The sequence below is a fragment of the Ectobacillus sp. OTK genome (genome assembly GCF_059698935.1).
Genome location: NZ_AP048547.1, coordinates 1882574 through 1940244, shown reverse-complemented (window position 1 = coordinate 1940244; position 57671 = coordinate 1882574). Strand labels below are relative to the sequence as shown.

At 41.9% G+C, this 57671-nt stretch carries 57 protein-coding genes, 2 pseudogenes and 1 riboswitch (1 of these 60 cut by a window edge); of the genes and pseudogenes, 16 read left to right on the top strand and 43 right to left on the bottom strand.

Annotation, left to right across the window (positions count from 1 at the left end; translation table 11 throughout):
• Positions 1-16: 16 nt before the first annotated feature.
• From AC6HZ4_RS09445 to AC6HZ4_RS09435, 3 genes are all read right to left on the bottom strand, one after another.
• Positions 17-1291: an MFS transporter gene (locus AC6HZ4_RS09445; protein WP_497494732.1), complete on the bottom strand. Its 1275-nt coding sequence runs from the start codon at positions 1289-1291 to the stop codon at positions 17-19.
• 250 nt (positions 1292-1541) lie between these two features.
• Positions 1542-2534: an L-glyceraldehyde 3-phosphate reductase gene (gene mgrA / locus AC6HZ4_RS09440; RefSeq protein WP_497494731.1), complete on the bottom strand. Its 993-nt coding sequence runs from the start codon at positions 2532-2534 to the stop codon at positions 1542-1544.
• Positions 2535-2701: 167 nt separating this feature from the next.
• Positions 2702-3865 carry an iron-containing alcohol dehydrogenase gene (locus AC6HZ4_RS09435; protein ID WP_497494729.1) on the bottom strand — a complete coding sequence of 388 codons (1164 nt, stop codon included), beginning with the start codon at positions 3863-3865 and terminating at the stop codon, positions 2702-2704.
• A 201-nt stretch (positions 3866-4066) separates the two neighbouring features.
• Between AC6HZ4_RS09435 and AC6HZ4_RS09430 the strand changes: the two genes are divergently transcribed.
• Together AC6HZ4_RS09430 and AC6HZ4_RS09425 are read left to right on the top strand one after the other, a co-directional pair.
• Positions 4067-4381 carry a winged helix-turn-helix transcriptional regulator gene (locus AC6HZ4_RS09430; RefSeq protein WP_497494728.1) on the top strand — a complete coding sequence of 105 codons (315 nt, stop codon included), beginning with the start codon at positions 4067-4069 and terminating at the stop codon, positions 4379-4381.
• Positions 4382-4475: 94 nt separating this feature from the next.
• Positions 4476-5690 (top strand): MFS transporter, encoded by a 1215-nt coding sequence (locus AC6HZ4_RS09425; protein WP_497494727.1) that lies wholly within the window; start codon positions 4476-4478, stop codon positions 5688-5690.
• Between the two features lie 106 nt (positions 5691-5796).
• Here the strand turns inward: AC6HZ4_RS09425 and AC6HZ4_RS09420 are convergent, their stop codons facing one another.
• The 13 genes from AC6HZ4_RS09420 to AC6HZ4_RS09360 all read right to left on the bottom strand — a co-directional run bounded on the left by AC6HZ4_RS09420 (position 5797) and on the right by AC6HZ4_RS09360 (position 22100).
• Positions 5797-6090: a hypothetical protein gene (locus AC6HZ4_RS09420; protein ID WP_497494726.1), complete on the bottom strand. Its 294-nt coding sequence runs from the start codon at positions 6088-6090 to the stop codon at positions 5797-5799.
• Between the two features lie 551 nt (positions 6091-6641).
• A complete protein-coding gene (locus tag AC6HZ4_RS09415) occupies positions 6642-7367 on the bottom strand; it encodes a YwaF family protein (protein ID WP_497494725.1) in 726 nt (241 codons plus the stop codon).
• A gap of 406 nt (positions 7368-7773) precedes the next feature.
• Positions 7774-7935: a hypothetical protein gene (locus tag AC6HZ4_RS09410; RefSeq protein ID WP_497494724.1), complete on the bottom strand. Its 162-nt coding sequence runs from the start codon at positions 7933-7935 to the stop codon at positions 7774-7776.
• A 688-nt stretch (positions 7936-8623) separates the two neighbouring features.
• The gene (locus AC6HZ4_RS09405; RefSeq protein WP_497494723.1) at positions 8624-11896 is read right to left on the bottom strand and encodes a hypothetical protein; all 3273 of its coding nucleotides are present in this window, start codon (positions 11894-11896) and stop codon (positions 8624-8626) included.
• Positions 11893-13308: a glycosyltransferase family 2 protein gene (locus AC6HZ4_RS09400; protein WP_497494722.1), complete on the bottom strand. Its 1416-nt coding sequence runs from the start codon at positions 13306-13308 to the stop codon at positions 11893-11895. The genes AC6HZ4_RS09405 and AC6HZ4_RS09400 overlap by 4 nt, the downstream gene beginning before the upstream one ends.
• Entirely contained in the window at positions 13305-14195 is an 891-nt protein-coding gene (locus AC6HZ4_RS09395) for a HEAT repeat domain-containing protein (protein WP_497494721.1), read from the bottom strand. The genes AC6HZ4_RS09400 and AC6HZ4_RS09395 overlap by 4 nt, the downstream gene beginning before the upstream one ends.
• Positions 14196-14772: 577 nt before the next feature.
• The gene (locus tag AC6HZ4_RS09390) at positions 14773-15432 is read right to left on the bottom strand and encodes a DUF4352 domain-containing protein (RefSeq protein WP_497494720.1); all 660 of its coding nucleotides are present in this window, start codon (positions 15430-15432) and stop codon (positions 14773-14775) included.
• Between the two features lie 95 nt (positions 15433-15527).
• A complete protein-coding gene (locus AC6HZ4_RS09385; protein WP_497494719.1) occupies positions 15528-16919 on the bottom strand; it encodes an alkaline phosphatase in 1392 nt (463 codons plus the stop codon).
• Between the two features lie 219 nt (positions 16920-17138).
• Positions 17139-18107, bottom strand: coding sequence for a sugar phosphate isomerase/epimerase family protein (locus AC6HZ4_RS09380; RefSeq protein ID WP_497494718.1), 969 nt, complete (start codon positions 18105-18107; stop codon positions 17139-17141).
• 3 nt (positions 18108-18110) lie between these two features.
• Positions 18111-19139 (bottom strand): Gfo/Idh/MocA family protein, encoded by a 1029-nt coding sequence (locus AC6HZ4_RS09375; protein ID WP_497494717.1) that lies wholly within the window; start codon positions 19137-19139, stop codon positions 18111-18113.
• Between the two features lie 13 nt (positions 19140-19152).
• On the bottom strand, positions 19153-20178 hold the full coding sequence (locus tag AC6HZ4_RS09370; protein ID WP_497494715.1) for a Gfo/Idh/MocA family protein: 1026 nt from the start codon (positions 20176-20178) through the stop codon (positions 19153-19155).
• A gap of 27 nt (positions 20179-20205) precedes the next feature.
• Positions 20206-20934: a ThuA domain-containing protein gene (locus AC6HZ4_RS09365; protein ID WP_497494713.1), complete on the bottom strand. Its 729-nt coding sequence runs from the start codon at positions 20932-20934 to the stop codon at positions 20206-20208.
• A 146-nt stretch (positions 20935-21080) separates the two neighbouring features.
• Positions 21081-22100: a LacI family DNA-binding transcriptional regulator gene (locus AC6HZ4_RS09360; RefSeq protein WP_497494712.1), complete on the bottom strand. Its 1020-nt coding sequence runs from the start codon at positions 22098-22100 to the stop codon at positions 21081-21083.
• Between the two features lie 255 nt (positions 22101-22355).
• On the opposite strand from AC6HZ4_RS09360, the gene AC6HZ4_RS09355 reads away from it, so the two are divergent.
• Positions 22356-22751, top strand: coding sequence for a DUF350 domain-containing protein (locus AC6HZ4_RS09355; RefSeq protein WP_497494710.1), 396 nt, complete (start codon positions 22356-22358; stop codon positions 22749-22751).
• A 176-nt stretch (positions 22752-22927) separates the two neighbouring features.
• Here the strand turns inward: AC6HZ4_RS09355 and AC6HZ4_RS09350 are convergent, their stop codons facing one another.
• The 4 genes from AC6HZ4_RS09350 to AC6HZ4_RS09335 form a co-directional block, all read right to left on the bottom strand.
• Positions 22928-23329 (bottom strand): DUF5360 family protein, encoded by a 402-nt coding sequence (locus AC6HZ4_RS09350; RefSeq protein ID WP_497494709.1) that lies wholly within the window; start codon positions 23327-23329, stop codon positions 22928-22930.
• Positions 23330-23369: 40 nt separating this feature from the next.
• A complete protein-coding gene (locus AC6HZ4_RS09345) occupies positions 23370-23741 on the bottom strand; it encodes a DMT family transporter (protein WP_497494707.1) in 372 nt (123 codons plus the stop codon).
• 3 nt (positions 23742-23744) lie between these two features.
• The gene (locus tag AC6HZ4_RS09340) at positions 23745-24308 is read right to left on the bottom strand and encodes a TetR/AcrR family transcriptional regulator (protein ID WP_497494706.1); all 564 of its coding nucleotides are present in this window, start codon (positions 24306-24308) and stop codon (positions 23745-23747) included.
• A gap of 150 nt (positions 24309-24458) precedes the next feature.
• On the bottom strand, positions 24459-25643 hold the full coding sequence (locus AC6HZ4_RS09335) for an amidohydrolase (RefSeq protein ID WP_497494705.1): 1185 nt from the start codon (positions 25641-25643) through the stop codon (positions 24459-24461).
• Between the two features lie 389 nt (positions 25644-26032).
• Here AC6HZ4_RS09335 and AC6HZ4_RS09330 point away from each other — a divergent pair, with 389 nt between their 5' ends.
• From AC6HZ4_RS09330 to AC6HZ4_RS09305, 6 genes are all read left to right on the top strand, one after another.
• The gene (locus AC6HZ4_RS09330; protein WP_497494703.1) at positions 26033-26179 is read left to right on the top strand and encodes a teichoic acid D-Ala incorporation-associated protein DltX; all 147 of its coding nucleotides are present in this window, start codon (positions 26033-26035) and stop codon (positions 26177-26179) included.
• Between the two features lie 12 nt (positions 26180-26191).
• Positions 26192-27706 carry a D-alanine--poly(phosphoribitol) ligase subunit DltA gene (gene dltA, locus AC6HZ4_RS09325; RefSeq protein WP_497494702.1) on the top strand — a complete coding sequence of 505 codons (1515 nt, stop codon included), beginning with the start codon at positions 26192-26194 and terminating at the stop codon, positions 27704-27706.
• Positions 27703-28851, top strand: a complete 1149-nt coding sequence (gene dltB / locus AC6HZ4_RS09320) for a D-alanyl-lipoteichoic acid biosynthesis protein DltB (RefSeq protein WP_497494701.1) — start codon at positions 27703-27705, stop codon at positions 28849-28851. The genes dltA and dltB overlap by 4 nt, the downstream gene beginning before the upstream one ends.
• A gap of 63 nt (positions 28852-28914) precedes the next feature.
• Positions 28915-29154, top strand: a complete 240-nt coding sequence (gene dltC, locus AC6HZ4_RS09315; protein WP_497494700.1) for a D-alanine--poly(phosphoribitol) ligase subunit DltC — start codon at positions 28915-28917, stop codon at positions 29152-29154.
• Positions 29151-30329, top strand: a complete 1179-nt coding sequence (dltD, locus tag AC6HZ4_RS09310) for a D-alanyl-lipoteichoic acid biosynthesis protein DltD (RefSeq protein WP_497494699.1) — start codon at positions 29151-29153, stop codon at positions 30327-30329. Before dltC ends, dltD begins: the two co-directional genes overlap by 4 nt.
• A 187-nt stretch (positions 30330-30516) precedes the next feature.
• The gene (locus AC6HZ4_RS09305; RefSeq protein WP_497495657.1) at positions 30517-31392 is read left to right on the top strand and encodes a S66 peptidase family protein; all 876 of its coding nucleotides are present in this window, start codon (positions 30517-30519) and stop codon (positions 31390-31392) included.
• A 229-nt stretch (positions 31393-31621) separates the two neighbouring features.
• Here AC6HZ4_RS09305 and AC6HZ4_RS09300 read toward each other — a convergent pair whose 3' ends face one another.
• Positions 31622-31819 (bottom strand): hypothetical protein, encoded by a 198-nt coding sequence (locus AC6HZ4_RS09300; protein WP_497494697.1) that lies wholly within the window; start codon positions 31817-31819, stop codon positions 31622-31624.
• Between the two features lie 216 nt (positions 31820-32035).
• Between AC6HZ4_RS09300 and AC6HZ4_RS09295 the strand changes: the two genes are divergently transcribed.
• A complete protein-coding gene (locus AC6HZ4_RS09295; RefSeq protein ID WP_497494696.1) occupies positions 32036-32218 on the top strand; it encodes a DUF3913 family protein in 183 nt (60 codons plus the stop codon).
• A 41-nt stretch (positions 32219-32259) separates the two neighbouring features.
• Here AC6HZ4_RS09295 and AC6HZ4_RS09290 read toward each other — a convergent pair whose 3' ends face one another.
• From AC6HZ4_RS09290 to nirB, 4 genes are all read right to left on the bottom strand, one after another.
• Positions 32260-33900: a M20/M25/M40 family metallo-hydrolase gene (locus AC6HZ4_RS09290; RefSeq protein ID WP_497494695.1), complete on the bottom strand. Its 1641-nt coding sequence runs from the start codon at positions 33898-33900 to the stop codon at positions 32260-32262.
• A 210-nt stretch (positions 33901-34110) separates the two neighbouring features.
• Positions 34111-35556 carry a uroporphyrinogen-III C-methyltransferase gene (gene cobA, locus AC6HZ4_RS09285; RefSeq protein ID WP_497494694.1) on the bottom strand — a complete coding sequence of 482 codons (1446 nt, stop codon included), beginning with the start codon at positions 35554-35556 and terminating at the stop codon, positions 34111-34113.
• Positions 35557-35566: 10 nt separating this feature from the next.
• Positions 35567-35887: a nitrite reductase small subunit NirD gene (gene nirD, locus AC6HZ4_RS09280; protein ID WP_497494693.1), complete on the bottom strand. Its 321-nt coding sequence runs from the start codon at positions 35885-35887 to the stop codon at positions 35567-35569.
• A gap of 71 nt (positions 35888-35958) precedes the next feature.
• Complete coding sequence (nirB, locus tag AC6HZ4_RS09275) at positions 35959-38358, bottom strand: nitrite reductase large subunit NirB (protein WP_497494692.1); 2400 nt, start codon at positions 38356-38358, stop codon at positions 35959-35961.
• 282 nt (positions 38359-38640) lie between these two features.
• On the opposite strand from nirB, the gene AC6HZ4_RS09270 reads away from it, so the two are divergent.
• The gene (locus tag AC6HZ4_RS09270; RefSeq protein ID WP_497494691.1) at positions 38641-39408 is read left to right on the top strand and encodes a class I SAM-dependent methyltransferase; all 768 of its coding nucleotides are present in this window, start codon (positions 38641-38643) and stop codon (positions 39406-39408) included.
• Positions 39409-39452: 44 nt separating this feature from the next.
• On the opposite strand, the gene AC6HZ4_RS09265 is transcribed toward AC6HZ4_RS09270, so the two are convergent.
• The 8 genes and pseudogenes from AC6HZ4_RS09265 to AC6HZ4_RS09230 all read right to left on the bottom strand — a co-directional run bounded on the left by AC6HZ4_RS09265 (position 39453) and on the right by AC6HZ4_RS09230 (position 48305).
• Positions 39453-40775: an alkaline phosphatase gene (locus tag AC6HZ4_RS09265; protein ID WP_497494690.1), complete on the bottom strand. Its 1323-nt coding sequence runs from the start codon at positions 40773-40775 to the stop codon at positions 39453-39455.
• 375 nt (positions 40776-41150) lie between these two features.
• The gene (locus AC6HZ4_RS09260) at positions 41151-41768 is read right to left on the bottom strand and encodes a class I SAM-dependent methyltransferase (RefSeq protein ID WP_497495656.1); all 618 of its coding nucleotides are present in this window, start codon (positions 41766-41768) and stop codon (positions 41151-41153) included.
• Positions 41769-41866: 98 nt separating this feature from the next.
• A pseudogene (locus AC6HZ4_RS09255) lies at positions 41867-42262 on the bottom strand (ribonucleotide-diphosphate reductase subunit beta); the annotation flags it as partial.
• Between the two features lie 135 nt (positions 42263-42397).
• Positions 42398-43288, bottom strand: coding sequence for a GIY-YIG nuclease family protein (locus AC6HZ4_RS09250; protein ID WP_497494688.1), 891 nt, complete (start codon positions 43286-43288; stop codon positions 42398-42400).
• 68 nt (positions 43289-43356) lie between these two features.
• Positions 43357-43935: pseudogene (locus AC6HZ4_RS09245) on the bottom strand (ribonucleotide-diphosphate reductase subunit beta); the annotation flags it as partial.
• A 28-nt stretch (positions 43936-43963) separates the two neighbouring features.
• A complete protein-coding gene (gene nrdE / locus AC6HZ4_RS09240; RefSeq protein WP_497494687.1) occupies positions 43964-46048 on the bottom strand; it encodes a class 1b ribonucleoside-diphosphate reductase subunit alpha in 2085 nt (694 codons plus the stop codon).
• Positions 46035-46394: a class Ib ribonucleoside-diphosphate reductase assembly flavoprotein NrdI gene (gene nrdI, locus AC6HZ4_RS09235; protein WP_497494686.1), complete on the bottom strand. Its 360-nt coding sequence runs from the start codon at positions 46392-46394 to the stop codon at positions 46035-46037. Before nrdI ends, nrdE begins: the two co-directional genes overlap by 14 nt.
• A gap of 1068 nt (positions 46395-47462) precedes the next feature.
• Entirely contained in the window at positions 47463-48305 is an 843-nt protein-coding gene (locus tag AC6HZ4_RS09230; protein ID WP_497494685.1) for an SPFH domain-containing protein, read from the bottom strand.
• 142 nt (positions 48306-48447) lie between these two features.
• On the opposite strand from AC6HZ4_RS09230, the gene AC6HZ4_RS09225 reads away from it, so the two are divergent.
• Positions 48448-48636 carry a hypothetical protein gene (locus AC6HZ4_RS09225; RefSeq protein WP_497494684.1) on the top strand — a complete coding sequence of 63 codons (189 nt, stop codon included), beginning with the start codon at positions 48448-48450 and terminating at the stop codon, positions 48634-48636.
• A gap of 63 nt (positions 48637-48699) precedes the next feature.
• Here the strand turns inward: AC6HZ4_RS09225 and AC6HZ4_RS09220 are convergent, their stop codons facing one another.
• The 4 genes from AC6HZ4_RS09220 to AC6HZ4_RS09205 all read right to left on the bottom strand — a co-directional run bounded on the left by AC6HZ4_RS09220 (position 48700) and on the right by AC6HZ4_RS09205 (position 50795).
• Entirely contained in the window at positions 48700-49050 is a 351-nt protein-coding gene (locus AC6HZ4_RS09220; RefSeq protein ID WP_497494683.1) for a hypothetical protein, read from the bottom strand.
• A 68-nt stretch (positions 49051-49118) separates the two neighbouring features.
• Positions 49119-49313, bottom strand: a complete 195-nt coding sequence (ykzS, locus tag AC6HZ4_RS09215; RefSeq protein ID WP_497494682.1) for a protein YkzS — start codon at positions 49311-49313, stop codon at positions 49119-49121.
• 458 nt (positions 49314-49771) lie between these two features.
• Positions 49772-50386 carry a histidine phosphatase family protein gene (locus AC6HZ4_RS09210; protein WP_497494681.1) on the bottom strand — a complete coding sequence of 205 codons (615 nt, stop codon included), beginning with the start codon at positions 50384-50386 and terminating at the stop codon, positions 49772-49774.
• Positions 50387-50591: 205 nt separating this feature from the next.
• On the bottom strand, positions 50592-50795 hold the full coding sequence (locus AC6HZ4_RS09205) for a YxzE family protein (RefSeq protein ID WP_497494680.1): 204 nt from the start codon (positions 50793-50795) through the stop codon (positions 50592-50594).
• A 307-nt stretch (positions 50796-51102) separates the two neighbouring features.
• On the opposite strand from AC6HZ4_RS09205, the gene AC6HZ4_RS09200 reads away from it, so the two are divergent.
• Positions 51103-51288 carry a YkvS family protein gene (locus AC6HZ4_RS09200; RefSeq protein WP_497494679.1) on the top strand — a complete coding sequence of 62 codons (186 nt, stop codon included), beginning with the start codon at positions 51103-51105 and terminating at the stop codon, positions 51286-51288.
• A 119-nt stretch (positions 51289-51407) separates the two neighbouring features.
• On the opposite strand, the gene queF is transcribed toward AC6HZ4_RS09200, so the two are convergent.
• The 4 genes from queF to queC form a co-directional block, all read right to left on the bottom strand.
• The gene (gene queF / locus AC6HZ4_RS09195) at positions 51408-51905 is read right to left on the bottom strand and encodes a preQ(1) synthase (RefSeq protein ID WP_497494678.1); all 498 of its coding nucleotides are present in this window, start codon (positions 51903-51905) and stop codon (positions 51408-51410) included.
• Positions 51906-52054: 149 nt separating this feature from the next.
• Positions 52055-52771 carry a 7-carboxy-7-deazaguanine synthase QueE gene (queE, locus tag AC6HZ4_RS09190; RefSeq protein ID WP_497494677.1) on the bottom strand — a complete coding sequence of 239 codons (717 nt, stop codon included), beginning with the start codon at positions 52769-52771 and terminating at the stop codon, positions 52055-52057.
• Positions 52764-53255, bottom strand: coding sequence for a 6-carboxytetrahydropterin synthase QueD (gene queD / locus AC6HZ4_RS09185; RefSeq protein WP_497494676.1), 492 nt, complete (start codon positions 53253-53255; stop codon positions 52764-52766). Before queD ends, queE begins: the two co-directional genes overlap by 8 nt.
• Positions 53255-53917, bottom strand: coding sequence for a 7-cyano-7-deazaguanine synthase QueC (gene queC, locus AC6HZ4_RS09180; protein ID WP_497494675.1), 663 nt, complete (start codon positions 53915-53917; stop codon positions 53255-53257). Before queC ends, queD begins: the two co-directional genes overlap by 1 nt.
• A gap of 98 nt (positions 53918-54015) precedes the next feature.
• Positions 54016-54059: riboswitch (PreQ1 riboswitch) on the bottom strand.
• Positions 54060-54303: 244 nt separating this feature from the next.
• On the opposite strand from queC, the gene AC6HZ4_RS09175 reads away from it, so the two are divergent.
• Entirely contained in the window at positions 54304-55524 is a 1221-nt protein-coding gene (locus AC6HZ4_RS09175; RefSeq protein ID WP_497495655.1) for an ATP-binding protein, read from the top strand.
• 316 nt (positions 55525-55840) lie between these two features.
• On the opposite strand, the gene AC6HZ4_RS09170 is transcribed toward AC6HZ4_RS09175, so the two are convergent.
• The gene (locus AC6HZ4_RS09170) at positions 55841-55957 is read right to left on the bottom strand and encodes a DUF6254 family protein (RefSeq protein ID WP_497494674.1); all 117 of its coding nucleotides are present in this window, start codon (positions 55955-55957) and stop codon (positions 55841-55843) included.
• 351 nt (positions 55958-56308) lie between these two features.
• Between AC6HZ4_RS09170 and AC6HZ4_RS09165 the strand changes: the two genes are divergently transcribed.
• Entirely contained in the window at positions 56309-56617 is a 309-nt protein-coding gene (locus AC6HZ4_RS09165; protein WP_497494673.1) for a hypothetical protein, read from the top strand.
• A gap of 73 nt (positions 56618-56690) precedes the next feature.
• Here AC6HZ4_RS09165 and AC6HZ4_RS09160 read toward each other — a convergent pair whose 3' ends face one another.
• A complete protein-coding gene (locus AC6HZ4_RS09160) occupies positions 56691-56978 on the bottom strand; it encodes an aspartyl-phosphate phosphatase Spo0E family protein (RefSeq protein WP_497494672.1) in 288 nt (95 codons plus the stop codon).
• A 326-nt stretch (positions 56979-57304) separates the two neighbouring features.
• Here AC6HZ4_RS09160 and AC6HZ4_RS09155 point away from each other — a divergent pair, with 326 nt between their 5' ends.
• A protein-coding gene (locus AC6HZ4_RS09155; RefSeq protein WP_497495654.1) for a divergent polysaccharide deacetylase family protein crosses the window boundary here: on the top strand, positions 57305-57671 show its 5' end (the start). Its footprint extends 377 nt past the window's final position; the window shows 367 of its 744 coding nt (coding positions 1-367); its start codon is at positions 57305-57307; the stop codon falls past the right edge of the window.

Genomic DNA, 57671 nt, shown 5'->3' with positions numbered 1-57671 from the left:
GATAATTGTCTTCCTTTTACGCTGAAGGCTGCAGCTTTGTTTTGGAATTATGTTCTCCCTCTGAAATAGCGAGCCCGCCTAGCAGCCCGATTAACGAAAACAAAGCGGGGATACTAAAGCCGTACCAATATCCAATATTTGCCGATGCCGTTGCTTCAAAATAATCCAACACTCCGCCAAATAGAATAGGAAGCAGCACAGCGCTTAAAAAGCCGCCCATATTTGCAAAGCCGGACACAACGCCAACCTCTGTTTCTAAAAAGGAATGACGCACAACTGCAAATGTCAGCATACTTGCGCCGTTTGCATACCCGATAAGTACATAAAGAAGCATGAGCATTGGCATTGGGGGCTTCCCTCCCATAACCAAAAAAGAGGTCCAGCTTAAAAAGGTGAGCAGATGAACAAGGATATATGGGAGTTTTCTCGCATGAAGGCGAGTCGAAATCCATCCTGTGATCGGCCCTCCGACGAGAGCGCCAAATAATCCGAGCATAACAAGCCCGCTCGCTTCTGCCCGCGTCATATGATACATCGTCATGCCGTACGGAACGGCCCATGAGCCGATAAAGCCAACATACGTACCAACAAGACCGAAATGACAGAAAAACGCAGCCCACGCCTGCCGGCTGCGAAACAAACGGCGCACGATGGACAGCATGCTTTCCCGCTGCGTGCTTTGTTGGCTTGCATGCGGAAGATTCAGCTTCAGCTGCTTCGGCTTTTTGATGAGAACGAAATATAAGAGTGTCGTCCACGCACAAAGCGCCAAGCCCAATGTCAAAAACGGCGTTCGCCACCCTGCTGCCGCAATCCAATATGTAAACGGCATCGTTGCCATGATGGATCCAAGGCTTCCGCACATCCCAGCCCATCCTAGCAAAGCAGCAAATTCCCTTTTGCTAAACCATTGACTCAAAATCAACACGATATTAATCCAAATCATCGCATCACCGACGCCTACAAGAAGCCGCGCAGCCATTAGGACAGCTTCATGCGAGGCAGTGCTGTACAAAACGGTGCCGAGTCCATCCAGCAGGGTACCAATAATAAGAAAGCGGGCGGGACCGAATCGATCCGCCAGAACTCCAAACGGAACCTGTAAACCGGCATACGAAACAAATTGAATACCCGCGAGTACGCCGAGCGTAGAGGCAGAAATATGAAATTCGTCCATCAGTTGGTCAGTAATTAGACCCGGCGCTGTTCTTTGACTGACAATGAGGAAGTATGCGAATAGAACTGTTATAAAAACAATCCATTTATATCCGCCCTTTTGTTCTGTTTCCAAACCTAATCGTCTCCCAACTTGTTATAAATTCCTTTTTCTATCTTATAATCTCTATTCCCATCTTTTCACATATATGTAAGACCTGCAAGCGGAAAAAACAGGTACAGTCTATGTTTTCGATTACGATAAGAAATCGCCATGCCTTTATTAGAAAGCGATATTAAAAAACGTAAAAAGTTATACTTTACCTGTTGAAAAAATCCCTTGGTTTCGCATCAAACCAAGGGACGTTTCTAGATAAGCCTAAACATTAGCTTTGCAGAACATCTTCAATTCTAGCCAGTTCTTCCTTTGTAAACTCAAGGTTGTTAAGCGCAGCAACATTCTCTTCAATTTGGCTTACTCTGCTTGCGCCAATTAATGCAGACGTTACGCGGCCTTCACGCAGCACCCAAGCAAGTGCCATTTGCGCTAAGCTTTGTCCGCGTTCTGCGGCGATCTCATTCAACTTGCGGACTTGATTCACCGCTTCCTCCGTTACTTGATCCTCCTGCAGATGCCCTGTTGCCTTTGCCGCTCTTGAATCAACTGGCACGCCTGACAAATATTTATTCGTCAATAGGCCTTGTGCCAGCGGACAAAACGCGATCGATCCAACACCATTTTCCTGCAATACATCCTGTAAGCCATCTTCAATCCAGCGGTTCATCATTGAGTAAGACGGCTGATGGATTACGAGCGGTGTGCCAAGCTCATTTAAAATGCGAATAGCTTCAGCTGTTTGCTCCGCGCTATAGCTTGAAATCCCGACATACAGCGCCTTTCCTTGGCGGACAATTAAATCGAGAGCACTCATTGTTTCTTCAAGCGGTGTGTTTGGGTCAGGACGATGTGAATAGAAAATATCTACATAATCTAATCCCATGCGTTTTAAGCTTTGGTCTAAGCTAGATACGAGGTATTTTTTTGAACCCCATTCTCCGTACGGGCCTGGCCACATCCGGTAGCCTGCTTTTGTTGAAATAATGAGCTCGTCGCGGTATGGTGCAAAGTCTGTTTTCAGCAACGCACCGAACATTTCCTCCGCAGAGCCTGGCGGCGGACCGTAATTGTTTGCCAGGTCAAAATGCGTAATTCCTAAATCAAACGCCCGTCTTAGCATAGCACGTCCGTTTTCAAAGGAGTCCACGCCTCCAAAATTATGCCAAAGTCCAAGTGAAATAGCCGGCAGCAGCAGCCCCGAGCGTCCGCTTCGATTATATTTCATTGTTTCATAGCGAGCTTGTTCGGCTTGATATACCATAATCATTGACCTCCGTTATACAAGAATTGTTATAGGAAGCATTGTGTCCGCTTTTTTTGTCCAGCTCCCTCTCCGCAAAAGGCAAAAAGCGCTTTTCATGGTGAGAAATATTTCGCTGCGGGAGCAAAACGGACTGTATCTGTTTTTTCTTATACCTCTATTCTTCTTTATAAAGAAGCGCGGTAAATTTCAATTACATCTTCTTTGCTTAGCTTTTTAAAGTTTCCAAGGCTGCCTCGTACCATCGCTTTGTCAGCCATGACCTCAAGCTTGTCTTCTCCGATGCCGTAATCAGCTAGGCGGGATGGGGCTCCGATAGAATTCCAAAATTGACGAAGTGCCTCGATTCCTTCCAGCGCAACTTCACGGTCTGTTTTTCCTTCTGTCTTAATGTCAAACACACGGACCGCAAATTGCTTAAAGCGTCCAATGTTCTCATCCATAACATGCTTCATCCAGTTCGGGAACAGGATCGCAAGGCCGCCGCCGTGCGGAATGTCGTAAACAGCTGAAACCGCGTGCTCGATTTCATGCGTCGACCATTCACCGCGTGTACCCATTCCGAGCGTTTTGTTTAAAGCCATCGTGCCTGCGTATAAAATTGTAGAGCGGTGGTCGTAATTTTCTAAATCGTCAATGAGCTTCGGCGCTGTTTCGATGACTGTTTTCAGCAAGGATTCACAATAGCGGTCCTGCAATAGCGTATTTGGTACATGATGAAAATATTGTTCAAACACGTGCGACATAATATCTACTATGCCGTATACTGTTTGGTCACGCGGAACTGTATATGTATACACCGGGTCTAAGATAGAAAATTGCGGATAGGTAGCAGGGCTGCTCCAGCCGTATTTTTCGTTCGTCTCCCAGTTTGTGATAACAGAGTTGTTATTCATTTCTGAGCCTGTCGCTGCAAGTGTTAGCACAGAACCGATTGGCAGGGCCTCTGCGGCAGTTACCTTGCTTGTAATAATATCCCAAACATCACCCTCATATTTTACACCTGCTGCAATCGCTTTCGCACAGTCGAGCACACTGCCGCCTCCAACTGCCAAAATAAGCTGAACATCATTTTCCTGTGATAAACGAATGCCTTCCTGTACCGATGTTAAACGAGGATTCGGCTCTACGCCGCTAAGCTCTATTACATCTGCACCTAGCTCGCTTAAAATCGATTGCACCTGATCATACAAGCCGTTTCGCTTAATGCTGCCGCCGCCGTATACAAGCAGCACCTTTGTTCCATATTGCGGAACCTCTTTTTTGAGCGCTTCCAGCTGTCCTTCTCCAAAAATGAGTTTCGTTGGGTTTTGGTAAGAAAAATTTTCCATAAACAATATCCCCCGTTCAGTTTGCTGTTTCCCTTCTCCATCCAGATAATATCATCCAGTAACAACCTGATTACACAAGAAAAGTATATTCTTTACAAAAATAGACTACAAGTACTGAAATATTTTTGCTATAGTTAATAGCAGGTTATATAGTATATTTTTTATAGTTACTATCCTTTATATTACTATACGGAGGTATGTATGGAGAAAGATCTAGATCAGGTCGAATGTTCAATTGAAAAAGCACTTAACATTATAGGAGGAAAATGGTCGTTTCTTGTGCTTCGCGAGCTGTTTGACGGAACAAAGCGCTTCGGAGAATTGCAAAAGGCGATTCAAAAAATTAGTCCAAAGGCTTTGACAGATACGCTGCGCCATTTAGAGGAGCACCAAATTGTTACTCGCACTGTTTATGCCACTGTTCCTGTTACGGTTGAATATGCGCTGACGGAAAAAGGCCTTGCGTTCCATAAAATTCTAAAGGAAATGAAGCTTTGGGGTGCACAGTGGGGGTAAGTCAAATTAGATTACATATTCTATCTTTTCTTATATACTAAGTAAGTGCGTGTGAAAAATAGGATACACTTTGTAGTGTCTAGGGGGGGATATAATGACAACAAAAAACAAAAATGCACCGCTGACGATTTTAATGGTAAACATGTTTATTGCCATGCTTGGGATCGGGCTTATTATTCCGGTGCTTCCGGATTTTTTAAAGGAATTTCAAGCAGGAGGAAAAACAGCCGGCTATTTGATGTCCGCATTTGGATTGACACAGCTTTTATTTTCGCCGATTGGCGGAGAGTGGGCTGATAAATACGGCCGGAAGTTTTTGATTGTTGGAGGTCTTGCTCTGTTTAGCATTTCAAACATCTTGTTTGCAATAGCGCAGGATACATGGCTGCTGTATCTTTCCCGTCTCATTGGCGGAGTCGGGGCTGCCGCGATGATTCCTGCCATGATGGCGTATGTGGCGGACATCACGACTGAACAAGGAAGAGGAAAAGGAATGGGGCTGCTTGGAGCGGCGATGTCGCTCGGATTTGTAATTGGGCCTGGTATTGGAGGCCTTCTCGCTGCCTTTGGACTTCGCATGCCGTTTTATGTATCAGCGGCTGTTGGTGCTGTAGCTATGGTTCTATCATTTTTGATGCTTCCGGAAACATTATCGAAGGCGCAGCAGAAGCTTGCCCGAAACACATCTATCAAACGGGAAAATATCTTCCAGCAGCTGATGCAATCCTTTAAGGCACCTTATCTGATTTTTCTCATTCTCATCTTTACCTTAACCTTCGGACTTTCTAATTTTGAAGCGATATTCCCGCTGTTTGTTGATCAAAAATACAGCTATACAATTGCCGATATTTCGATCCTCATTACAGTTGGCGCCTTGGTTGGAACGATTATTCAGGCAGCTTTAATCAATCCGCTCATTCAGCGCTTTGGCGAACGAAACCTCATCAATGGTACCTTCCTGTTATCAGCAATATCTCTCATTCTGATGCTGCTATCAGGAAACTTCTGGTATATGCTCGTCCTAATTGTGCTGTTTTTTACGTTCACATCCATTATGCGTCCGGCCATCAATACGCTGCTCTCGAAAATGGCAGGAAATGAGCAGGGGTTTGTAGCTGGTATGAACAATGCCTACATGAGTCTTGGCAACATTTTCGGTCCTGCTGCCGCCGGTACTTTATATGATATTGATATTAACTTCCCGTATATATTCGGGGCGTTCATTCTCGTGCTCAGCTTCGTGTTATCGGTTACTGTAGGGAGAAAAGCGAATGAGCGTTCTGAGAAGAAACTAGCCGTGTCGGAATAACAGTATAAAAAGATGTTGTTCATAATATATGTACAGAATGGTCACTTCTGCTAGATGGAAGTGACCATTTTTATTAGAATAAAAAAGACCTCATTTTAATGATGAATTACTGGTCTTTATTATCCTTATCAGCTGTATCTTCTGGATCTTCTACTGGATCTTCTGGATCTGGATTCGCATCTTTTTCATCATCTTTGTTTATTGTGTCATTTTCATCGACGCCAGGCGCCTCTTCTGTTTCAGGATCTGTGTTCTCATTCAAATTATTATTATCTTCCGTTGGAGCTTGTTCCTCAATTTGGTCTTTTTCTGGAGTCTGTTCCTCAGCATCGTTACAGCCCATTAACATCATGGCGGATAAAAATGCACATGTTAGAGTGAGAAACCATTTTTTATTCATGATAATTCTCCTTTCTTAATTTATACATAGCCGTTACTTATCGTTACCAACCGTGAAAGAATTATGTATTATTTTCCAAAATACAACCTAGCATAAGAACTTAAGATATAAATCGCTAATTGAACAAGCATACAAGAAAAATGAAATATAATTCAATATAATAATATCGCGAAAAATATACAAAAAGGAGGTTAATAATTGCCCACATCTTTTTCAGTCACATTTCCGGCAGTGACACAATCCTGTGAGGGAGATCAATGCAAGCAGTACAGAGCGGAAATAGATATTGGGCCCATTTTTGATGAAGCTAGTGAGATTTTTTTATCTTTAAAAATGAACTTAGAAATTTTTCAGAATCTAACACTTTATGTATGGCTCAAGGTCTAGGCTGGCGAATTATAACCATTGAGGAGTTAGTACAAATAAGTCATCTGTTTATTACATATTATACCATTTGGTGGAAAATGTCCTACATTAGTATGGGCACTCAATAATAGAATACCTACCTGATGATTTTGGGAATATCTTAGGACAACCAGAAAGAACTCCGATTACTTTCTTTCTATTTTCCTTTTTAACCAAAACGGACTGTATAGAAGGTAAAAACTCACAATCATCATCAATTCCAGCGAGAGAAGATACCACGGCCATGGTCCAAGATAATCTAAAAGAGAAGCATTTCCGGGCTTTTTCATAATGTACAGGTAGTTTGCCCCTAACGACTTATTAAGGAAAAATACACAAGCTGCATAAAGGTTAACAATGAGAACGGTCACCCATATGGAAGAAATGGTCGGCCGATATTTGCAGGCTACCACCATAAACAAACAGACAAGCACCACTCCTCCATGTGAAACAAAAAACTCGATATATCGAAAATGCGGAAACGAAAACGGGCCAAGATCAGGTGTCACGATGGCTTGAATGGAACTGCCTAACCCAGCAAAATACATGAATTGAAAAAGTCTGGAGCTATTCGTCAGTAGCATCACAATGGACAGAATGACAGCAAGATCACTAAGATGAAGTGGCAAAGCCGTTTTAAGCGACCAAGCATTCTCATACACAAGCCATAGATGATAAAAAGCCTCAGAAGCCAATAAGAGAAATGCTAGAGAGAAACGAAAAATTCGTTTTTTCCCCTGCTTCTGCATCTGTTTTCTAAAGACAAACAGAAGAGCACCGAGAGCCCCAATAATTCCGATCGTCAATAGGTGCTCCCCTGAAAAAAGGCGAAATGGATCCATTTTTGAATGAAATTGAAAAAATGTTTGCATCTTGATACCCCCATTACCTGAGTTTATTTTATGAGTGAGTATTACTAGGTTAGGGCAAATTCTTTCAGATCTATACCGATATGTCCGAGATAGGCCCAAAAACGTCCATATATACCTTATAAAGGAACTCTACTCACATTTATCCTAGTTACAAGACTTATTTGGTTCAGTACCTTTTAATTCTTGTTCAACTAAATTATGCTTCTTTCATTACAGCAACAGAATGCTCAATCAGCAACTAAAACGAACCAAAATGCCGGTTAACAGCAAAGTTAACAAGTAAAGGGTATTTCTATGCTCGCCAGAAATACCCTTTTCATACATATCTTTCTTCACATAACCCAGATTTCCATTATCCTATTATTAAGTTTTCATGTGCAAAATCACTGTCATGTATGACTTAATATTAGCTTTGTGCACCTTGATTGCTTCCAGGTATAGAAATTCGACTTCCCTGATTACGTCTAAGTGCATAAGAAGCAATCCCTAACCCAACACCTACAGCTGCTATTGTTGACCATGTACCAATATTGGAGCGTCTTCTTCCAAGTCCAACCATATTAAACATGCTCTCACATCCTTTTTTAGATAGGCTTTTGTAAGCCATGTATAATATATAACAAGTGAAAATACTTCATACTGCAAATAAATTTCCAGCTTTCTTAGCGGCGTTTATAGAGTTTGTAGTAGGCTATTTATTGGTAGTTGGGATATTAAATCGAATACTAGCAGCAGTTGTTTAAATATTATTTATCCCCAATATAACTATTTTTGGATATATGGAAGTTGTAGGTCATGCAATGATCCACATCGTCTTGCTAATTTTTATTATCGAGGGAGTATCCTTTTATCACCCGCCTATCCAAATGCATAAAACTAAATTGGAGCAAATGATTTTCGTTTTTTTAAATTTTATATTTGTTCTTTCTACATATTTGCTGATTTATTATAGGTTTGCGTAACTATCTGCATTGAGTTTTAATAAATATAAAAGGATCATACATATTAGCAGGACTAATATGTATGATCCTTCCCCTACTTCAGTAAAATAGTCTACTTTTGAAAACTCACGAAATTCCAAGCTGTCGATTTCACAATCTTCGCCAATGATCTCAAAAATATTGGCAGGTACGGCCTTCTGTGTTAAATCTTTTTGGTATATCAAATCACATTCTGTCTCCTAGTTTCTGCAAATATTCTACAGGGTTTACGCCGCCTCTTAAAGTCCAATAAGTGTCTAACTCAATTATATGCTGTTACTTCTTCTCCAAATCGATCTTCCCAAAGGTATCCTTCATATAATCATACGATTTCTTAAGGCGCTCATGATATTTCGGAACATTCCAATCCTGCCATTTGTATAGATAAAACCCATCCGAGTTTAGCAAATTCCCATTCGCCAATGCTGGGTAGCTTGTCTGCACCTCGCCATTTTTAGATACAAGAACACCAATTCGCAGGCCGTCGATTTTAACGCTGCTGTTAATGCCTTCGCTTGACCAAATATCTCCCATTACTTCATGCGTGCTTGGATCTTTAAAATTTAGCAGTAACCAAGGCAGGCGAAGTTCTACGATATTTCCTTTTACGCTGACATCTGTTAATGAGTTATAGTCCTTTGCATCCGGATTCCCGTTTCCATACGTAAGCAAGCCTGTTTCATAGGACTCAAATGGAATTTCCTTTCCAGTTCCGTTCGTATCGGTAATCGTTAAGCCTTTATTCAAAGCAAGATGAATATCATGGTAAACACCGTTGTTTTTTTTGTTGGCATATGCCCGCTGTTCAATCATTTTCAACATGTTTCCATAGTGATAGTAGAAGGTGTCATAGTAGCTGTCTATCATCACCTTGGAGCCGTGCTGTTTGCTTAGCTGTACAACAAAGTCTGCCCCATTTGTTGTTACATTCTTTACATTGGGCACAGTCGACTGCCCTTGGTTTGGAATGGTATCGATGACAAGATTTGTATCTAACTGTTCCGGATCGTCCTTATAGTCTAACCGAACGTATAGAAACTTCTCGTCGTGCATAACATACATGGATTGCAGATCCGCTTTTTTATCTGTGAAAACAGGCTTAATGCCATTGCGCTTCCAGTCGGATGTATCTCCGTCTACTGTAATCATCGCTTCTTTGCTGCTTGCCGGGTCGAAGCTCAGCATTCCAAATTGCTGCTCGTTCGTTTGTGCATTGGCCCAAAACGGTCTTCGGTTCGGATCATCATAGTCCATCGTATTCCATGTTCGTTTAAACCACTCATCCTGCCACGTAAATACAAGACCGCCGGCCATTTTTTCATGAAAAATATCCTCAAACAGCTTTTGATCGATTTTTCCTTGCTCATCTTCAGAATGCTGCCCTTGATTCATGCCGTACACGTTTCGATGCGTTAAACCGCGCGAGGATGGAACGCCAAATTCTGCAATAAGCACCGGCATTGTATGAGCCTGCTTTAAATCATGAAGATAACCGGCATAATTATCCTTCTCGCCGCGCTGATTTTTGTAATTTACATACTTTTCTTCGTAGTTTAAAAGGTCCGGGTAGTATGGATATACGTGATACGAAGCAAATAAACCGGTATGCAGCTTATCAGTTGCATGCATTACATTTGGATTGACCGCTACAAGATCCTCTTTATCTAATGGTTCGCTCGGATGATCAAGCAAATCGGTCGTCACCCAGTTCGTAAAGCTCATCGGGCGCTGCCAGCCATATTTCCTTGTTTCGTAATCCACTGTGTAGTCCATCATGCTGGCCAGCCAAATTTCAAACGGCTGCGCATTTTTTGTTGTGATATAGGTTCCGGAATAATCTGCCATTCCCTTATGCTTTTGATCCGTTGAAAGAACAGCTGTCGGATCCCACTCAATTCCGAGTACCCAGCCGAGTACATAAGGAGACACATCTCTTGTATACGTGCCGCTCGCATGGCCTGGCCGCTCTGGAAGCTTGGCGTTTCCGTGGATTAAATCGATTGTTTTTGTAATTTCGTCTTTAAATTCTGCCGTATTTGCTTGCTCAAACGCATCCCCGGCTTTTACGAATTCCTCCTCGTTTTTCCAAACGCCTTGCAGCAAATACAGCGGCTTTTTCGCTGTTTGGTTGTATTCATAGAGCGCTTCATAAAATCCAGGCGGATGAATAGTATAGACACGGATTGTGTTGGCATTCATTGCTCCAATTTGCTTAAACCAACGGAAATATTCGGCCTTCGTAATAGCTGTTTCCCCTGGAAATGACCCGGGCTTGGCAATCCCCATATTTACGCCTTTGACAAGCATATCGACCCACTTGCCGTTTTCGTATACTTGAATATAATCACCGCCAACATGCCCGGAAAGCTTGATATTACCTGCCGTTGGAATTTCCTTTACAGCAGTCTCCTTTTTCTTATCCCTTTTTGCTTCCTCTAAAACATAATCCATAATAGGAACATATGCTTTCCAAAAGAACGGCAGTGTGCTGTTTTTTGTGTTTACGGTGAACCATTCTTTCCACTTTGTAAAGCCAACCGTTTGATACAGTGACGGCAGCTCTCCTTCGTCAGCATAGTCGCCGCAGAAATAATATGTTTGAAATTGCGAGCCCTCATGGTGAACAATAGCAGGAAATTGACTTGGAAGCCCTGCTAGATTTAAAGCTTCACGCCCCTTCTTATTGACGGAAAGCTTGTACGTTGCCAGTACCTCGTTTTCATCGACTGGAGTAACAACGTCGAACCAATAATTGTAGCTTACGTTTATGTCCTTATTAAACTTTTTCTTTCCTTGATCGGTCAAAGAAAAGAGAACATCGCCTTCCTCGACTTGTGACTGATCGAGTATGACAACTTTATCGTTTTTGTCGACAAATACATAGCCGTGGCCTGTAAACTGATATTCCTTATTATATTGCACCTTATAGTTATCCCTCACCCATACCGGAACCTCAGTGCTGTTTAAATCATTAAAATAACGGCCAATCCATCCTGTCCATTGAAGATTTAACAGATCATAAAATTTCTTTTTTACATCATCCGGCGTGGGACTGGCAAATGTATTAAATTCTGCAACAACGGTAGCTCCGTTTTTGGAGGCTGCACCTTGGATAATATTGATATCCTCATTTGTCATCCCGCCGTACAAGCTTTTCGAACGTTCTCCTTGCTTGTTCGTTTCGTAGAACTCCTCCTCATATACACCATATCCGTCTGCTATATAAAATAATTTATACTTATCGAGATTTTTTGGGTACGGGCGTACGTCGAAGCTCTTCCCTTTCGGATAAAATCCAACATAGTCCTTCATTGGAACATATTTCGATTCATTAGACTGCACATATTTTTGCTGATTGAGTACCCACATTAATCCTTGGTGTTCGCGATATGTGTTATTTGGAACAGTTTTATCAACAATGAGAACATCCAATACTGTATTTGATTTTAATTGCCACAGCCAAAAAGGAGATGTGATCACTGCAATTATACCTGTGATCACAAGCAAAAAATGAGTTACTGTAAGCTTCAGACGGAAACGTTCTTTCATTTCGAAACACCTTTTCTTTTCATTTCTCCCCAACCTTGTTTTTTTCTAATAATATGAAGGATCCCTTCGCATCTCCATAAAACGGTTAGCGGTCGATACCATAATGTTTCCGTCAGGGAAAACAAAAACAGCCTTACAATATCAGACACATTCGGGAATTTCCGTAAGCTCCATTCCTCAAGCACAACCGCGGCCATCGAAAAAACAGAGCCGTAAATCATCGACACCAAAAACAGTAAAACGGCCATCTCCAAATATACACCCCCAAGAAAAGGGGAAATAATCATAATGAGGTAACCGATTAACTCAACAACAGGACCTAAAAATTCAACTATTAAGAAGTAGGGCATTGATACTAAGCCGATTGCACCATATTTTGGATTAAAGATTAATTTCCGGTGCATCCACAGACTTTCGAATAGGCCTCTATGCCAACGGCTCCGCTGCTTCCGTAAAAATTCCATCGACTCGGGAGCCTCCGTCCAGCAAACAGGGTCTGCCACATATACGATTTGCTTATTTGATTTGCGCTCTCTAATGAGACGATGGAGCTTCACGACGAGTTCCATATCCTCGCCAACTGTGTGAGAGTATCCTCCTGCATCAATGACCCATTGCTTTGAAAATACACCAAACGCTCCTGATACGATTAAAAGCAGGTTATATCGACTTAAGCTAATTCGTCCCATCAAGAAGGCTCGTAAATATTCGATTACCTGCATAATAACAAACGGATTGGAGGATAAGCCAATTTCCACGACTTTTCCTCCCTTAATTTCACAGCCGTTTGCAATCCGTATGCTTCCTCCGGAGACAATAACATCTCCGTTCGATTCAATAATTGGCTTCATCACCTTTAAAAAGGCATCGCTTTCTAAGACGGAGTCGCCATCCATGGAACAAAAATAAGGATATTTCGAAATGTTAATTCCTACGTTGAGCGCATCAGCTTTACCGCCATTTTCTTTATCAACAACAATTAAATTTTTATACAGCTTAGATTGATAGACAGCCCTTACTTGCTTTGTTTTGATTTGTCCGCGAATCACCTTGTTAATCTTTACTAGCTGAAAGTTGTCTATTAATACCTGCAGCGTGTTATCTTTGGAGCCGTCGTTAATCGCAATTACCTCATATTCTGGGTAATCAATAGCGAGGAGAGAACGGACGCTTCCATATATGCCAACGGATTCATTATAGGCCGGCACTAAAATAGATACAGGCTTTGTATAACTTGCCTCCAGCATTTCTTCATACGGCTCAAAATCATCTAATTGATATCGAGCTCTAATATCAAGGAGGGACACTATTAATAAAAAGGCGTAAAAGGAAATGACAAATAACATAAAAAAGAATACAAACCAACCAATCCATGTGAGAATTGTCAACCATGCTTCAACTGCTATAATCATCGTTCATTGCCTCTTTCCAGCCACTCCAGCGCCATATCCCGCGCAAATGCATCCTCTGTTGTATCAATAATGTTTTGCAAAATAGCTGCTCCATTTGGGAATTTTGATATAGATTGGGCGGATTGAGACCGCACTTGAAATACACGGTCCTTCATTAGCTCTACTAAGTATGGTACATATTCATCCAAACGCAGCATACCGCAAACTTTCACAGCCATAATACGTTCCGGCCAGTTGTCGGAATGCAGATGAACAATGAGCTGCTCGGTGGGGAGCACATATCCAATTTGTGAGATGGCTTTTAATGAACGGATGCGCATCTCCATATCTTCACTTGTAAGAAGGCTTTCTAAGAATGGTCCATACTCTAGCCGGTTTTTAATCCCAATCATATCCACTAACGTGAACTGCAATATTTTTGAAAGCTCCTGAAATCTTTGGACAAATCGCTCAAATCTCTCGTCAGATAAACTTCCATAAATGACCCGATATGTCAGCTCCGACAGCTCGTATTTTGAGTGTGTAAGAAAGTGAAATGTATCAGGATGATTAAATACCGCAAGTATTTTTAGAATTTGTCCTTCTTCAGCTCTTGATATACGGCCTTTTTTATAGAGCTGTAACACATCAGGCAGCAAGCTTTCGATACGGAATTCTTCAATGAGATATAAAGTATTCATGCGAATACTCCAGCGCTTGTGAAACAAGAGCTTTCGATATTCATCAGCAAAAAATCTTTCTGCAAACCTTTGAATACGCTCTCCGGCTGCCATCCCTTCTAAAACATGTGAGAAGTCACTCAAAAGCTCCTCCATTGCAGTAATCTTCACGGCATGATCAGGAAACAAAAGTCTAGATGTCGACCCCTCGTATAAATATTTGAACATAAGCCCCCGTGTCCTGTCCTTATAATCCTCAATTCGTTGTCTCGTTCTTTTTTCCTTAACTTTTCTAATAAGCAAGTAGAAAAAAAGTATTGTCAATATAATAACGAGACCGAAAAATATATTCCTAAGCACATACAACTCGTTCATAAAACGTTTACTTCATCCTTTTTATCTAATAGTGTACTCGTGATCCTTTAGCCTAAGAAATTGTAATCTACACTAATCTGCAATGTCATTCCATTCCGTAATTCCTTTTATGCGAATGTATACATTATAACAATAAATCTCTATTTGTCTTTATTTAAATTTAATGAAAAATGATTTTATTCATTTATTTTAGAGAAATATTGTCTAAGTTCGACTGAATTATGCTTAATATCCCCTAACATCTTCCTGTGTAGTCAGGAAAAGTCATACTTTATGATAAAACATAAAAACACCTTTCCGGTTAAGAAAGGTGTTTTTCACATCGAGCTTTTATAAGAGAATAGGGCTGCGGCATGGACTTTTGTACAAGTCTTCCGCCGCTTTCTGAAACTGAGTCGTTTTACTTTTCAGAGGATTTAAACCACTGTCATTATAGATCAATGCGTATTTCTTTTGCTTCCTGTATTTTTTCTTGATTTTCATTAAACACATCACTTGTTAATAGTTTAACCCATTTGATTTCAGTGCTTTTTGATTGATTAACAATAAATCCAAGGCTGCCGCGTTTCACGCTATTGCCTTCAATTTCCCCATTTAAATCTTCTAAATACATATCTTGTTTCCAGTCCGTTTTCTCTCCGGTATTTGTTTCAAAAAGGGCAATCGGAGCAAAATTCAGCTTTTCTTTTGCATGATTTTTAATATCAACACTTATTTTAATAAAATCGAATTCCTCATCTTCTGTTAAAGGATGGAAATAGTCAATTAGGCTGTAATCCGGCCGGTAATGAAGAAGCTTTACCTCTTTGATTGTATATTCAATGTCGCCGATCTTATAGTTCTTATTCACCTTATTCATTGCCTTTAACGTCAGCTCGCCTTTTACATCTGTAACAGATTGACCCGGTTTTTGGAGAGTTGAATCATCCGTAACCTGAGGATTGTTGTAATATGCATCATGTTCTTCTTCAGATATTTTTTCTGTTTTCACGTTCGTTTGCGAATCTGTTTTTTCAGGCTGTGACGATGAATGAGTTGTACATCCGGTAAGGAGCAGCATAAATACAATAATGATGATTGCTTGTTTCATAAAGATTCCTCCATGTTGTAGATAGTACCGTTACAAAAAACAGTTCCCGTTGCAGGAACGCAACGGGAGAGTTTTAGCTTAAATGTTTTAAACGGTTATTTGTCTTGAATTACAGTTTTTTTGCTGCCTTTTTCCAGTATATCAAAGATGATTTTCGCATTGTCCGTGTTGTCAATTTTTCCGGCGAAGCGTTCTGCAGCAGGGCCGAATGCATATACATTCACATCTTCGCCAGTATGTCCGCCGGTTGTCCAACCGGTGAAGGAACGTGTGTCAAAGATCTGTTCAATTGCATTATCGATATCAACAACTTTTTTCGTTTGCGCAGCATCTTTTACGGATTGAATTTCCTTATCTGTTAAAGGAAGATCAATGTACTTCGTCAAGGTCTCTTTTACATCTGCACCATTAGCTATTTGCTCTGCCATAAAATCAGGTGTGCGTTTTGCAGCTTTAATTGGAGCGCCAAACCAGTTATACTCGCCTCTTGCACCGATGGAGTAACCGCCAGTGGAATGGTCAGCAGTCGCTATTACTAATGTATGCTTGTCCTTTTTTGCAAATTCAATAGCAGCCTTGTAGGCTTTCTCAAAGTCTTCCATTTCGCTCATAGCGCCAACGATATCATTATCATGGCCAGCCCAGTCAATCTGGCTTCCCTCAACCATGAGGAAGAAACCATCTTTATTTTGATTTAAACGTTCGATCGCAGATGCTGTCATATCTGCAAGTGAAGGAATATCTTCCGTACGGTCGATCATTTTCGGCAGACCGCGTTTCGCAAATAAGCCAAGGACCTGCGCATTTTTGTCATTTTTCATTTCTTGCAGGTTTGATACGTAGCTGAATCCATCTTTCTTAAACTCTTCTACAAGATTACGGTCTTTGCGGATAAATAAATCAGAGCCCCCGCCTAGAAGAACATCTATTTTATGCTTGCCATTTATTAATTCATTATAATAATCATCAGCAATTGCATTCATGTTGCTGCGGCTTACATCATGAGAACCGAAGGAAGCAGGAGTGGCGTGCGTAATTTCAGATGTCGCAACAAGACCAGTTGATTTCCCTTGCTCTTTTGCAGCCTCCAGAACTGTTTTTACTTCAGACTTATCATTGTCAACTGCAATTGCGGCATTATATGTTTTGATACCCGCTGCCATCGCAGTTGCGGCTGATGCAGAGTCGGTTACGTTTTGGGCTGGATCTTCCGGATATGTTGTTTGTTGTCCAACGAGGTATTTATCAAATTCAGTTGACTCTACAAGCTTTGTGCTAGGATCATCCTTTAGATAACGATAGGCCGAAGTATAAGAAACTCCCATTCCATCGCCAATTAGAAAAATGACATTTTTAATTTCAGCATTGTTACCATCTTGTTGATTTTCCTGCGCAGTGACAATGCCAGTTCCTGAAAGACTGCTAAATGCTACAGACGAGAGAACTGCAATTGGAGCAATCTTTTTTGCAAGTTTTTTCTTAAACAATGTTATATCCCCCTGTGTTCGATTAAATTCCAGAACTATTTGAGGATACTATTAAACTATTAACATTTAATTAAGCCATTGTAAATCATTGTAAAGAAATGTTAAAAAACCTTTTCATTACACAAGACAATGGCGGTATTTGCACAAAATAAAAAACCCCCGTCTAGACTCAATGCTTTCCTTGAATCTAGACGGGGATTTCATTGCTTTACAAACTATTTATGCCCACCACATTTGGGAAGGCTGTTCTTTAATGAGTACAGACGACAAGTTCGTAACGGCGCGCTGGAAGCCTTCTTCAATCGACATAAGAGCGTCTTCATGCTCAATGCTCACAACGTAATCGTAGCCGTATGTACGAAGTGCGCTCATCATATCGGACCATTCAGCCAAGCTGTGACCGCAGCCAACCGAGCGGAATGTCCACGCTCTCGTTTGTACATTTCCGTATGGCTGCATATCGGTTAAGCCGTACATATTGACATTATCACGGTCAATATACGTGTCCTTTGCGTGAAAATGATGAATCGCATTTTCCTTAGCTAAAATTTTAATCGCAGCTACTGGATCGATGCCTTGCCACCATAAATGGCTCGGATCAAGGTTTGCACCGATTGCGTCACATGTTTCCTCTCGCAGCTTCAATAGCGTGTACGGCGTGTGAACTAAAAAGCCGCCGTGAAGCTCTAAGCCGATTTTTACATTATGATCCTTTGCAAACTGCCCAGCAGTTTTCCAGTACGGAATGAGCTTTTGCTCCCATTGCCACTGCAGCACATCATTAAATTCATTAGGCCAAGCTGTTACAGGCCAGTTTGGATATTTTGCCCCTTCATGGTCTCCCGCTGTTCCGGAAAAACAGTTTACAACAGGCACTTCAAGCAGTGATGCCAGCTGAATCGTTTTCATAAGCGTCTCATGCGATTCCTTCGCAAACGCTTCATCCGGGGAAATCGGGTTACCGTGACAGCTGAACGCACTAATCGTTAAGCCGCGGTCACGCACTTTTCCAATATACTCTTGGCGAAGCACCTCGTCTGCAAGCAATGCATCTAAATCACAATGCTGATTGCCAGGATAGCAGCCTGTCCCAATTTCTACTGCCTGTAATCCCGCTTTTTGTACTGTATCGAGCATTTCTTCAAATGATTGATTTGCAAATAATACGGTAAATACTCCTAGCTTCATAATTTAATTCTCCTCTCTTTTCCTAGTGCTGCTTGCATAAATGGCATCGATGACCTGCGATACTTGCAGCGCCTCCTCCGGCTTTACAACAAGCTCTTCCAATCCGAGACAAGCGTTCAGGAAGTTTCGAGCCTGCGGCAGACCTGGATCCTCTTCCCCCGGGAGCCATGCCGCTTCACTGTTTAACAGCATGCCGTTTTTCGTTGTGTAAAGCTCTAGCGGGAATACGCTTAGGCCTCCAGCAACACCCGAAATGCTAACGTGCTCTTTGTCATCCTTTACATTAGCGGACCATGACGTTTCAAACAGCAGCGAAGCGCCATTTTCAAACGTTACGTAAGCTGTTACATGATCGTCTACTCCAAATGTTTCATGGTTAAATGAACCCCATTGGTTCACTTGATTTGGTATTTTACTTAAGGCATTGTAGGTGCTGCCATGAACCGTAATTTGCTTTGGATTCCCCATAAGCCACAGCGTCAAATCTAGAAGGTGACAGCCATAGTCAATCAAACTTCCTCCGCCCTGCAGCTCTTTATTCGTAAATACGCCCCAGCCTGGCACCTTTCGGCGGCGCATTGCTTCTACCCTTGCCACAAGAGGTGTACCGACTTCCTCCATCAGCTTCTTCGCAGCCTGTGCTTCCTTCATAAAGCGGTAATGATAGGCAATAGCTAATACCTTATCTGTCTGTTTTGCGGCTGCTATCATCTTTTCACATTCCGCAGCACTCATCGCCATCGGCTTCTCGCACAGAACGTGAACGCCAGCTTCTAATGCCGCAATGGAAATTTCCGCGTGAAATTTGTTTGGTGTGCAAATGCATACAGCATCAACCTTCGCGAACAAATCATAGTAGTTTTCGGTTGCATACGGAATGTTGTATTGCTCTGCGACTTCCTTCGCACGCTCTATATTCACATCGCTTACCGCTGTAATTTCACATAAATCATCCAGCTTTAAAAAGGCCGGGATATGGCGTCCTTGGGCGATACCTCCGACGCCAATCACTCCGATTCGCAGCTTTTTCATGATGTCACCTCTTTTACACTCGCGCAATTGTTTTTGTTTTGTTCGATTCAAGAGCAGCTAAAATAACAGCTAATGATTTCATTCCCTCTTCGCCTGTAATAAGCGGCTGTTTATCCTCTGCTATGCACTCTACAAAGTGGTCAATCACGTGGGAGCTGCTTTGGCCGCCTGATTCATTGGATTGAATTTTGCCAAGCTCATATTTTACAACTTGACCGTTCGCGTATTGTGCAACGAGAGAATACGTTGGATCATCCTCTAGACGAAGAATTGCCTTCTCCCCGTAAATAACTGTGGAGTTGTCTTCCTTGCTGACATACGCCCAGCTTGCCGCAAGCGTACCGATAATCCCGCTTTCTGTTTTCAGTACACAAACCGCATTATCATCTACATCCGCGAAATCCTTTGCGCTTGTTTCTACAAATGCACCCACTTCTGTAATTTCTTCTCCAAGCAAATAGCGAAGCAGGTCCGTTTTATGAACGCCGAGATCACCCATCGCGCCAACGAACGCCTTTTCTTTTTGGAAGAACCAGCCTTCTTTGCCCTCTACACTCCATCCTTCTGGTCCGCCATGGCCAAACGCGGTACGGAAGCTGTAAATCTTTCCGATTTCACCGTTTTCAATCAGCTGCCGTGCCTTTTGATGGGACGGAACAAAACGTTGATTATGTGCAATCATTAATGTTTTGCCGCTTTTTTCAGCCGCTTCAATCATAGCCTCTGCTTCTTCCTTTGAAGTTGCCATCGGCTTTTCGCATAAAACATGCAGGCCTAATTCGAGCGCAGCGATGGAAATCGGCGCATGCAAATAGTTTGGCGTACAAACGCTTACTGCATCTACCGTACCGCTTTTTAATAATTCCTCATAGCTTGTATAAGCCGCCGCACCATACTTCTCTGCAGTTTTCTTTACGCGCTCCTCATTGATATCGCATACCGCTACAATCTCAACCTGTGCATTCGCCGCATATTCCGGCAAATGGCGGTGCTGTGCAATACTTCCGCATCCAATTACGCCGATTTTTAATTGTGTCATTTCTAGTTCCCCCTTAAAATATATGAATTAATTTGTTTTCTCTGTAATCGTTTCTAATGGCTTTGCATTGCCGTATACTGGACGGTTCCGCCTTACCGGCTGCGCCCATTCTACCGCATTGATGATGACACGTTGAATTTCTTTGTTATGGTATGTTGGGTATGTTTCGTGTCCCGGTCTAAAGTAAAATACCTTACCGTTGCCGCGCTTGTACGTGCAGCCGCTTCGGAACACTTCTCCGCCCTCAAACCAGCTCATGAAAACAAGCTCATCTGGAACAGGAATATCGAAATGCTCGCCGTACATTTCTTCTTTTTCAAGCTGAATGTACTCACCAATGCCGTTTGCAATCGGATGGCTCGGGTCTACTACCCAAAGACGCTCTCTGTCATCCGCTTCACGCCATTTTAAATCGCAGCTCGTACCCATAAGAGTTTTAAAGATTTTCGAGAAGTGTCCGGAATGAAGTACAATAAGTCCCATGCCGTCTAGAACACGCTGCTGTACTTTTTGTACAACCTCATCCGAAACCTCTCCATGGGCAAGATGTCCCCACCAAATTAAGACGTCTGTAGCCTGCAGCACTTCATCCGTTAAACCGTGCTCCGGCTCATCAAGAACCGCTGTGCGCGCTTGAAATCCAGCTTCCTCTAAAAATCCGGCAATAGCTCCATGAATACCATCTGGATATATTTCTTGGACAACAGGATTTTTCTTCTCATGACGATTTTCATTCCATACTGTAACTCTTACCAATGTAAACACCTAGCCTTTTAAAAGTTTATAATAAGTTAACCGGTTAACCGGGCAAATAAAAAATAGCTGCTGCTTCCTTTTTACGATAGATCATGAACCTATTTTCTATAACCGGCCTTCTCTGCCCGTGCGCAGAGAAGATTCAGTTATAAAAAACGAGTCGAGTCTCTCACGACCAGTTCAACAGGCAGCGTTACTGTTTGCGGCCGGGACTGCTTCGATTCGACCGCATCAATTAAAGTCTGCGCCGCAACTGCCCCTTTATTAAATACATCCTGCCTAACTGTAGTTAAGCTCGGAGATGCATATTGACTAATAATCAGATCGTCAAATCCGACAATGGAATAATCACCAGGTACTTCTTTATTTTGCTCATGAATCGCTTTCATCATTCCAAGAGCCAAAATATCTGAGGTGGCAAAAGCAGCTGTCGCTCCGGACTGCATCAAACGCATCCCGGTGTTATAGCCGCTCTCAAACGATCCATCGCCGCTTAGAAAAATGCATTCTGGGCTTACAGAAAGATGATGTTTTTTGAGAGCGTTCTCAAATCCAAGAAAACGACGTCTGTCAATTGGATTATTTATACCAGGTGCAACAAAAGCAATCCGGCTATGGCCCCTTTCAGCAAGGTGATGCGCTGCTATGTAGCCGCCCAGCTCATCGTCCATTCGAATATTATGGTACAATCTTGAATATTCCTCATAAGCATCTACAAGCACAATTTTCGTATGAAGCGTTTTCATTTCTTCGTATAGCTTCTCCGGAAACGATCCTAAAAAAAGGAGACCGTCCAAATTCCGCTTCGTTACCCAATTTCGGCACTCGTTCGGATTGCTTGCACCGGAAATGACAAAATCATAGCCATTTTTACGCGAAACATATTCAACTCCGCTAATGAGTTCGCTGTAATACTGGTTACCAGCAAAAATAGGAGCAAGCGTATCCTCTACAAGCGGAATAAGAATACCGAACATATTCGACTTATTCTTAGATAAGCTTACAGCCGTGAAGTTCGGCTGATATTGCAAATCTTGAATGGCCTGCAGCACTCGTTGCTTTGTTTCCTCAGAAACCTTATTGATACCGTTAATTACATAAGAAACTGTTGCGACCGACACGCCGGCATATTTCGCAACGTCGCGAATTGTAGTTTTTTGAGTCATAACCCCTCCGGTTAATCGGTTAACTTATTTCAAATTGATTATATACTATTCCCATAATCTGTACAAGCCTATTTATACAATCTTTTCTATTCTGCAGATTTTATTTTCTTAAAACACATGAGTATGTGCAGCGGCAACAAATATAGCACAAGCATATATAAATGTAAGTTTTTTAGATTTATCCATTTTTATGAAAAAATTGCACAGATTCCTATATAATAAGCATAGTGCTATATAAAGGAAAGAGGTGTCTCTATGAATTTGTTTGTCAATTTTCTTATGTATGCGGGAGCAGGATTGGTTTTGTTGCTTATTGGGCTGCTTTTGTTTGAGGTTACTACAAAAACAAAGGAGTTTCATTTAATTGGAAAAGGAAATCAAGCAGCTGCAATGTCTATTGGCGGAAAACTGCTCGGACTTTCTTTTGTTCTCGGATCAGCGATTTCCAACTCCGTTTCCATTACAGATATGCTTCTTTGGGGATGCATCGGCATTGTAGCTCAAATTGTATGCTTCTACTTAGCCGAGCTTGTAACCATTCGTTTTAGCATTCAGCAGGCAGTAGAAGAGGATAACCGAGCCGTCGGCATAATGCTGCTGCTTTTATCTTTATCCGTCGGCTGGCTGCTGGCGCAATGTTTAACATATTAAATCTCCTCCATCTATTGCAATCAGGCTTGAGGCATTCCAAACCAAAATCCCTTCCGACAAAATGAGGATGATATATGCCAAGAAAAAGGAAAGCACCCCTTATAAGGGCTTCCAGTCGACAGAACATCCGAAAGCGGGCGTACCTCATTCATATCGCTGTTTTTTGCAGTAATGGACTATGAAAGTACTCGTGGCCTGGCATGTAAGAACGATTTTATAAAAAACAATGGATAAAGCAAAAGATAAAGATTAGGAATCCACCAGACTAGATCAAAATCAAGTTTTATTGTCCAAAATACGATAGCTTGAAGTCCGGAACAAAAGGTTAAGGTGAGAGATAGTAATGCTAACTGTCTCCACCTATTGTTTTGAATTTTATTAAAATAGATTGTTAAGATGCCCGTTATAGAGATTAGAATATCGAGGGGGAAAAATGACCAATTCCAAGTGACTAGTAACTGATCTCGATAGTTTTGATATAAGTATTCCTTTGGGATCCATTCAAAAAAGGTTATCGTCCAGTAAAAAATAAAACCTATATCCGTGACTAAAAAAAGTACCTTCAGGCTTCTGCTCAAACTAAGGTCCCCCTTGTATATTTTTATAAAAGCTATATGGTTACAATTGTTCTTTTTGCTCCTCATTTTTTAGCATTGGCTGTTGATGTTGTGATTGTTGCTCCCCAAGTTGGAGTCCTATGACACCTAGTACTATAAGGACAATGGAAATCATTTTAAGAAATGTGATCTGCTCTGAGAAATAAAAAACGCCAATAATGACAATTAAGGCTGTTCCAACACCAGACCAAATAGCATAAGCGATTCCAACTCCCAGGCCCTTTAAAGCGAAGTTCAAGAGAGATAAGCTCAATACATAAAACACAAAGACAAGTATAGAAGGGACAATTTTGCTAAATCCATTAGACAATTTCATGGATGTCGTTCCAGCAACTTCAGCCAGAATCGCCAAGATTAATAACATCCAATGCATGCTTCAACATTCCTCCTCATTAAGGATGCCATGGACAAGAATGTTCACCATCTCTTGCAGTGTATTTGAAAGAGTCATTTCTCCCCTATTTTTGGATGATTCCTCCATTAGCCGATAAAGTCCCCCAATGTATAAATCAATAAAGACTTTAGTGTTAAAGGATAGAAATATTCCGTTAGAGACCCCCTCGTCAATAAGAAGCAAAACTCCTTCCCATTGTTCATTAATGAATTGATCAAGCCTCTTCCACTCTTCTGGATAATAACGTTGAATCTCTTCTAAGAGGTGGAATTGAGCAAATTGAAACTCAGTTGGCAGCAGAACAAGGCATTTTTCAAGTTTTTCCTGTATGGTTAACATTTTATCAGAAAGAATGTCCTTCTCCTGTCTTTGTAAATCCTCAATTGCTCTGTTTAGCAGCTCTTCGATGAGTTTGTCTTTTGATGGATAGTGCTCATAAAAGGTTTTGCTGCTGATCCCTAGCTGTCGGGTTAAATCACCTATAGTAAAGCGCATCCCTTTTCTTTGTATTTCTTTTTGTGCCCATTCTAAGATACGTTCTTTCAAAAAATCACCCCAATAGGAAAATATAAAAAATAAAATATTTTCCTTATTTTCCGAAAGTGTAACACAATAATTAAGAAATTTAAACCATTTTCATTACATTTATTTCTAAATGGAATCCAATTTTAATCCAACAAAAAAAAGCCCGACCCCCTAAGCAGTCGGACTTCCTCCTTTTTGCAGCAGCATAGCCGTCTGAAGAAACATTTTTACTCCTATACTAAGCGCGTCTTCATCTATATCAAATTTAGGATGGTGATGCGGATACGCTGTCCCCTTTTCTTTATTTCCTGAACCTACTTTAAAAAAGCAGCCCGGCGCCTTTTGCAAAAATGCGGAAAAGTCTTCTCCTCCCATAGAAGGAGAAAGGGTAACAACCGCTTCTTTTCCGAACAACTCAATCGCGCTTTGCTCGGCAACTTTCGTTACATATTCCTCGTTTACAACTGGCCGGTAACCATATCGATAATGGTAGGAATAAGAAGCTCCATGTGCCGCTGTAAGACCTCTCACAATTTGCTCGATTTTCAACTCCGCTTCCCGGCGCAGTTCCTCACGGAAACAGCGCACTGTTCCCATTAGAGAAGCCGTATCAGGAATAATATTATCGGCTGTTCCTGCATGAAATTGTGTCACAGACAGTACACGCTGGTCAAAGGCCCCTGTGCCTCGTGATACAATATGCTGCAAATTTGTAATAATTTGCGCTCCAATGGCAAGGGGATCGATTGTTTCTTCAGGGCGTGCAGCGTGTCCTCCCTTCCCTTGGATTTCAATCGTAAAAACGTCTGGGGCAGCCGCCATCGGGCCATAAGCAATGCCGATGTTTCCAGTTTCCAGCCCTGACATTAGATGCAGTCCAATTACGTAATCCACTCCATCCATCACACCCGCCTGCACCATCTCCTCCGCTCCGCCTGGATACTGCTCCTCCGCATGTTGAAAGAAGAAACGGATTTCCCCGCATAATTCCGCAATATGCTGTGATACGATATATGCTGTTTCCAGTAAAATGGCTGTATGTCCATCGTGTCCGCATGCGTGCATCACTCCCGGGACAGACGATGCGTAATCCGCGCCGGTTTCCTCCTGAATGGGCAGCGCATCCATATCAGCTCGAATGCCAATTGTAACGCCAGGCTTTGATCCAATGGCTCTAGCCATTACGCTGTTGCCGGTCGGCCTTGTAACCGTGAGTGTTTGAAACGAGCGAAGTGTATCATATATAAATTGTGCGGTATGCTCCTCCTGAAACGAAAGCTCTGGATGTTGATGTAAATAGCGGCGCCAGCCAATAAGCCTCTCTTTCACAATTTCGGATATCCACGGATGTATCATAGCTTTACTCCTTTCCATGATTCACTAAGCAAAAATATATCATTGCTGAACATCAGCTCATAGGTCAGTAAAAAGAAGCTGTTACGCTTTTTTATGCTGGATTTACAAAAATATACCTGTTCCTCTATTCCTCTTTCCAATCTTACCTTTTTTCGCCGTACGCTGTATATATTCAAAAATGTGATATACAATTTTGTTGAATTCCCTTGTATAATTACTCATAGCAGGTGAAAAGTTCTTGTGAAAAGAATGGATTCCCTTTTCTTTCTTTTAATGCTACTATACAAACGAAGAGTGTTCCGTTCACAACTTTTTCACCCATTTGGGTGGAATTTTTATTTTTTAAATTGGTAAACGTACCAAAAGCGATAATATTAAGGGGGACAAGTATGAATGCAATAAAGGAATTGTGGTCCCAGCCAACGGCGCAGTGGGTGCTTAGAACACTATACTACCTCGCGATCCTCATTGCCCTTTTATGGCTGTATGGATTTACGGATACAAATACGAGCACGTTTATTTACAATGAATTTTAGGGTGGGAAAAGAATGAATGTATTAGAGCAAATTGAGAAGTGGAGTATCGAAGCACCTGATCGACTCGCATTTGTCTGGAGAGACGAGCAGCTAACTTTCGGGCAATTAAAGCAATATTCTGATGCGCTCGCAGCGTGGATTATGAGAGAATACGAACAAGATGCATCACCAATTATGGTATATGGTCATATGCAGCCGGAAATGGTTGCATGTTTCTTGGCATGCGTAAAAGCAGGACATGCTTATATACCCATTGACGCATCTATTCCAGCAGAACGCGTGCTTCGCATTGCAGAAAATTCTGGAGCTAAGCTGCTGCTTTCCCCAACAACAGTTGCAGTGGAGAACCTGCCAGTTCGCGTCGTGGAAAGAAATTGGTTATACGATGTGTTTGAAACATATAAAGACGAAACGCCTTCTCCAGCAAACGCAGTGAAGGGAGAAGATAATTTTTACATTATTTATACATCTGGAAGTACAGGGAATCCAAAGGGCGTACAAATTACGTCAAGCTGCCTTGAAAGCTTTGTAGCGTGGATGCTGGAGGACTTCGGCTTGCAGACAGGACAAGTATTCCTGAATCAAGCGCCATTCTCCTTCGACTTATCTGTCATGGACCTCTATCCATCGCTCGTCACAGGCGGAACCTTGTGGGCAATCGACAAAGATATGATCGCAAAACCGAAGGACTTATTCGCTTCTTTATCAAAATCTGGTATTGAGGTATGGACTTCAACGCCGTCATTTGCAGAAATGTGTTTAATGGAGCCGTCCTTCTCAGAGGACATGCTTCCCAATGTGCGAACATTCTTATTCTGCGGCGAAGTGCTGTCAAACAATGCGGCACGCCAATTGATGGAACGCTTCCCAAAAGCGGCCGTTATGAATACATATGGTCCGACTGAGGCAACGGTCGCGATTACAGGTATTCACGTCGATCACAACGTGCTGGAGCAATATAAGTCCCTTCCGGTCGGCTATTGTAAGTCTGATTGCCGCATTCTCATTCAGAAGGAAGATGGTGAACTTGCTGCAGACGGTGAGAAGGGCGAAATCGTGATCGTCGGTCCAAGCGTAAGCACAGGCTATTTAGGAAGTCCGGAGCTAACGGAAAAAGCATTTACGATAATTGATGGCGAACGCGCGTACAAAACAGGAGATGCAGGCTACTTGCAAGATGGTCTATTGTTTTATAACGGTCGTTTAGATTTTCAAATTAAGCTGCACGGCTACCGTATGGAGCTCGAGGAAATTGAGCATCATTTACGTTCAAGCCAATATGTGCAAAACGCTGTTATTTTGCCGATTAAAAAAGGCGAGAAATATGACTATCTGCTGGCTGTGATTGTTCCGGCTGAGCATTCGTTTGAAAAAGAATTTCACTTAACATCCGCTATTCGAAAAGAGCTAAGCGCCGTATTGCCAAGCTATATGATTCCAAGAAAGTTTATGTATCAGGATTCGATCCCGATGACAGCAAATGGAAAGGTTGATCGAAAAAAATTACTGAGTGAGGTTACAGAATGACGCCTTACGCAACATTTTACTTTTTTATCATCGTGGCGATTTTGCTTGCACCGACGATCATTGCGGGGCTAAAAGGCAAAGCGCTGCATACGTATAACTCGTTCGTAACTGTCGTAATCTTGGCGATTGTGTTTGGGAACAAGCCGGTGCAGGCAGGTACCTTAGTCTTATTTACAATTTGGCAAGCAGCACTTGTAAAGGGTTATCTGATGCTTAGAAAGCGAGATAACAAGGCTAGTACATTTTACGCGGCGGTACTATTGTCTATTCTGCCCCTCGTTCTTGTGAAGGTGATTCCGTTCGTGCAGCCGATGAGTACAGTAGGGTTTCTTGGCATTTCCTACTTAACATTTAAAGCTGTGCAAATGACAATGGAAATTCGGGATGGACAAATCAAAGAAATTACGGTGCTGAACTTTCTCAGATTTTTGTTATTTTTTCCGACGATTACGTCCGGGCCTATTGATCGGTATCGCCGATTCCAAAAGGATATAGAAAAGCCGCCGACGGCTGAGCAGTACAAAGGTATGCTTTTCATGGGAATCAACCGTATTTTTCAAGGCTTTTTATATAAGTTCATTATCGGTTTTCTCATTCATACGTACATTTTGCAGTCAGCTCTTGTGAAGCATGATACGTTTTCCTCTATCCTGCTTTATATGTATGCCTACAGCCTGTATTTATTTTTTGATTTTGCGGGCTACAGCGCCTTCGCGGTCGGCGTGAGCTACATGATGGGAATCAAAACACCGGAAAACTTTAACAAACCGTTTCTCAGCCGGAATATTAAGGATTTCTGGAATCGCTGGCATATGAGTCTATCCTTTTGGTTCCGTGATTACGTGTACATGCGCTTCGTATTTTTTATGACAAAAAAGAAGCTTTTAAAAAATCGCTACACAATTTCCAACATCGGTTTTTTCTTAAACTTCTTCATCATGGGAATTTGGCATGGCTTGCATGTGAATTACATCATTTACGGATTGTACCATGCGCTTCTTTTTATACTGTTTGACATATTTGAACGAAAAAACAAACAGCATAAATTTTGGCCAAATAATACGCTTACGCATGTGCTGGCTGTTATTATTACGTTCCACCTTGTTTGCTTCGGCTTTTTAATCTTCTCTGGCCGTATTATATAGCCTTGCTTTTTGCCAGAGATGGGGTAATATAATGTATGAAATCATAGAAGAGGAGAACGAAACATGGCTGATTTGAGAGAGCAAGTATTAGATATTTTAGAAGAGGTATGTCAAAATGACATCGTAAAAGAAAATCCGGATGTACAGCTATTTGAAGAAGGAATTTTAGACTCGTTCGGTACAGTATCCTTATTAGTTGAAATCCAAGAACGTCTTGGAATGGAAGTCTCTATTTCTGATTTTGACCGTGATGAATGGGCAACACCGAATATGATTATCAATAAATTGGCGGAGATGCGATGAAGCAACCAAGCTTTGGTCCAATCTTCCTGGCATTCGCTCTTTTTTGCGCAATGCTCTTCATACCCGTACAATGGCTATACCCGCTTATAAGCGATAAAAAGGTTGAAGATGCAGCTGCCTCCTTAAGTACAAATGTATTTCAAGGACTGGCTTTGCAAAAGCAAATGCTGGAGGATGACAAATATTTACCAATATATGGTTCATCTGAGCTGTCCCGCTTGGATGTGTACCATCCGTATAATTATTTTAAAGTAAATCCAGAGGGCTTCACGCCATTTCTAATTGGCCGCGGCGGTACACAGAGCCTCGTGCATTTTCTAAGCTTTGCTGCACTGGGTGATGACTTGAAAAACCGTGAGCTTGTATTCATTTTATCGCCACAATGGTTTACAAAAGAGGGATTAGATGAGGTGCATTTTGCACCTAACTACTCTCCCTTACAGGCGTATGAGCTTGTCTTTAATGACAAGCTTTCAGCTGCACTGAAGAAGAAGGCAGCAAAACGCCTTCTTACATTTGATATTGTAAAAAATGACAAGCTGTTAACAATGATGCTGGAAGGCATTGTATATCAAGATACAAAGCATGCATGGAAAGCAGCAGCTGCTAAGCCATTCGGCTATGTATATCGTAATATTCTAGAACGTAAAGATATTGTTATGTCTCTATTCGCAGTACATTCACGCAGTCCTAAGATAGATCGGAATTTGAAATCATTACCTCTTAACGAGCTAAATAAACATGCAGAGCGAACAGGAGCGGCAGAATCAAAAACAAATCCATATTGGATTGAAGACCGCTACTATCGTAAACATATTGCACATAAGATTGGTAAACTCAAAGGCTATAGGGCAACTGAATCTTATACTGACTCCCCGGAATATGACGATTTACAATTGATTCTGGACTTGCTGAAGCAAGAAAAAACAAAAGCCTTATTTATCTCCATTCCAGTTAACGGCCCTTGGTATGACTTTGCTGGATTTCCAAAGGAACGTCGCCAAGCATATTATGAAAAGGTACGTACTGTGATTGAAAAATCCGGCTTCCCTGTCGCTGATTTATCAAGTCACGAATATAATCCATTCTTTCTAAAGGATACCCTTCATATCGGCTGGAAGGGCTGGGTGTATGTAGACGAGGCATTAGCGGAGTTTCATCGTAAGCAGCAATAACAAGAACGTTTGGCATAAGCCAAGCGTTCTTGTTTATATCCAACTCTCCTTCATTATTTTTCCCGTAAAAAATATACAATGCTTGAATAGAGTGAAGTAAAAGAAAGTTTTTTCTCATTTACAACAGAGCTTTTAAGGGGGGAGTTTTTTGAGAAAGCCGTCAGCTTTACAACGTGGTGATACTGTAATGATTATTGCCCCTGCCAGCCCGGCCGATGAGAGCTCAATAAACCGCATGGCGATAAAACTTGAGAAGCTTGGTCTTTCGGTTCGAATTGGAAAAAGCGTACAAAAAAAACGCGGTTATTTAGCCGGCACTGATTCTATGAGGCTTCAAGATGTACATGAGGCATTTTGTGATCCACAGGTCAAGGCTGTATTTTCAGCCCGGGGCGGCTATGGGAGTGCACGTTTTCTCCCGTCCTTAGATTTTTCGATTATCCAGCAAAACCCGAAAATCTTTTGGGGATATAGCGATATTACAGCGCTCCATACAGCCTTTATTCAACGTGCACAGCTTGTCACGTTTCATGGACCAATGATGGAGGAGGGAGGGCGAGATGAAGCGGAAGATGTGTTTCCCTCTCTGCATCAGCTTTTTTCACCCGCTGTTATACGTCTTCACGCAACAGATACAAGTACGTACCCCTCATTTTCTTACTCGTTGACAGCACCTATCATCGGCGGAAACGTAACAGTTTTGACAAGCCTGCTTGGTACACCATATGAAGTTGATACGACCGGGAAGATTCTTTTATTGGAGGATGTTGGAGAAGAACCGTACCGTCTCGACCGGATGTTCAACCAGCTTCGGCTCGCAGGGAAGTTCGAACGATGCGCTGGTATAGTTATTTCAGATTTTCATAATTGCACGCCAAACACACGCGCCAGCTCGCTTACAATTGCTGAGATTATACATGATCATATCGTGCCGTATAATATCCCCATTTTAAGCGGCTTTCCAATCGGACACTGCAAACCGAATGAAGGAATTCCGCTTGGGGTACAGGTCACAATGGACGGCATACGGGAAACCATTTCATTTGAGCCCGGCGTACAATAACTTTGTTTTAAAACATAAGAAAAACGGTTATGGGAGCTAGACAGTGTCTCCAAAAAATTTATACTTTCTTATCTTGTAAAACAAAGGCATCGAATGAACCGATGCCTTTGTTTTATGTATACCTCTCAAAAAGAGTCTCAGATATAAGCTCTTTTACTTCATTCCGCGCAAACGTTTTATCCAGCCCTGTTCCAATTAGGCTAAAGCTTTTCCTTGTCTAGTATTACTCTTACTTGGTAATGAGTTCCAATGTAAGTAAAAGAATGAGCGCAGGAGCGATAATGAATGACACGTACACGAAATGCTTTAGCCAAGCCCAAAAGGGACATTGTCCGAGCTTTTCCTCAATCTTCTTTTCCCATTCTGCAACCTTTTTATATAAAAGCTTTAGCTCATCCCATATGTCACACTCGATCTGTACTGTCATTGAGCTCTCCTTTCTGCCTTGCACCTTTCCTAATACTATCATAATACAAGCTCAAATGTTTTGATATCAGAAAAGAAAGATTTCTGGAATTTGCAGGTATATTATATTTTTCCAGTAAAAGCATAAAAGAAAAAATATTTAGAATATACACAACCTAGAATAAATATGTTATATTATGAATAAAAATGTAACAAGGTTTTCGAAAGGAGAACACATATGAAAATTTGGTTTTATGAAAAGGACGAAAAAGAGGCGGATTTGCTTGGCATTTGGGATAATGTACCCGTTGTTCCACGCATTGGCGAAAAAGTGGAAATTGTCAATCAAGTTCGGACTGTTGCCGATATTAAATATGTAAAAAAGGGCGGAAACTTTAAAGTAGAAGTCATTATTAACTAACCAAACAAAAAAGAGACTAATGCAGTCTCTTTTTTGTTTGGTTATTCTTTTGGCTGCAGGAGCTTGTCGATTGCACGGTGCATAAGCTGAGGAAGCAGTCCCTCCGCATAGGCAACATTCAGCCGTTCTGTCCATTTGTGCGCATCCTTGCCGACTGGCCCGATGTTGAGCACAGGAACCTGCAGCTGCTGCAAATCGTCAAGCGGCAGCGCATAAACTCGCTCCCATAGCGGCATGTTCCTGGTAAGTGCATCTATGGAAGCACTCGGCGGCTGCGATCCGATGTAGCTTAAATCGCATAAGCCAGTAAAATATTCAAGCTGCTGCAAGTCTAGGTTATGCTTCTCTAAGGCATAACCAATCAAATCCTGTGTAACATCTTGAACCGCCCTACTGTGCCGCGAGCTGACGGCTGGATAGTATGGAGGCGCAAAAAACAATACAATCATCGGTCCTTTTTCCTTGCATAATGATGTGATTTCATCTACAAATCGAATGACAATATCGCGTTCATCCTCCTCTGCTTGTCTCGTTTGAAGCACGCTGCTTTCAATACGTTCAATCGCTTTAATGCCGTGGTGCTCTTTAGCGTATGTAAGCAATTCTTGAAATGTTAGTACCTCTATATGGATATCATAGGGAACGGACTGCTGCAGCGCTGCAAATCTTGCCGCTTGCGTTTTATATGCCTGTTCAATATTAGCTGCAGCCGCTTTGGCTGCTTGCAGCAGCAAACCTATAACCTCTTCAAGCGGCCTTTCCATTAAAAATAAATTAAAAAGTGCAGATGCTTTATGCGGCGTTTGCACGGAGTAGCCTTGTTTTAAATCATATTGCTGCAGGCTTGTCGGCGGCTGCGTTACTTCCTCCCCTGAGCGTTCGCAAAAGTCTACATTTAGCTCCAGCTCGCACGTTACATGCGATACCATCAAGTTAGCATTCAATCCTGCCAGCGGCTCTCCGACATGGGACTCTTTTCCGCAGCAAAAAAAGCCCGGCAGTACCTTTCCTAACGATCCAGTATAGATATATTTCGCGTTGTCTCCTGGATAACGCGCAAACATCGGCTCGGCATTGATGCATGCCGTGTATGATAAGTCATGCTCCTTTGCTAATTGAAGCAAAACAGGTACAGCTGAGATCATTCCTGCAGAGTTTACCTCTTCATCGCAAACCGAGAGCATGAGCACATTGCCGTCAAAGGCTCCTTGCGCCGCACGCTCTAGCATCATCATTTGAACAGCTGTTCCGCACTTCATATCCATCGTGCCTCTTCCAAACAGCCATTCACCACTCTCCATGTCCCTTACCACATCGGGCGGAAGCAGATGTTTATTTTCATAAAATTGCTTTGTGAGCTCATCCGGTTGAAAAGCAAGATGCTTCCATCTGCCATAATCATCAATATTCACTACATCAAAATGATTCAGTAAAATAACAGTCTGCCTCGCTCCCTCTTTTTTGACAAGAGCTGTGACAACAAGGCGGTTGTCCGCCGTCGGGTGAAGCTGTACATCGTCTGGATGCTGCTTGAAATAAGGCAGCATGCGCAGCTCGTCCGCAATATAATGCGCGACCTGTACCTCCTGATCTGATCCCGTAATACTCCCGTAGTGAACAAGCTCCTTTACGAGGCTCCAAAAGCCCTCCCTGGACTGCCATTTCTCTTTTGTATGCTGCATATAAATCCCCTCCAGTTAAAATAAAAAGTATCTCTATATGTATTTTCAAGCCGTATAAACATGTAGTTACTCTAGTTGTATTATACAAGGGTTTCCAGTTTTGTATAAAGGAATTGAGTTCATGGTGTAAAATTATGCGTACGATAGAACGATGAGGTTAATATGCAAGAAGGAGGTATGCAAAAAAAGCCTAGCTTGCGCAGGCTTTTTCTACAATTTTCTTCCATTCTTCCATTCCCGTGATGAGAGCATATGCTGCAGGTGCTCGTCTATGTTTGTAAAGCCATATGTACGAGCAGCCCTCCCTGTGCTTTCCCCTAAGTACGCATAGCGCAATGCCAGTACATCCTCACTGGCGCCAAAACGGCTCATTTCTTCCATAAAGGCTGCTATAGCCGCTTTGTTTGGAAATAATACTGTATCCCATGGAAACTCAGCCCACAGCCGCTCTGTGACTTCCTGAAAGCGCACATCCAGCTCAACCTCATGCGTATATACCCCCCTGCCGCTGCCATACGCTTCAAGCAGGACTTCGCGCTCTGCGTCAGACAGGACACGCCCAATATAGACGGTATCATATGATGACTTTATTGCTTCCTGCGCTTGAATTCCAAATCGAGAGAGCTCTGTTCTCGATTTTTCTGACACACCTTCTATACGGCGCGGCAGGTCACGTACATCATATCCAGTTCGCATCACAGCTTCCATAAACAGCTCTGCGCTTTCATTTGCGGTAAAAACAAGACGCTCCGCCTGAAATGCTGCTTTTAGATCCTCTTTTGAGATCGGCAATACTTCTTTCTTAAAATGCGGAATTTCCCAAACCTCTGCCCCGTTTTCCGCTAAATACTCAGCAATATCGCTTGGCTGTGCAGATGATTTTGCAAGGAGAACGCGCTTTTTGTAATAGGGCTTTCTCTCGAACCAAGAAAGCTGCTCTCTAAGCTGCACAGCTTCTCCGATAATGGTCATTGCAGGATTGGAGATTTCACTTTCCTGCACCTCTTGCACGATCGTTTGCAGTGTACCCGTCGCTGTCTTTTGCCTTCCGGTCGTTCCCCATTCAATCACTGCAACAGGCGTGCTTTCCTCCCTCCCATTTGCAATGAGCTGCTTGCAAATAAACGGCAGGTTTTGAATTCCCATATAAAATGCGCATGTTTTACTTTTGGAGAGCGCTGCAAAATCGAGCTCAAGCTCGCCCTTAGAATGCCCTGTTGCAATTGTGAAAGTATTGCTATAATCGCGGTGTGTCACGGGAATGCCTGCATACGCAGCTGCCGCGATGCTTGACGTAACACCCGGAACGATTTCATAGGAAATGCCCGCTGCTGCCAACTCAGCTGCTTCTTCCCCGACACGTCCAAACACAGAAGGGTCGCCGCCTTTTAGGCGAACGACCGTTTTTCCTTCCTGCGCATACTGCACGAGCGCCTGATTAATGTGCTCCTGCCTCATAATATGCCGTTTGGGCAATTTACCGCAATATACAAATTCACAATTGCTGCTCGCGTGCTCCAGCAGGCGCGGGCTGACAAGGCGGTCATATAAAATAACATCCGCTTTTTGAAGACATTCCTTCCCCTTTTCTGTTATAAGCTTCGCATCTCCGGGTCCCGCCCCTACTAAATACACCTTTCCAACAGCTCTTGTCATGTTAGTCTCCTCACACTGTAATATATACGTACCCATCTTTTACTTCTGTTTCATATGTTTGTACGCAGCCTTCATCCGGCTTTTGCACCTCTCCGGTAACGAGGGAGATTTTCCAGTTATGAAGTGCACAAAACACGTATTCTCCTGATACAATACCTTCTGCTAATGGCCCATTTTTATGAGGACATGCATTGCTCACTGCCCTTACATCTCCGTTACTTAAGCGAAATAGCGCAATCGATTGGCCCTCTACGTTTATCTCTTGGCCGATTTGCATCGGCAAATTCTCAAGCTTCATTACCTTTACTTTTTTTTGCATCGCTGTGGCCATATTCTTCCTCTCCTTCTCCATTAGCGGAGAGGACATCCTCCCCGCTCTTTTATCAATAGGCTTCTCGTTACTTATACACGTTTTACTTCGTACATTGCCCGTAAATCAGGGTTTTGCAGCACTTTCTCCCATGGCTCGCGGTATCTTGTCATCGCTGTTTCAAAGCGTTCATTCAATTCATTTACCTTTGCTTCATCCATCATCATTTCCTTGACATGATCAAAGCCCACACGCTCTAACCAAGGAGCTGTACGTTCTAAATAGATGCCTGTTTCCCGGTAATATTGAACGAATGCCGCAGCTAAGCGAAGCACTTCCTCATCTGTTTTCACTGTACATAACAGCTGCGCTTCCTTCACCTCTGTCCCGCCGTTGCCGCCGATATAAATTTGGAAGCCATTTTCAACGCCGATTACACCAAAGTCTTTTACGCCAGACTCAACGCAGCTGCGCGGACAAGCAGATACGCCCATTTTTACTTTATGCGGTGTATCAATGCGCTCAAATTTCTTCTCAAGCGCAATGCCAAGTGCCATCGAGTCCTGGGTGCCGAATCGGCAGAATGCTGCGCCAACGCAAGTTTTAACTGTGCGAAGTGTTTTGCCGTACGCGTATCCGGACTTCATACCGAGATCCTTCCATACATGCGGCAAATCTTCCTTCTTAATGCCGTATAAGCCGATGCGCTGGCCGCCTGTTAATTTAATTAAAGGAACCTCATATTTCTCGGCCACTTCTACCAATTTTTTCAGTTGCTGTACATCTGTTACACCACCGTACATACGCGGGATAACAGAATACGTTCCATCCTTTTGAATATTTGCATGCATCCGCTCATTTACAAGACGGGATTGCTTTTCATCCTCATATTCCTCCGGCCAAAGTATACCTAGATAATAGTTTAACGCAGGGCGGCATTTTGCACATCCCTCTTCGTTCTTCCAGCCCAGTACATAACGCACTTCTTTTGCCGTTTTTAATCCCTTTGTCCGAATTTCTTCCATCAGCTCATCGCGGGATAATGCTGTACATTCGCAAATACCGGCGTGCTCCTCCTGCACTGCGCCGCCAAGCGTATGCTCTAGCACCTGTACAACGAGCGGCTTACATTTTCCGCATGATCCCCCTGCTTTTGTGCATGCTTTTACTTCTTCAAAGGTTTTTAAATCCTGTTCCAAAATAGCGTGGACAATCGCGCCTTTTGTTACACCATTACAGCCGCAAATCGTTTCCTCAGGCCCCATGGAAGCGACAAGGTTTTCCTCACTCTCTTCTCCTTTATGAAGAATAGAAGCATGTGTATACTCGCTAATATCCGCTCCCTGCTTCATTAAACGGAACAAACGAGTGCTGTCGGATACATCACCGTATAAAACGATTCCCACAATTTTATTGTCGCGAACGAGAATCTTTTTGTATGTGCCTGCTACGCCATCGTGCGCTGTCACAGCCTTTGTTTCTGTATCTTCATTAATTTGTCCGGCAGAGAACAAATCGCAGCCTGAAACCTTTAATTGTGTGGACAACACGCTTCCTGTATAGCCTTCTGCTGCAAGACCGCATATATATTCCGCAAGCACCGCGCCTTGCTCGTACAGAGGCGCTACAAGGCCGTACACATTTCCATTATGCTCCGCGCATTCCCCTACTGCATACACAGAGGGATCAGAGGTTTGCATAAAGTCATTCACAACGATGCCTCGGTTTACATCTAATCCTGCTTCTCTTGCAAGCTGTACATTTGGACGGATGCCAACCGCCATGACAACTAAATTGCATGTTGTTTCAAAGCCGTCTTTAAAGCGAATCCCTTCTACGCGGTGCTCACCAATAATTTCAGTTGTTTGCTTTTCCATCAAAAACTTCATGCCTTGCGCTTCTAGATCCTTTTTCAGCAGGGCTCCCGCCGGCGCATCGAGCTGCTGCTCCATCAAATGCGGCATAAGGTGAACAACCTCTACCTCCATTCCCATGTTCAGCAGTCCGCGCGCCGCTTCCAGCCCAAGCAAGCCTCCGCCGATGACTACCGCTTTTTTGTACTCCTTCGCAGTTTCCATCATCATATTGCAGTCATCAATTGTCCGAAAGCCCGTTACACCTGGAAGCTCGTGTCCCGGTACAGGTAAAATGAATGCGGAGGATCCTGTTGCGATGAGAAGCTTGTCATACTCGACAGTGCGATCATTCTCTGTACATACACGTTTGGCTTCCTTATCAATATGGATCACTTTCTCGTTTGTATATAAAGTAATATTATTTTCTTCATACCAGCTCCAGTCATTCATCACTATTTCATCTTGTGTTGTTTTGCCCTGCAGCACATTGGATAAAGCAATACGGTTATAGTTAGGATATGGCTCATCACCAAATACCGTAATTTCAAATTTCTCCGGATTTCGTTTTAAAATTTCTTCGATACAGCGGATACCGGCCATTCCGTTGCCGATCATAACGAGACGTTGTTTACTCATTTTGAAATCCTTCTTCCTTTGTGAATTTTTGAACATTCATCTTGGGTACATTGTAGCAAAGAGGATTGTAAAAGAGTATAAATCAGAGGGAGTTGTAGAAAAATCGCCAAAATCGCCTTTATTTTGGGCCGAATCTGTGATGGACATCACACTTTTCAGGCAATATTTTGTGAACGTTTATAAGGAAAGATAAGAATTTCTTATGATGTTTTCACACAAAAATGAAATTTCCTTATTAATCCTTTTGTAATATGATAGTAACAAAGGAAGGGGATGGTACGAATGGATAACAAACAGCAGGTACAGGAGCAGTTCGGCAAGTATGCGGCTCATTATGTAACAAGCGAAATCCATGCAAAAGGAAAAGATTTGGCAGCCCTTCTTGCGCTCTCTGAGGCAACGAAGGAAGATGCTGTTCTCGATATCGCCACAGGCGGCGGTCATGTCGCCAACGGCTTTGCTCCGCTTGCGGGCCAGGTTGTCGCATTCGATTTAACAGAAAACATGCTGCAGGAAGCTGAAGCGTTTATTCGCGGAAATGGGCATACAAACGTTACCTTTGTGCAAGGCGATGCCGAGCAGCTGCCGTTTCCCGATGCTTCCTTTTCCATTGTCGCCTGCCGCATTGCACCGCATCATTTTCCGGACATTGCTGCTTTTGCGGCTGAGAGCTATCGTGTGTTACGGGAAAATGGGATGTTTCTTCTAATCGATAACATCGCTCCAGAGAAAGATGATCTGGATATCTTTTACAATACAGTGGAGAAAAAGCGTGATAACAGCCACTACCGCGCTTGGAAGAAATCTGAGTGGATTTCATTATTAGAGCGTTCAGGATTTACGGTGCAGCAGCTTGCAACTTTCTCAAAAACATTTCAGTTTGAGAAATGGTGCAGCCAAGCGGGGCTGCCGCAGCAGGAGAAAGAAGAACTGGAGCAGTATATGCTGCAGGGAGACGAACAGACGAGGAAGCATTTTCATATTGAGGTGCAGGATGGACATATTAGCAGCTTTCAAGGGCAGGCTGTCCTAGTGCAGTGCAGGAAATAACAACAAACGCGCAGCATGCTAGTCAGGCTGCGCGTTAAAAAGCTTCACCTAGTTTCTGGTTTAAAGGGAATTTCCATCGCTTGTGCCATGAATCGAGGAAGATCTGTGTTATTGTGTAAACCGTAAAACCGATTAGATGCTGGTCCAAATGCATATACCGGAATATCCACACCAGTATGTTTAAAAGTTGTCCATCCGACTAATGCACGTTCAGAAATCACCTCATTAATTGCTACATCAGTCTTTGGGGCAAATTTAATTTTTGCGGCTTCCTCATTTGTAAGGTCAATATTGGCATACTGTTTCACTACCGCCTTTAGATTGCTGCGGTCAGCCTTCAATTTGCCTGCCATAAAGCGGCCTGTTGCAGTTACATTGCGAAGTACTTCAATATTTGCAGCGTATTTGCCATAACCGCCAACAGACAAGCCGCCTGTATCATGGTCGCCAGCGACAACAACTAAAGTATCTTTATCCTTTCTCGCAAATTCCAATACCTTTGCCACTGCTGCTTCGAATGCTTCAGCATCCTTCATTGCCCAAGCTGCATCATGAACATGTCCTGCCCAATCAATTTTACTTCCTTCAATCATTAAGAAGAATCCATCCTTATCTTTCCTAAGAACTTGAATGGCTTTTTCGCTCATCTCAGCCAGGCTGGGCTGGCGGGTAGTATCCCGATCTAGCTCTGATGCTAAGCCTCCTTCAGCAAATAAACCGATTAGCTTGTCCGTGTTTCCTGCACCAGCCAGCTGCCCCCGATCACTGACGAATTGGTAACCTTTTTCTTGTGCCTCCTTTAAAAGCCGGTTAGGAAAATATCTTCTCCCGCCCCCTAGAATGACGTCTACTCCATTTTTCAGCAGCTGCGGTGCAATCGTTGCTTCATTTATACGTAAAGCAACATGCGAAGCAAAAGCAGCCGGAGTTGCATGTGTAATAGTGGCGGTAGCGACCAATCCGGATGCCTTTCCGTTTGCTTCAGCTGCTTCAAGAATTGTTTTCAGCTCCTTCCCTTCCGGTGAAGTGCTAATCATTCCGTTATTTGTTTTCACGCCAGTCGCCATTGCCGTAGCAGCAGCTGCTGAATCCGTTACTCCTGAGCTTGCGGAATACGTCCGATGCATACCGACCAGCATTGAATCCAAAAGAGATTCCTTACCTTTATACCAACGATAGCTTGTTGCATACGAGGCAGAAAAGCCGTCGGGAATCATAAATATAACGTTTTTCACCTTCCCGTTATCTTGATTGTTTTCTGCTTTCACAGATGCTGCTAGAGCACCAGCGCCAATCAAACCACTAACAGTAATAGACGATACGGCTGCAAAAGACACTATCTTCTTTTTAAAGCCTTTTTTGAACACTTATTTGCCCCCCTAAAGAATAATTTAATAAAGCTCCCGTAGGGATGTGAAAGAGAGATGGAAACATCGCACAAATTGAGCATGATAAATTCATCGCTGTAATATCATTTCCTCTATTAAGGGAAATTAATTTACGTATAAATGAAATATCCGCTTCTATCTTCTATAAAAAAATGAGCGTGTGATTTCTAAAGAGAAATCGCACGCTCATTTTTGCTGCTGCGTTTTGCATTCATTTTTCCTCTGCAGGCCCGCTTAACACAAGCACACTCCTGCAGGATTTCCTGCTGTAAATTCCGTCTACGGCATAGGTCATGCGGCTTATCATAGGCCTTCTATTTTCATTTCTAAATAGGTTCAAATGCTTTAGCAGCCCTATTCTTTGGCAAGCACTATTTGTCTGTACATCCCTTTTAACATCACTGGCCGATCCTCTTTTACTATCAAAGATTGCTTATACGGATCCAGCAGTTCCTCAAAACGTAATCCAATATCTGTACCTAACAAGGAGATAATCGGACGCAAAACCTTTTTGCCTGCTGACAACTCTTTATCTTTCGGAACAAATTTATCAAAAATAACAATTTGACCTTGTTTCTTTAAGACCCGCTCCATCTCTTTTAAGCATTGGTTAGAATCTGGTACGACTGATAGAATTAAGCTCGCTATCACGTAATCAAACGTACCATCGCCAAACTGCAAATGCTGCGCATCCATTTCCATAAATGTAATCGCTGAATCTCTAAATTTATACCTTGCTTGTTCGAGCATATCTTTTGAATAATCAATGGCTGTTATATGTAATGCTGAGGTGTCTATGAATTCTAAGTCAGCTCCTGTTCCTACACCTACAAACAAAACGCTGCTTCCCTTCTTAAAGGAAATCTCTTTAAATATCTGCCTTCGTGCTTCTAAAAACTTACCGGAATTAAAGATTTTATCGTAGATTGGAGCCCATAGCTTATAGATGATTTTGTTCCAATGGTTATTTATGAATAGCACCCCCTGCCACATCGAATCCACTTCTATATGGAAATTTATACCTTTTAAAGTGTAAATAAAAAAACAGAGGGAATCAAGCCCTCTGTTTTTTAAAAATCAAACACAAAATCATCATCTGTCAACTTCTCAACATTTGTTGCTTTTACGTAACCATTTCCTTTAACGGAGAAAAAGTCATGGTTTTTCGTATCAGTACGAAGTCCGTTCAAGACAATCGGATTAATTTCCTCATCCTCAAAATACGGATCCATACCAAGATTCATTAATGCCTTATTCGCATTATAACGAACGAATTTGTTTACTTCCTCTACAAGCCCGATTGGCGTATAAATTTCTTCTGTGTACGCTCGTTCGTTTTCATATAAATCAATCAGCAGCTGCAGCATTTCTGCTCTCGTCTCCTGCTGCTCGTCTTCGGACAGCTTTGCGTATAATTCCTGTGCCAGCAAGCCGACAAACACGCCGTGAATACTTTCATCCTTCATCTTCGCATGGACTCGCTACATCCATGCCGCTCTCGCAGCTTACTGTTACCAGTAAGAAGAGACCATATCACCTACCCTTCCAGGTAGCCTTCCATTTCGATTTAAGGGATTCTCACCCACCGCTTGGCCCTACTCCTATTGCGGAATTTCACCGCCTATGGGATGGTCGTTGAACGTTCCTTTATCTATATATCGTTCCCACCACTGTTTATACAGTTTGCGGTGACGAATGCGGCTGCCTGTGCCGCCCGATAACCCATGTTTTCTTTCAATGGCTGCATTTGATTCACCGTTTCTTATCATTTCCACAATATCAAGGAACATTTCTAGTGTAACTGCTCCTCTCTTTTTCAATTGTGATTCTGATTTGATAGGTGTGTAATCCTGTACTTTCTCCCAAAGATGTTGGAATCGCCTTTTATGTCGAATTAAAGATACATATCCTGCGTTGAGACTATATAATTCAGCAATTTCTGTATTTATTTTACCATTCTTCAGTAACTCTACGATTTCAAAAAATTGCTCGTTAGTCAGTTTAGCTTGTGGATTCTTTTCACCTAAGACATTTTGCCGCTTTTTTTCTAATTGTTCTTTGGTAAATCGGATCCCGCCTAATCCTTCCCCACCTATTGTCATGTTGTATCCATTCTTATAGGAATCATATTGCTCGATGTACAATTTTTCAAGATTGACTAACTCTTCCATCGAACATTGGAGTTCTTTTAGGATGCCGTACTCCAAAGTATCTTTATACTTGTTGTAAGCTCTTTGCAAATGCCTATTGTAGTGAGAATTACTTCTCAACATCCACATATGTTCTTTAATTCGTTTCATATTTATTACCTGAATATCTTTTCCGATATAGTACTTGCCATTGATTTTTAGATAATAAATTCCGTACATGTTATCGCTAGATAAAGGCTTCGCTGCTGATTGTCCTCTTCTAGCTACTCCCAATCTTATTACTAATAAATTAAGAGTAACTATTATGAATCTTCTCGTCAATGTTGTGATGAAAAGATTCATGATTAAGGAGTTCCCAGCAATTAGAAAGGTTTTCGATCGACATTACTGCCGAAAGCCGCTAAAAGTTAACGGATAATGAGATTGATAATTTCACCGCTTGCTGTCATTTTACCTTGACCAGCCAGGTAAAGCGGATAGAAGAACCCGCTGTAGAATAAATAGCTTTCCAAAAACACGCTCGCAACCATCGCCATATACAGCTCTTTATTTGTTACTTCCGGCTTCAAAAGACGGCGGTAGTAAGACGCAATCAGGCTTCCTTTTTTCTCAAGAAGCGGATGCTCGTCTACCCATTTGAAAATGCCATCAATTTCTTCCTCTGTCGCCAAAGTCGTAAAAATATGGCTGTATGACTTTGCATGTACTTCCTCCATCGCGCCCATAAACGCCAGCACGCTTTTTGCCTGCAGGTTGTTTACGTGCACGAGGATGAGCGGCATACCCTCGCCGCCCTGCTTCGTGTCAAGCAATGTCAAGCCTCCAAGCACTCGCTTGTAGGCAATTTGCTCTTCCTTGGAAAGCTGCACCCAGGTATTCTTATCGGAGGAAACCGCAATTTCCTCCTCCGTCCAAAACTGGGCGATATTTTGCTTCCAAAACATTAAGCTGTAATCATCTTCTTGCTTATTCCAGTTTACCGCGCGCACTATAAACCACTCCTTCTCTCTTTCAAAATTAGACTACGCACGCTACGCACTCTTCTACGCTTAGCTTTCGCGTTCTTGTATAATACAAGCTCTTTAAGCCCTTTTTATGTGCGTAAATATAATAACGCGCCAATTCGCGTGTAGAAATATCACTGTTCACGTATAGAATCGTGCTAATTCCTTGATCCACGTGCTGCTGAATTTCCGCGATTAAGTCAATGAGCTTAAATTGATCGATATCATAGGAGGATTTATAGTACCAAAACGTTTCTTTTGATAGGAACGGCATTGGGTAATATGTTGTTGCATTTGCGTACGTTCTAGACTCAATTTGGCTTACGATCGGCATTACGCTGGATGTTGCGTTTTGTACGTAGCTGATCGATTGCGTCGGAGCGATTGCGAGCCTATATGCATTGTATAATCCGTACATTTGCACTTGTTCTTTCAAGTTTCTCCAATCTTCCTGAGTCGGAACATGCATGCCTTCAAACAGCTTCTTTACCTTATCGAAGCGCGGCCTGAAGTCATTTGCTTCATATTTCTCGAAATATGTTCCCTTCGCATACTCGGACTTCTCGAAGTCTTTAAACGTCTCCCCGCGTTCCTTTGCGATCTCCATGCTTTTCTCGATGGAGTAATAGTTCAGCATCATAAAGAATGTGCGGGCAAAATCCTTCGCTTCTTCGCTTTCGTATGCGATTTTATTTTTTGCTAAGAAGCCGTGCAGGTTCATCGCACCTAGTCCAACAGAATGAAGCTCTTCGTTCGCTTTTTTCACTGTCGGGGCGTTTTGAATCACCGTCATATCAGAAACAGCTGTCAGCGCCTCCATGCCGGCATGCACTGCTTCGCGCATTTCTTTGTTTTCCATCACGTTTACGATGTTTAATGAGCCTAGGTTGCAGTTAATATCACGGCGGATGACATCACCTACGCCATAATCGTTAATCTCTGATGTTTCTTGTAACTGAAAGATTTCCGAACACAGATTCGACATTTTGATTGAACCAATATCCTTAAGCGGATGCTGCTCATTCGCATTTGATTTAAACATGATGTACGGATACCCAGACTCAAGCTGAATCATCGAAATTTTAATCAGCATGTCACGAGCGCTCAAATCAAGCTTCTTCTTCTTTATTTTCGGATTCGCAACAAGCTCATCGTACATTGAATCAATATCCATATCGTCTAAATGCTTTCCATACTCTTTAAACACTGTATATGGAGCGAATACGTATAATGGCTGATCTTTTTCTGCTAGTTCAAAAAACTTGCTTGGTACGATTAATCCGATGGAGAGGGATTGAATACGGGTTTTCTCATCTGCATTTATTTTCTTTGAATCGAGGAATTCAATAATATCCCAGTGGAAAATATTCAAATACACGGCACCGGCGCCTTTTCTTTGACCCAACTGATTCGCATAAGAGAAAGAATCCTCTAACAGCTTCATCACCGGCATCACGCCGCTTGCTGCATTTTCAATCCCTTTAATTTCTTCGCCCCTAGCACGAAGCTTACTTAAATTCAAGGCAACGCCCCCGCCAATTTTACTCAGCTGCATGGCGGTATTAATATTAAATCCAATTGAGTTTAAGCTATCATCCATTTCCAAAAGAAAACAGCTCACCATTTCCCCTCTTCTGCTTCGTCCCGCGTTCAAAAAGGTCGGTGTCGCTGGCTGGTAGTTTTGCTTAATCATTTGCTTTGCATATTTCTTCGCTTTTTCCCCGTCACCGCGGCCTAAGTACAGGCTGACAATTGCAACGCGGTCTTCATAGCCTTCTAAATATTGCTTGCCATCATTTGTTTTTAAGGCGTAATCTTTATAAAACTTTGATACCGCCATATAGGATCGGAATTGGAAGTTTTCTTCGTATGTAATAGCATACACTTCCTCAATCTCTTCTAGAGAATACTCGCGCAAAACATTGTAGTAGTAATCCTGCTCAATCATGTAGGCGATGCGCTCACGTACGCTGTTAAACCGTACCGTATTTTCCCGCGCCTCTTTCAAAAACTCTTGCAATGCTTCCTTATCCTTCTCTAATTGATAGAAGCCGTCCGCCATTTGTGTAATTTCGTTATTGAGCTCAATATGTCGCAAGCCCCAGCACCCTTTCTTTAAAAAATTCTATATCTTTATTTGTCCCTGCTAATTCAAACTTAGACAAAACCGGCACTCTATATGTTTTTGCAATGTGGTCTGCGCTGGCGCCAAAATTGTCTCCCCAGTTACGATTTCCGCTCGCTGATACACCCTTTAGACGATCGTGGTTGCGCTCCAGAAATCTTGCTACACGCTCCGGCACTTTCCCGAATCCTGTTGTATATGTGACAAGGACATACTCCTTATCCAGCAGTAATTCGTCATGAATTTGCACCGCAGGCATATTGAGCTTTTGAATAAACCTTTTTACATTTCCTGTCATCGAATCATATACAATCAGCATCTCTAATTCCTCCATTTCCCGAACATAACCAAATTCTTCATATTCTCTATCTGCCTACATATTGTATTATGTTTTTTAAACGGACACAAGATATATGCGCAGATTTATTTCAGGCAAAAGAATTTGTTTTTCGACAAAGAAAGAGCCGTTCCGAAAAGAAGTACAAACCATATAAAACAACATTATAAATAGCATGTCAATACAGTGCATTTGCAGAAACTTGTCAACGTATTTTCTAGTTCATTCTAAAGGTGAGACGTAGGAATGTAGAGAAAAAGAAGGAAATTTGCAGAAGACTTTTCAAGACAAGCGACAAATTAAATTACGCTATACATATGAGAGGAAAGAAAGGGCACTAAGGAAGGTGTGGGGGCATGAAATTAGGAGGTAAGCGGGATAAACAGTCTGAACATGGCTGGCATGTTTTTATACAAAAAAAAGAAAGCCTCTTGGGACCCGAGAGGCTTGGCTGCTTTGTTTCTCGCGCATGCTTTGAGTTTTACGGGGTTTAGCCGATGAGCTTTCGCGCGGACAAGCGCACTACATCATAAAGTTTGTGTTTTGCCCTAAGGCATTGTGTCCCATGGAACAAGGTACCGCCCGGATACTACCTCGTTTTCTTCTCTCCTTTCTGCTGCCTGCGGTTTTGTATCTAGAGGAATTCTACAAAGAAATGATTTTTTTGTAAAATCATGTCCAGTGGATCTGTACAAGTATTTGTAGCAGAATTGTTACAAATGTCATATATTCGAAAGAGCGGACTTCTTTACATAATACGTTTACGAGACTATTATTTCCCGTCAATATTCTAGTTTCCCCGGGAAATAATATATATTTTTCGAGGGAAATGCCCTTTTCCCTTTAAAAATGTAGACAAATTCCTTTTATAAAGGTACAAAATAAAGCATTTTTGAAGTTTGATTCACCAAACAAAAAAAGATCTGATTGTTACAAATACCTTATAAATATTTCAAACAGCTAACATTTTTCGTTCCAGCCTATTGAGATTAGGAAGCCAAAATAGCTGCATGATACAAAATGGCATTCTCGATTCATCTTAAGGAGGGCTTATTTCACTGCTCCAGCATTCATTACCGGCTGCGTTCCTTTTTCCGATACAATCGCAACCATCAGATTACTTACCATTTGTGCCTTCATTTCTTCACTCAGCTGTACGACTTGTCTTTGATCCAGCTGTTCAAGAGCAGCCTCAACCATTCCAACTGCACCCTCCACAATTTTTTGACGAGCAGCCACGACAGCTGTTGCCTGTTGGCGCTGCAGCATAGCATTTGCGATTTCAGGAGCATAGGCTAAATGGGTGAGGCGTGCCTCTATTACCGTCACACCGGATACATTTAACCGCTCCTGCAGCTCACGGGCCAGCTCCTCTGCGATTTCCTCTGCATTTCCACGAAGCGACCATGCCTTCTCCTGGTCCGTATCATATGGATATTTTGTCGCTACATGACGAAGCGCTGTTTCACTTTGGATACGTACAAATTCTGTATAATGCTCTACATCGAACAGTGCTTTAGCTGTATCTGTTACTTTAAAAACGATAACTGCTGCAATTTCAATGGGGTTCCCATCTACATCGTTGACCTTCAGCGTATCGCTGTTAAAGTTACGCACGCGTAAGGAAACACGCTTACGAATAGATGGAATCGTAATAAAAAATCCATCTTCGCGAATGGTGCCCATGTACTTCCCGAAAAACATTACGGCCACAGAATCGTTCGGCTGCACAATTGTCAGCCCGCTCAATACGAATATAGCCAGCACAGCAGCAAAAATAAGGTACAAAGGATTGTACTGCACAATACTAAAATATGCTGCAAATATAAGAATCACAAGTAATGCCAATAATCCAATAAAGCCATTTATTTTCCATGCTGCTCGCTCTTTCACATGTATCTCCCCCTTTTTGTATCTTGGAAATCTTTACTAATTTTATGTTACAACGCTTAGTTGCTTTCAACAATCATTTTTTTAATTATTTATCTATTCTTCTTTCTTTTTTGATACACTGATTTAGAAGGGAGTGTGTACAATGAAAGACCATGAAACATGCTGGTGCTATGAGAAATATAAAGCACAGCTTCCCCCAGGGACAAAAACGGTTTGTTTTAAAGAAAAGTGTGCTAATTATCGCAAACATCAGCAAACACAATATCTAAAGGATGATCCAAAGAGGCAAAACTCGCCGACTGACGGGTTCTTGGGCGAAGATAGAGCATAATTCTTCATTACGCCGAATGAGCTTCTAGCTGGAAATTTATAATTACAGAATAAAAAAACAGCCCTACTCTGAGCTGTTTCCGCCTTCATTCTTATACTCAATGTGCAAAACATCGCTAATACGAACCGTATAATAGCTGCCGGCTAAATCTTGAATGGTTATCACATTTTCATCCTCACTTACCGCGCAAATACGTCCGTCTATATCTAAGAAGGAATCATGATGTAAAATAGTAATTGGGACATAGCGTTTACTTTTGTATGCATCAGCAAGCTGCTTTTTTAATTCCCATAAATAGCGCCCAGCTCTTTTACGCTTCGCTGGCAAAAGAATCATCCCCATAAACCGTCTTCCTTGCTCATCCTGCCACATATAATCCCAATGTGTGAGACGTTTCTGCTTAAACTCTTCCAAACTTATTCCCTCCTCATCTATTCTATAATTTCTATATCTCAGCTACAGTTATCTGTTATTGAATCATTTTAGGAACGCGGCGTCTCCATATATGTGTACACCACAATTCCCCCATGCTGGGCAATGCCGCGAAAATGCTTAAAGTCAGGTCTATTCACTAACACTTCCCGAAATGGATAAAACACCTCTTTGGTCACGACATATTCATGAAGTTCACCGCTTTTTAATTTATCTAAAATCTCATTAGCTAATGATTGATCCATATCCTTCACCTCTGCAAGTACTTATTGTACCGTTATTTCCAGAAACCGACAAGAGCCTGTTTACAAGAAAAGCGGAATTGGCCTGTTTTCATAGTAAAACAACCCGCGCGAAAGCTGTTGCAGATAAAAGCACAATTCTTCTGCATTTAAGCAGTTCCGTTTTTGTGGAGAAACATTGTAAATAACATACTAATTAGCAGACCAACAAAAGAAGATTGGATTCATTTAGGAGTAGAAAATTCACCACTTTAATCACATTGTCTAATACGGGCTTATCTTGAATATGACATATAAATTAAAACGCTTGGATATTCGTTAATCCAAGCGTTTTTTGTGTGCTAATGGTATTGTTATTTTAATCGCTATTTTTGTTGAGATTACAGTTGATTTTTATACTGTTATTTTACTTTTTCTCCACAGTATCCGAACTGCTTATTCTGCATTGGATTGCGTTTTTATTAGCCAGGTGTAAACCTCATTTTATATTCAAGCGATTTTCCTGCAAATATCTTGTGGTAACGATATGTTGTACATCCCCAATTACGGTTGTCCATCCATAAAGGTCCTGCCCAGCCTTTTTTTCTTAATTCCTTTGCAATCATAGAATTGAAGAAGACGTGTCCGATTAAGGTGACTTTATAGTCGCACAGTGCATAGCCTATCAGCAAATCAGCAGCCTGCTTGGCGCGTTGTTCTGCCTGCTTATATGATTCTTCTTTATCGCTGCAGCCTGTGAGCCAAAGCATTCGACCGAGCGTCATCCATGCTGTCGGCTTTAATTTCAGCCAAGGAAAAGTGGGCAGGCGTCCTGGTATGGATATTTCGCGAAACAAGTTATTTTGCACGAAAGAAAGCGAAGGGATTAACGCTGCTGCAGATTGGACCGCACACGCTGCATCGCTCGTAACAACTCGTTTCGCCTGGCGTGCTGCATCAGCTGTTTTGGTTGGAAATGTGCTGCTCGAAACAAGTTCTGCCTGCTTGTATTGCTCCAGCCATAAGTGAAATTCCTTTGTGTTCATAAAATAAGAAGGTATGTTGACGGGACCGTGTGTAATTAACGAGATTTGCATCTCATTCACTCTCCGTTTTTGAAAACTTCCTGTTCTTATCATACTTATAACTCTATCATATCATGCATATAAACAAACAGCGATGGTATATATACTGCGTTTCTGTGCAATCCCTTCGTTTCGCAAGCAGTTTTGCATCATGAATACCTATTGCAATGAAAATAAACAGTAAAAAACAAAAAAGACAGCATATAACAGCTGTCTGTCAGTCCCCTCCACCTCCGTCTCCGCCGCTGTCTCCACTGTCTCCGCTGTCCCAGTCATCGGACTCCTCATCGGAGGAGTCATTGTCATAATCATTTTTATAAGAAGAATCGCTATGGTGGCGCTTTCCTTTTCGTGAAGACGATGCTCCCAAAAATAGTAAGGCTATTACAACTAAAACAGCTAAAATAATCCAGACATCCATAAAATCTCTCCTTCCTGAACCAGCTCTTCACGCCGTTAAGAGTACAAGAAAATGTATGATTGATATATATTTCCTAAAAATAAAAATATTCCTTTTTGTTCTTTATACGAATCTGTATCCTGTTGTCAACATCTATTTTTTTCGACAAAAATCTTCTTTTTTCTTGACAAATGAAAAATCTTTTTTTGAAATAAGCATGAAAACATTTACAAAATAGTAAATATAGTTCAAAATAGAGAAAACAACAAAAGAGGACTACTGAGCAAGGTCTTCTGACCCAATTTTTTGTTATGAGGAGAGAGTGCATATGATTATTGCAGAAGCTGGAGATGTAGTAGAATTTAAAAATGGTTTGCAAGGGCGTGTGCAGAAGGTGAACAAAAATTCCGTCATTGTAGATATAACGATTATGAAAAACTATAGAGAATTGGATTTAGAGCCGCTTACCGTTGTTAATCACAAAAATTATAAGATTGTTGCACAGCAGGCTTAATAGTAACAGAAGAGTTTTCATCTGAGAATAAAAAGGATGGACGGAAGCTGCATATTGCGCTGCTTTCGTCCATCCTTTTGTTTTTACTATAAATACCTTTTTATTGTGAAATACTTATCTTATCGGTTATCGATTTTCTCCGGATATAAATCATGATTCATCAAACGATATTCTGCCATCTTCTCGTACTTTGTTCCTGGACGTCCATAGTTGCAGTACGGGTCGATCGAAATACCCCCGCGAGGCGTGAATTTGCCCCATACTTCGATATAACGCGGGTCCATTAATTCAATCAAATCATTCATAATAATATTCATGCAATCCTCATGAAAATCACCATGGTTGCGGAAGCTAAACAAATAGAGCTTAAGCGACTTACTTTCTACCATCTTAATATCTGGGATATAACTAATGTAGATCGTTGCGAAATCCGGTTGTCCTGTTTTCGGACAAAGACTCGTAAATTCTGGACAATTGAATTTTACGAAATAATCCCGGTTTGGATGATTATTATCAAATGTTTCTAAAATGCTTGGTGAATATTCAAATAAGTATTTTGTATTTTGATTGCCGAGCAGCGTAACATCCTGCAGCTCTTCGTCTTTACGTCCTGTCATTGTAAATCTCCCCTCTTATTTTACACTTTAAGAAAGCATGAATTTCCAGCTAAGAAGCCATTTGACGCAGCGGGAAATTTTAAGAATAAAGTATAAGTGCGACTACGCCTCTGTCTTCGCCTAGCGGCCCAGCAATCGGCGAGTTTTCTTTAAACGCCGCGCTTATTTCCCCACACTAATGCATGAAGCTGCGGCAAAACCTTTGCATCGTTCATTTCCTTGCAGCTTACCGCTTTCTCAATTAACCATTCATATTTCCGCAATAGCCGCGAAATGAGCAGCGTATCATCTGCTGCGTATACATCGTCATTACCGACTTGCAAAAAGAACGGAATGTGCGGGTAACGCGCGTGCACGTCTTTTGCGTAAGTAAAATCAGTATCATCAAATACAACAACTTTAAGGCTCACGCGGCTGCCTTGTAGCTTTGTCAGCACTGTGCTAAGCATCGTAAAATCTGTCTCCATCCCCGAGCTTGGCGGCTTCGGAGACACGGTTACTTCATCAATATCTAGAAGCCAATCCTGCCATTTGCTGCCTTGTGTTTCCACTGCTGTTGTGATGCTATTTTCTTTCAATAGAAGCACAAGCTCTCCTAATGATTTTAACAAAGCAGGATTGCCTCCCGAAATCGTTACGTGCGAAAAATTATCCCCGCCGATTTGCTTCAGCTCCTGCCAGATTTCTTCTGCACTCATCTGCCGAATAGAATCCTTCGCTGTTCCGTCCCATGTAAAAGCAGAATCGCACCATGTACAACGATAATCACAGCCAGCTGTACGGACAAACATCGTCTTTTGTCCGATTACCATTCCTTCTCCTTGAATGGTTGGTCCGAATATTTCTAATACAGGAATATTAGTCAAGCTCCATCCACTCCCGTCGCATTTCAGCGTAGCTCGTTGGAGTTTCATATAAGCGGACGAATTCTACACGGGCACCTTTGTACTTTTGCTGACGATCGCCCTGCTGCAATGCTTCTTCCATTTTCTCGAAAATCCACACAACCATATTTTCCGCTGTTGTATTCATCGGTGGCAGGGTTTCATTTAAATAACGGTGGTCAAGATAGATTTCAATCTCCTGCTTCCAAATTTCCTTAATATCGCCAAAATCAATTGCCAGACCGATCTCATCTACATAGCCGCTAATGCCAAAAACAACCTTATACGTGTGGCCGTGAAGATTTTTACATTTTCCCTCGTAGCAATGCAAATGATGCGCCGCATCAAATGTAAACTCCTTGCTAACCATCACGCGTTTGTTATGGTACTTGAGCTGCTCACGGCGAATATCCTTGTCTATTTTCTGTAAATTCTCTACAATGCGAAAACCAAAAAAGTTATCCATTATGCACCCGCTCCTTTTCGTTCTGCTTCATATTCGGCTAATCCCGCTGCTCGAAGCTTACATGCTGGGCATTCCCCACAGCCATCGCCAATGATGCCGTTATAGCAAGTGAGTGTTTTTTCGCGTACGAACTCAAATGCGCCAAGTTCATCCGCCATCTTCCATGTTTGTGCCTTATTGATCCACATAAGCGGTGTATGAATTACAAACTGGTAGTCCATTGCTAAATTCAATGTCACATTCAACGATTTCACAAATACATCCCGGCAATCCGGATAGCCGCTAAAATCTGTTTCGCATACGCCTGTAACGATATGGCGCGCGCCGGCTTGTTTAGCTAAAACCGCTGCAAATGACAGGAAAAGCAAGTTGCGTCCGTCTACAAAGGTTGACGGAAGCTCTCCTTCTTTATGCTCAATATCAATATTGCCACGTGTTAACGCGTTTGGTGCCAATTGATTTAATAGACTCATATCTAGTATAGTATGCTTAACGCCAAGTTCTTCTGCGATAGAGGCTGCACATTCGATTTCTAAGCTGTGCCGTTGATTGTAATTAAACGTAACCGTCTCAACCTCCGCAAAATGCTTAAGCGCCCAAAACAAGCACGTTGTACTGTCTTGACCGCCGCTAAACACAACAACCGCTTTTTCATTCTTCATTATTCATTCTCCTTTTTCATCAAGAAAGTATACGAAGAAGAAGCGTTCTTGAACTGTCATATAGACAAAAACAAAACAATACCAAAAATAGATATTGTCGTGCCTTAGTTTTTTATAGAGGGAGTTCGCGAACCTCTCCCATGCGGTGCATGGAGTTTCTTCTGAAGTTAATCGCATATTATTCTAACATATATTTATGCTTCAAGGAAGCGTGAAAAAATGAATATATAAATTAACTGAATGTTTAATATTTTAAAAAATGTGAATTAATGGTATGATAAACGTGGTGGAATATAAAGGAGATTTTGCTTTACATAAGGGAGGTTTCTGCTCTGAAGCTGTTCATTGCCTATCTCTTTCTCAACATTCTCTTTATCATCGTTTCCATTCTTTTGTATCATTTATTTTGGATACGGAAAGGAAAGACAAGTCCTCGCTTAAATCAAACTGTTTTCCTTTCTGTTTGTATCTTTGCCACGATTGTATGTTTAACCTTCGCAGCCGAGCCGTATAAGGGGTATCTCTTTGATTTTCGCCATCTCATTCTTATCATTACCACTCTAATAGGCGGACCTGCGGCGGGCGGGATTGTTTGGAGCATCATGAGTATATACCGCTTGTTTCTAGGAGGAGACGGTGCTGTGATGGGGGTCATTTGCTCCACCGCAGCATACATATGCATGTTATGTATGTATTCTCTGTTTCAAACTTCGTCCTTCCGTAAAAAGATAGCGCTTTCAATATTGGTGAATCTTATATTTGTCTCATGGACACCCATTTTTTTAAAACATACGATTAATCCGTATGAGTACACACTGTATGTAGTAGTATATTTAATTTGCAGCACAGCTGGGACCTGTCTCATTTTATATCTGATAGAGATTTTACGCTCGCAAGTAAAGCTGCAGCAAGAGCTCATCAACATTGAAAAATTTCAGCTTATCGGTGAGATGGCTGCCTCTATCTCTCATGAAATTCGCAATCCGTTAACTTCTACCAGAGGCTTTTTGCAATTGCTGCAGTCCGATGCATGCTCGGAAGAGGAACGAAAGCTATATTTGCATACGGCTATACATGGTATTGATCAGGCAAATCATGTAATTACAGACTATCTAACATTCGCAAAGCCAAGTATTGAAACAACGCAAATGCTGCAAGTTGAAACGGAGCTAGACCATGTTATCAATCTTGTCATGCCGCTTGCCAATTTTGGCAATGTGATCATGAAGTATCACAAACCAGTCCGTCCTCTATACATCAGGGGGGAAAGACAAAAGTTTCAGCAATGTTTATTAAATATCGTGAAAAATTGTATTGAAGCTATGCCAAACGGCGGTGTATTAGATCTATCGGTTAAAGAGCTAGACGATTTCATATACATAACGATTAAAGATACCGGTATCGGAATGAACAAGGAGCAGCTCGCACGTCTTGGCTCACCTTTTTACTCCACAAAGGAAAAAGGGACAGGGCTCGGAATGATGGTCGTGTTCAGTGTTGTCAAAGCAATGAACGGAACCATCCGGATTTCTAGCCAGGTGAATGAGGGGGCCGTCTTCCATCTTTGTTTTCCCGCTGCTCATATAGAAAAACGTGATGGGGCATAATCCATCACGTTTTTTGTTTTAAGGAATAAGGCTCTTTCTAAACAATTGTTGCTGCAGGAATAAAAGAGCGTGCTTCGATACAAGCAAGAGATTATTTTCCTCTTGCAGCCGACCTCTCATTTCTGACTTCCCCTCTCTTCCCGCGATGCTGCAACACGTGCTGCTGGGAGAGAGGAAACGCAACAATATCTGCGAAAACAGCCAAGAATAAAGAAGCATGCCTTTTTAAGGTATTGTCTGGCTTTATGGACCAATAAGGCAAAAAGCATTGAGAATTGTCCGCCGCTGCAAGCAAGATGGACTGATTCCAGTTTGCTTATTTCTTACCTTCTTCCTCCGCAAGCTGCTCAAATGTTTTTACTTTTCCATGCGGTTGCTGGCTTTCTTTTCTTGTTCTCCAAAGACGTGCCTTTTGGCGTTTTTGATGAGACATTACACATCTCTCCTTACATGTTTGTTCTTTTTTAGAATGATCTATGATAAAAAGAGATATGCCTGTAAAAGCGTTCCAAGGGGCTCACCATTACAGTAATAGGTGCTTATCATCATTCCAATCATGTACAAATGATTCTTCCGCAGGCAAGGGAAAAAGAACGCCTGCAAAAGGTTATATAAAACCACATTGTACAGCTTAATTCTTTTATTACTTATGTTATAGCGAATGCAGAGGTCCTGTCTCGTGTACAAAGAATCAAACTACAAAACGATTCAAGGCTGCCATTTCTTTAAAAGCAGCTCCGTGTAAGGTTAACGTATATATATATCACGTAGAGAAATCAAAGGTATGTACAAAGTGGTTGGTGGAATATCTTGTTATTTTGTTCTTAATGACTATCATTTTTATGCATGCTCAATATATCATGCCGTAAAACAAACAAGGCTTGAACGCAGGCAAAATAAATTGCAAAAGCTCGAAACGATTGGGACACTGACAGCCTCTGCTGCCCATGAAATACACAATCCGCTAAAAGATACAGGTTTAGATCTTCTTGTATGCAGGCGTAGTGTGGAAGCATACAATGGAAACATTACAATTGTTAGCAAGGAAGGACAAGAAGCTACTGTAGATGTGCTCCTTCCCGTTGTTGAATGAGCCCCTCTCTCCTATCAAAAAAGAGAGGGGGCTTCTGAAACAGCGTTGAAAGAGGATAGAAAGGAATGTATAATTATTTCAATAATGAAGATAACATTACTGCGATGGGTGTTTTAGAAAGCTGCGCCTTTAACCTTTTAAAAAAATCTAGATTGATCAAAGCTTGGAATGAACTGGGCTTGTCCAGCTGCTCCTTATGCTTTTGATATTTTAGAATTAACATATCCAGCTCTTGGCTTACTTGCAATGTTTCTGAGCTGGCAAATCCACTTTCTAGCCCGCATGCAATCATTTCTTCACGCTTTAAATGTATGTCAAGCAGCAGCTTGTCCATTGCATGCTTTCTATTTGACTTGCACATCTGTCTCCCCCTCATCTCTCTTGCGCGTTCCTCTCACTGCACTTTGTTTGTTCTTTATATATTTTCCCTAACATTTACAAATTCTTTATCTTACTTTGAGAATTATTACAAATAATTCTATATTTGTAAATACATTCGCAATAATAGACATTTTTTTCTCTCTATTTTTTTTGTTTTTCTTTAAAACCCACTGCTTTCAATGTCTAAATCTTTTTGCATATGATTGATTCAGGCATTTATCCGATTATTTTCGTCATAAATCGCAAAACATAACAAAAAGCTAACCATAATCAAAAAGGGTGTTACATATGAAAAAGTGGATCTTGATGTGTTTTGCTGCCTATCTTATGTTCCTTCCGTCAGCTGCAGCTGCAGAAAATCATAAGTTAGCGATCGTTATTGATGATTTCGGCAACAATATGAAAGGAACGGAGCAAATGCTCTCACTCCCAATTCCTCTCACAATCGCTGTGATGCCGTTTCTTCCGTCCACAAAAGAGGATGCTAAAGCAGCTCATCAAAAAGGGTATGAGGTTATCATTCATATGCCGATGGAGCCTATTAGAGGAAAGAAAAGCTGGCTAGGTCCGAATGCGATTACAACAGACTTAAGTGATGAAGAAATTCGCAAACGCGTGGAGCTTGCAGTGGCAGATGTTCCGCATGCTGCGGGAATGAACAATCATATGGGGT

Excerpts from the sequence above, each read along its gene's own strand:
- queC (WP_497494675.1), bottom strand. The coding sequence starts at position 53,917 with ATGAAGAATGAAAAAGCGGTTGTTGTGTTTAGCGGCGGTCAAGACAGT.
- AC6HZ4_RS09345 (WP_497494707.1), bottom strand. The coding sequence starts at position 23,741 with ATGCATTGGATGTTATTAATCTTGGCGATTCTGGCTGAAGTTGCTGGA.
- AC6HZ4_RS09430 (WP_497494728.1), top strand. The coding sequence starts at position 4,067 with ATGGAGAAAGATCTAGATCAGGTCGAATGTTCAATTGAAAAAGCACTT.
- AC6HZ4_RS09410 (WP_497494724.1), bottom strand. The coding sequence starts at position 7,935 with ATGTTTAATATGGTTGGACTTGGAAGAAGACGCTCCAATATTGGTACA.
- dltB (WP_497494701.1), top strand. The coding sequence starts at position 27,703 with ATGACGCCTTACGCAACATTTTACTTTTTTATCATCGTGGCGATTTTG.
- AC6HZ4_RS09355 (WP_497494710.1), top strand. The coding sequence starts at position 22,356 with ATGAATTTGTTTGTCAATTTTCTTATGTATGCGGGAGCAGGATTGGTT.
- queF (WP_497494678.1), bottom strand. The coding sequence starts at position 51,905 with ATGACAGGACGTAAAGACGAAGAGCTGCAGGATGTTACGCTGCTCGGC.
- mgrA (WP_497494731.1), bottom strand. The coding sequence starts at position 2,534 with ATGGTATATCAAGCCGAACAAGCTCGCTATGAAACAATGAAATATAAT.
- AC6HZ4_RS09250 (WP_497494688.1), bottom strand. The coding sequence starts at position 43,288 with ATGAATCTTTTCATCACAACATTGACGAGAAGATTCATAATAGTTACT.
- AC6HZ4_RS09165 (WP_497494673.1), top strand. The coding sequence starts at position 56,309 with ATGTACAAAGTGGTTGGTGGAATATCTTGTTATTTTGTTCTTAATGAC.
- AC6HZ4_RS09370 (WP_497494715.1), bottom strand. The coding sequence starts at position 20,178 with ATGACACAATTAAAAATCGGCGTAATTGGATGCGGAAGTATTGCACAG.
- AC6HZ4_RS09405 (WP_497494723.1), bottom strand. The coding sequence starts at position 11,896 with ATGAAAGAACGTTTCCGTCTGAAGCTTACAGTAACTCATTTTTTGCTT.
- dltD (WP_497494699.1), top strand. The coding sequence starts at position 29,151 with ATGAAGCAACCAAGCTTTGGTCCAATCTTCCTGGCATTCGCTCTTTTT.
- AC6HZ4_RS09290 (WP_497494695.1), bottom strand. The coding sequence starts at position 33,900 with ATGCAGCATACAAAAGAGAAATGGCAGTCCAGGGAGGGCTTTTGGAGC.
- AC6HZ4_RS09270 (WP_497494691.1), top strand. The coding sequence starts at position 38,641 with ATGGATAACAAACAGCAGGTACAGGAGCAGTTCGGCAAGTATGCGGCT.
- nirB (WP_497494692.1), bottom strand. The coding sequence starts at position 38,358 with ATGAGTAAACAACGTCTCGTTATGATCGGCAACGGAATGGCCGGTATC.
- AC6HZ4_RS09420 (WP_497494726.1), bottom strand. The coding sequence starts at position 6,090 with ATGAATAAAAAATGGTTTCTCACTCTAACATGTGCATTTTTATCCGCC.
- dltC (WP_497494700.1), top strand. The coding sequence starts at position 28,915 with ATGGCTGATTTGAGAGAGCAAGTATTAGATATTTTAGAAGAGGTATGT.
- AC6HZ4_RS09330 (WP_497494703.1), top strand. The coding sequence starts at position 26,033 with ATGAATGCAATAAAGGAATTGTGGTCCCAGCCAACGGCGCAGTGGGTG.
- cobA (WP_497494694.1), bottom strand. The coding sequence starts at position 35,556 with ATGACAAGAGCTGTTGGAAAGGTGTATTTAGTAGGGGCGGGACCCGGA.
- ykzS (WP_497494682.1), bottom strand. The coding sequence starts at position 49,313 with ATGGATCAATCATTAGCTAATGAGATTTTAGATAAATTAAAAAGCGGT.
- AC6HZ4_RS09160 (WP_497494672.1), bottom strand. The coding sequence starts at position 56,978 with ATGTGCAAGTCAAATAGAAAGCATGCAATGGACAAGCTGCTGCTTGAC.
- AC6HZ4_RS09295 (WP_497494696.1), top strand. The coding sequence starts at position 32,036 with ATGAAAATTTGGTTTTATGAAAAGGACGAAAAAGAGGCGGATTTGCTT.
- AC6HZ4_RS09205 (WP_497494680.1), bottom strand. The coding sequence starts at position 50,795 with ATGGATGTCTGGATTATTTTAGCTGTTTTAGTTGTAATAGCCTTACTA.
- AC6HZ4_RS09200 (WP_497494679.1), top strand. The coding sequence starts at position 51,103 with ATGATTATTGCAGAAGCTGGAGATGTAGTAGAATTTAAAAATGGTTTG.
- AC6HZ4_RS09395 (WP_497494721.1), bottom strand. The coding sequence starts at position 14,195 with ATGTTCAAATATTTATACGAGGGGTCGACATCTAGACTTTTGTTTCCT.
- AC6HZ4_RS09335 (WP_497494705.1), bottom strand. The coding sequence starts at position 25,643 with ATGATACATCCGTGGATATCCGAAATTGTGAAAGAGAGGCTTATTGGC.
- AC6HZ4_RS09435 (WP_497494729.1), bottom strand. The coding sequence starts at position 3,865 with ATGGAAAATTTTTCTTACCAAAACCCAACGAAACTCATTTTTGGAGAA.
- queD (WP_497494676.1), bottom strand. The coding sequence starts at position 53,255 with ATGGATAACTTTTTTGGTTTTCGCATTGTAGAGAATTTACAGAAAATA.
- AC6HZ4_RS09170 (WP_497494674.1), bottom strand. The coding sequence starts at position 55,957 with ATGTCTCATCAAAAACGCCAAAAGGCACGTCTTTGGAGAACAAGAAAA.
- AC6HZ4_RS09305 (WP_497495657.1), top strand. The coding sequence starts at position 30,517 with ATGATTATTGCCCCTGCCAGCCCGGCCGATGAGAGCTCAATAAACCGC.
- AC6HZ4_RS09390 (WP_497494720.1), bottom strand. The coding sequence starts at position 15,432 with ATGAAACAAGCAATCATCATTATTGTATTTATGCTGCTCCTTACCGGA.
- AC6HZ4_RS09400 (WP_497494722.1), bottom strand. The coding sequence starts at position 13,308 with ATGATTATAGCAGTTGAAGCATGGTTGACAATTCTCACATGGATTGGT.
- AC6HZ4_RS09425 (WP_497494727.1), top strand. The coding sequence starts at position 4,476 with ATGACAACAAAAAACAAAAATGCACCGCTGACGATTTTAATGGTAAAC.
- AC6HZ4_RS09415 (WP_497494725.1), bottom strand. The coding sequence starts at position 7,367 with ATGCAAACATTTTTTCAATTTCATTCAAAAATGGATCCATTTCGCCTT.
- AC6HZ4_RS09210 (WP_497494681.1), bottom strand. The coding sequence starts at position 50,386 with ATGCAAATCTCGTTAATTACACACGGTCCCGTCAACATACCTTCTTAT.
- AC6HZ4_RS09375 (WP_497494717.1), bottom strand. The coding sequence starts at position 19,139 with ATGAAAAAGCTGCGAATCGGAGTGATTGGCGTCGGAGGTATCGCCCAA.
- nrdI (WP_497494686.1), bottom strand. The coding sequence starts at position 46,394 with ATGCTGATTGTATATGATTCGATGACAGGAAATGTAAAAAGGTTTATT.
- AC6HZ4_RS09380 (WP_497494718.1), bottom strand. The coding sequence starts at position 18,107 with ATGAAGCTAGGAGTATTTACCGTATTATTTGCAAATCAATCATTTGAA.
- AC6HZ4_RS09300 (WP_497494697.1), bottom strand. The coding sequence starts at position 31,819 with ATGACAGTACAGATCGAGTGTGACATATGGGATGAGCTAAAGCTTTTA.
- nirD (WP_497494693.1), bottom strand. The coding sequence starts at position 35,887 with ATGGCCACAGCGATGCAAAAAAAAGTAAAGGTAATGAAGCTTGAGAAT.
- dltA (WP_497494702.1), top strand. The coding sequence starts at position 26,192 with ATGAATGTATTAGAGCAAATTGAGAAGTGGAGTATCGAAGCACCTGAT.
- AC6HZ4_RS09225 (WP_497494684.1), top strand. The coding sequence starts at position 48,448 with ATGAAAGACCATGAAACATGCTGGTGCTATGAGAAATATAAAGCACAG.
- AC6HZ4_RS09360 (WP_497494712.1), bottom strand. The coding sequence starts at position 22,100 with ATGACTCAAAAAACTACAATTCGCGACGTTGCGAAATATGCCGGCGTG.